This window comes from Aeribacillus sp. JST-2 (assembly GCF_056032925.1).
In genome coordinates, this window is the sequence record NZ_JBVVUU010000004.1 from 1 (window position 1) to 50,814 (window position 50,814).

The window sequence follows — 50,814 nt, forward strand, 5'->3', positions numbered from 1 at the left end:
CGTCAATGTAAGATATACACATATTTAAGAAATAATGTTAGAAACTTTGTCGAAAAATATTTTTTTGACACCCCTGAAACGGCTACAACCGTTGATATATCAACATTTATAGAGGGAGGTTAAAATATGAATGAACATCCAATACAAGGTTTAATGAAAACAGCCATGGAAAATTTGCAAGAGATGATCGACGTCAACACCATTATTGGCGATCCAGTTGAAACACCTGATGGAAGCGTCATTTTAACTGTTTCAAAAGTCGGGTTTGGGTTTGCGGCAGGGGGAAGCGAGTTTAACGCACCTGCAAAAGAAAAGCATTCAGATAGTCCATATGGAAAAAGTACGACAAGTGAAAAAGGGAAGCTTCCTTTTGGCGGCGGCAGCGGTGGAGGGGTGTCAATCACTCCTATTGCCTTTTTAATTGTAAACGGCAGCGGAATTAAAATGCTTCATGTAGATGAAAATACTCATCTTTATGAAAAAATTCTGGACTTGGCGCCCCAAACCGTTGAAAAAATTCAGGAGTTGTTTCAAAATAAAAAATCGAAAAATGGGCAACCGCCTAAAGAGGATTTTGAAATATGAGCTTTCCGCTTTTGAAGCGGAGAAATTGCGGGAAAAGCTGCTTTTCGGGCAGCTTTTTGAATTTTTAAAAACGTATTCTTTGAAAACTGTTTGAAAACAAGTTATAGTTAAATTATACATAGTTTTAGGAGGGATTGGATGGCAAACGTAACGTTTAAAGGAAACCCTGTTACACTTGTTGGCGAGGAAGTAAAAGTAGGAGATCAAGCTCCTGATTTCAAAGTGATTGCAAATGATTTGTCAGAGGTTACCCTATCAGATTCAAAAGGACATGTCCGGATCATATCCGTTGTACCATCGATTGATACAGGTGTTTGTGATGCGCAAACGCGCCGATTTAACGAAGAAGCAGCGAAATTAGAAAATGTAAAAATTTTAACGATCAGCATGGATCTTCCTTTTGCGCAAAAACGTTGGTGCGGTGCAAACGGGATTGAAAATGTCCAATTGCTTTCCGATCATCGGGACGCTTCTTTCGGACAAGCTTACGGTGTTTTAATTAAGGAATTGCGATTGTTGACACGCGCTGTCTTTGTCGTAGATTCCAGCGACAAAGTCACTTACGTGGAATATGTGGGTGAAGCAACCAATCATCCAAATTACGAAGCAGCAATTGAGGCAGCCAAAAAAGCTAACTGAGGACCTGATGCAAGGTCCTTTTTTCTTGCATAAGAGCAACTGAAAGGATAAAATGAAAGGATGTGGCGTGGCTTAAAGGAGGGCCTTTATGCGTGCAGTATCGAATGTAGAATCGTTGTTTTCGGTCATTAATGAGAGTGCTCAAATTATTCAAAATGAATTGGATTGTCCATACATTGAAGCTGTGGCCGAAACGGGTGAAAATCTTTTTAACGGCGAAGTCGTCCAGGAATCTATCAGCGAACTTTCTAAAAAGAAGCTAAACAATTTATACCAATCAGTCCGTTTAAGCCGCTGTCAAAATGAAGAGATTCGCAAAGCTTTTCAGCTTGCGGCATTGAAAGGGCTGAAAGAAAGCAGCTTGCCGATGCACCAAATGACCCCCGACAGTGTCGGAATATTTATCGGATACCTTTTTCAACGGTTTTTTCAGGAACGAAGCAAATTAACGATTTTAGATCCTGCTGTCGGAACGGGAAATTTGCTGTCCTGTGTATTGAATCAGCTTTTAGAAAAGCAAATTCAAAGCATCGGCATCGACATTGATGATTTGCTTATAAAAATTGCTTATGTCAATGCCAATTTGCAGGAGCATTCCGTTGAGTTTTACAATCAAGACAGTTTAAAAAATCTGTTTGTCGATCCTGTTGATGCGGTAGTCTGCGACTTGCCGGTAGGTTATTATCCTGATGATGAATGGGCAGGCAATTTTGAATTAAAAGCAGAGGAAGGACATTCATATGCTCACCACCTTTTTATAGAACAGAGCATTCGTTATACAAAACAAGGCGGTTATTTATTTTTTCTGATTCCAGATCATCTTTTCGAGACTCCTGAAGCAAAGAAACTGCACCATTTTTTAAAGAAGCATGCGGTGATTCAAGGTTTGCTCAGGCTTCCTTCATCAATGTTTAAGGCGGAAGAGCATCGAAAAAGCATCTTTATATTACAAAAAAAGGGGGAAGGGATTGTTCCTCCCAAACAAGTTTTGCTGGCAGATTTGCCTAGATTTTCGAATAAGAAAGCTCTTTTATCAGTCATTGCCAAAATCGACAATTGGTACGCCGTAAATAAAACTGAAACGGGCAGGAGATAATAGGTGATAGGTGACGAAGGTCACCTATTTTTTTTGAAATTCCTGCTATAATCTGAATAAATAAACTTTTTATATGTCAACGTTTTCGAACTTGAAATGTTTTTTTGCCGATGATTAAATAGTGGGGAGCAACCTATCGTGCGCTGAAATATGCCGACAGAAGGAGAGAACAAAAAATATGTCCAAAATTTTAGCAGTTAATGCAGGAAGTTCTTCATTGAAATTTCAATTATTTGAAATGCCGCAAGAAAAAGTGTTAACGAAAGGTTTAGTTGAGCGGATTGGAATGGATCGATCGATCTTTAATATAATTGTCAACGGAGAAAAAAGAAAGGTAGTTTGTCAAATTCCTGACGTTTTCACTGCTGTGCAGCTTTTGCTAAAAAAGCTTACTGAATATAAAATAATTGATTCCCTTGAAGAAATAAACGGCATTGGGCATAGGGTCGTCCACGGTGGGGAAGTTTTTAACGATTCGGCGCTGATAACAGATGAAACCTTAAAAAAAATAGAAGAATTATCTGATTTAGCACCATTGCATAATCCGGTGAATGTGATCGGCATTCGCGCTTTTCAGGAAGTTCTGCCGAATGTTCCAGCTGTAGCTGTGTTTGATACCGCATTTCATCAAACAATGCCGGAACAATCTTATTTATACAGCCTTCCATATGAGTATTACGAAAAATATGGCATTCGTAAATACGGCTTTCATGGAACTTCTCATAAGTATGTAACAGAAAGGGCAGCTCAATTGCTTGGCAGACCTCTGGAGCAGCTGCGGCTGATTTCATGCCACCTTGGAAATGGGGCAAGCATTGCAGCAGTTGAAGGGGGAAAATCCATTGATACTTCGATGGGTTTTACACCTTTGGAAGGAGTGGCAATGGGGACGCGCTCCGGGAGCATTGATCCAGCCCTTATCCCATATATTATGAAAAAAACAGGGCAAAGTGCGGAAGAAGTCATCAATGTGTTAAATAAAAAGAGCGGACTTTTAGGATTATCTGGTTTTTCGAGTGATTTGCGCGATATTGAAGCTGAATCTGAACAAGGAAATCATCGCGCAAAGTTGGCGCTGGCGGTATTTGCGGATCGCATTCATAAATATATCGGATCTTATGCGGCACGGATGTGCGGAGTGGATGCGATTATTTTTACTGCCGGTATTGGCGAAAACAGTGTAATTGTGAGAGAGCTTGTGCTTCGCGGTTTGGAATTTATGGGTGTTTACTGGGATCCGATATTAAATCAAGTCCGCGGAAAAGAGGCATTTATCAATTACCCTCATTCACCAGTGAAAGTATTAGTGATTCCAACAAATGAGGAAGTGATGATAGCCAGAGATGTAATGAGAATAGCCGAGTTGCCATTATAAACTCCGGTTCAGTGAACCGGGGTTTTTTGCTATTTGCCTAAAAAAGAATGATTTTCACATCTACAACAAATGCTATTGATAAAAGAACCGTGGAGGCTGGAGGTAAATGGATCAAAAAAAGATTATCATCATGCTTGTCGATTCGCTTATGCTGAAACCTCTCAAAAAAGCTTTGAAAGAACAAAAATGTCCTGCTTTTCAATTTTTTGTCGAACATGGCACTGTGTCCGAATTGGTCAGCCCTTTTCCCACTATGTCTGTTAATGTGGAAAGCAGTCTGTTAAGCGGCCATTATCCCGATGTTCATCATCTTCCCGGACTGGTTTGGTTTAACGAAAAAGAAAATCGTTTGATCAACTATGGGACAAACGGACGGGAGCTTTTTCAACTTGGATTTTTCCGATCGTTAAATGATTGGTTCTACCATTTGAATTTTGAGCATTTAAGCAAACAGGTGACGACTATTTATGAAGAACTGAAAATCATCGGTAAACATTCCGCATCCATTAACGGACTTGTTTACCGGGGAACAGAAGAACAGAACTTAAACATTCCAAGGCTTCTATCGTTTTTTTCCTCCTTCCCCAGAAATATGCTTGTAAAAGGCCCGGATTTATTAACATATGGATCTTTTCAGAAACAGAAACCTTCAAAACGATATGGCCGATTTTGGCAGAAGTTTGGGTTTAACAACCGTTTTTCTGTCCAAGAACTTATGCATCTGATCAACCATCAATTGCTGCCTCCGCTGACGATCGTTTATTTTCCGGATATGGATCAAATCATTCATAAAAAAGGGGTCGAAGATACAACAGGAATTGAAAAAATGGATCGTGAATTGCAAAACGTGCTGAACTGCTTCTCTTCTTGGGAGAAAGCAATTGCAAACAATATTTGGGTCATTCTTGGCGATAATGGTCAAGCGTTTATTCACAATGATAAAAAAACAGCGGTCATTGCTTTAGAACAGTTGCTGAAACCGTACCGCATTACCAAACTCTCCAAAGGTGTCCGAGAAAACGATGACCTTGTGGCAGCAGTCAACCAGAGAATGGCTTACATCTATTCTTTGAAGCCGGATCGACAGCTGGAAGAAATAGCAAACAAGTTAAAAAAAGATAAAAGGATCGATGTCATTGCCTGGCTTGAAAAAGATCAAGTTCAAGTTGTATCAGGAAGAAAAGAGGGGAAAATCACATTCTGGAAAGAAAATAGAAGGAAAGATATATACGGAAATAATTGGGCGATTGAAGGCGATTATCACTTGTTGGATTTAAAAATAGAAAACGAATGGATCACCTATGGAGAATATCCTGATGCATTGGCAAGGTTGTATGCAGCCGTTTCCTCTCACCGCGGAAAGTATCTTGCCGTGAGCGCTTATCCCGGTTATGAATTCCGTTATGGATCATCGCCTGTGCATGTCGGCGGTGCAAGCCACGGCGGCTTGCATAAAGACGATTCACTTGTCGCCTTTATTGTTTCCGGAACGAAAACGATGCCGCAGCATAACCGAATAATTGATATAAAAAAATGGATTTTATCGTTTTTTACATAATGAAAATTTCCTTACATTGTCATAAATAAAAAGACCGAGTATATAATGATGGCGTAAACAGGCTGGGGAAAGGGGGAGATGCTTCTTGCTGACCAAAACGGAAGAAGAACTGTTGGAGCAAATCTATAGATGGGAAAAGCAAAAGGAAAAAGAAGCGCTGGCAGCGGAAAATCTTCCAAAAAATTGGTGCGGACGAATGCTCAATGTCTTGCCAAGAAGAGTACAAAAAAAGATCGAGGAAAAGTTCGATCAAATGCTGTTTCATATGAATTCTATCGCTCAAAGCTCAAGCCTTTACGAACAAGCGAAAAAAAGAATTCTTGCATTGGCCTGTCTTCGTGGCGATCAAATACAAACCATCGCTGATTTAAAAAAAATTCCTGTAAACGAGCTATATTCTCTAGCGGAACAAGTCATAGCGGCACAACGGTTTTCTTCTTTCATCCAAGGGGGAATAAGCGGAACCGGACAGACACTTTTGCTCAGTGTTGATCTTCCTGCCGTTCTATTTATGCAAATGCGCGCTGTTCAAACGATTTCGCTTGCCTATGGCTATGAAGTCAACAGTCCATACGAAATGATGTTGTCGTTAAACGTTTTTCATTGTTCAATGTTGCCGGCGCATGCAAAATATCATGCTTGGAAAAAACTGAAAAAAGAGGCGATCCATGAACAAGAGCGCTATTTTTACAATGAAGCAGAGCCGTTTGCCCACTTGCAAACGGGTGAACGCTTCCTTCAACAAATCATCAAGCTTTTCGTCATAAAAACATTAAAAAAAGGCCTACCCGCCGCCGGCATTTTGTTTGGCGGAGCCGTCAATTACCACACGACAAAATCTTGCATACAATTTGCCCACAAATTTTATCAATTTCGTCTCTTGACAGAGAAAAACAAGCATTCCTGATGGTGCTCAAGCTGTTGTCACTTGTTGATCTATTCGATACAAAATCCACAAGTCATTGATGACGGATGCGATTTCCCCTATTTGTTCATTCAAGCGGCAGCACTCTTCAAAATCTTCCTCGTTGTTTAACTTTTCTTGTTTTTCGTTGATCATCGTTTCTAAGTATTTGATTCGATCCGGAATCATTCCGCGAATGGATTCCCATTTCATTAAAATATGCTGCTGCATGTTGGTTTCGTAATCTTCCCAATGATATTGAAGATTGGGAATGGGAATTCCCAGTCTTTTGTCAAATTTAAATAATGTTTCCTCCATCTTCTTTCCCTCCGATTGTTGCTTATTTTATTATAACGGAATGTACAATTTTTTTATAAAAAAAACTATTGAAAAATGCTGATAAAACTGTTACATTTTTAAGTAATGATTGTATTTTTATGAATAAAAAAGTATTTTTATTCATTCTTTTATATATCGGAAAGGAGAATGAACATGTCAAAACCAAAAGTAGTGTTAGCCTATTCTGGAGGTTTAGATACATCTGTCGCCATCAAATGGTTGCAAGAAAAAGGATACGATGTCGTTGCCTGCTGTATGGACGTTGGAGAAGGAAAAGATTTAGATTTTATTAAAGAAAAAGCATTAAAAGTTGGCGCTGTTCAATCCTATATTTTAGATGTGAAGAAAGAGTTTGCCGAAGAATATGCGCTGATCGCCCTTCAAGCACATACTCTTTACGAAGGGAAATATCCTCTTGTTTCCGCGCTTTCACGACCGCTCATTGCCAAAAAATTAGTGGAAATCGCGGAAAAAACGGGAGCTGTTGCGGTTGCCCACGGTTGTACTGGAAAAGGAAACGACCAAGTGCGCTTTGAAGTTTCCATCAAAGCGTTAAACCCTGAATTGGAAGTTTTGGCGCCTGTTCGTGAATGGAAATGGTCGAGAGAAGAAGAAATTGAATATGCGAAAAAGCATGATATTCCAATTCCGATTGATCTTGACAGCCCGTATTCCATCGACCAAAACTTGTGGGGAAGAAGCAATGAATGCGGCATCTTAGAAGATCCTTGGGCTGCTCCTCCCGAAGATGCCTATGAACTGACTTCTTCTATTGAAAACGCACCGGACGAACCGGACATTGTGGAAATTGATTTTGAACAAGGCGTGCCGGTGGCGGTGAACGGGGAAAGAATGCAGTTGGATGAACTTATTTTGAAACTGAACGCACTTGCCGGAAAACACGGCGTCGGAAGAATCGATCATGTGGAAAACAGACTTGTCGGTATCAAATCGCGTGAAGTGTACGAATGTCCGGCAGCTATGACTTTAATTAAAGCGCATAAGGAACTGGAAGATTTAACACAAGTGAAAGAAGTGGCGCATTTTAAACCGTTGATTGAACAAAAGCTTGCCGAGCTCATTTATAACGGATTATGGTTCTCGCCGCTGAAAAAAGCACTGGAAGCATTTTTGAAAGAAACCCAAAAATATGTAACGGGAACGGTGCGCGTAAAATTATATAAAGGCCACGCAATCGTTGAAGGAAGAAAATCTCCTTACTCGCTTTATGATGAAAAGCTGGCCACATATACGCAGGAAGATTCATTTGATCATGAAGCTGCAATCGGCTTCATTAAACTGTTCGGCCTGCCGACAACAGTGAACAGCATCGTGAAAAACAAGAAGGTGACAATATGAAAAAACTTTGGGGCGGTCGTTTCCAAAAGACGCCCGAAAAATGGGTCGACGAGTTCAATGCGTCGATCGCTTTTGACAAACAGCTTGTCGAAGAAGACATTCAAGGGAGCCTCGCCCATGTAAAAATGCTTGCCAAGTGTGGCATTTTAACAAAAGAGGAAGGAGAGGCGATTGAAAAAGGGCTGCACCGCCTTTTGGAGAAAGCAAAAAAAGGAGAGCTTGAATACTCCGTTCAATATGAAGACATACATTTAAACATTGAAAAAATGTTAATAGATGAAATCGGACCGGTCGGCGGAAAGCTGCATACGTCAAGAAGCCGCAACGACCAAGTGGCGACCGATATGCATCTATACTTAAAAAAACATGTTGAAACGATAGTGGAATTGATCAAAGGATTGCAAAAGGCGCTTGTCGGCAAAGCTGAACAGCATATTGAGACGATTTTGCCGGGATACACTCATTTGCAGCGGGCGCAGCCGGTTTCTTTCGCTCATCATTTAATGGCTTATTTTTGGATGCTTGAACGGGATAAATCGAGATTTCAGGAATCATTCAAAAGGATTAATGTCAGCCCTCTTGGCGCTGCCGCCTTGGCTGGAACGACCTTTCCGATCGACCGCCAATACACAGCCGAGCTTTTGGGATTTGATGACGTTTATTTAAACAGTTTGGATGCAGTCAGCGACAGGGATTTTATTGTGGAATTTTTAAGCAACAGTTCATTATTAATGGTTCATTTGTCGAGATTTTGTGAGGAATTAATTTTATGGTGTTCGCAAGAATTTCAATTTGTTGAAATGGATGATGCGTATTCAACCGGCAGCAGCATCATGCCTCAAAAGAAAAATCCGGATATGGCTGAACTCATTCGCGGGAAAAGCGGCCGCGTCATCGGCAATCTGGTCGGGCTGCTTACAGTTTTAAAAGGCCTTCCGCTCGCTTACAACAAAGATTTGCAGGAAGACAAAGAAGGCATGTTTGATACGGTAAAAACAGTGGAAGGCTGTTTGCAAATCATGACGGGAATGATTGAAACGTTAAAAGTAAACAAAGAACGGATGGAAAAATCAGTTAAGCAAGATTTTTCAAATGCTACTGAGCTCGCCGACTATTTGGCGAAAAAGGGGCTTCCTTTCCGCGAAGCGCATGAAGTTGTCGGAAAACTTGTTTATAAATGTATTGAGAAAGGCATCTATTTAATGGATTTACCGATAGAAGAATATAAGGAAGCGTCAAATCTTTTCGACAATGATGTGTACGAAGTACTGAACCCGTACGAAGTTGTCAATAAACGCAACAGCTTAGGGGGAACCGGCTTCCAAGAAGTAAGGGCGCAAATCGATAAAGCGAAAAGCGTTATTTAGCCATTTCTCCTTTTCATTGATAAGGAGATGGAACCTTGCCAAAATGAGTACCAGCCATTTTGGTGCTGTAAGGATGCAAACTTGCCGGCAGACGGATACGGAATGTTTTAAACGGCTCAGCCGAGAAAGAATTACAAAAGAAAAAATGAATCACCACTGTTGAAAAAGCGGGTACGTATTCGTATTCGCTTTTTTTCAACTCCCCTTTTCCCGATGCTTCTATTTTTGAAATTCAGCAAATTATTGTAAAATAAAAATAGAATGAAAAGGGGAGGAATCAGCTGGTGCGTCATGCAATTGTTACGGCAGGCTCAAAAGGTCTCGGGAGAAAGGTGACCGAAACATTTTTGGAAAACGGCTACAGCGTTACTGTCAGTTATCGGACGGATCAGACAGGGATGGAGCAATTAAAGAAACAATATGAACATATGCTTGACCGGTTGTTGTTCATACAAGGGGATGTCACAAAAAAGGAAGATTTAGTGAAATTGGTGGAGCAAAGCTACAGCCGATTTGGCCGGATCGATTGCTTAATTAATAATGCTGGCCCTTACATTTTTGAACGAAAAAAATTAGCTGACTATACAGATGAGGAATGGTATGAAATAATTGAAGGCAATTTAAGCGCAGTCTTCCACTTGTTTAAATGCGTTATACCGATTATGAGAAAGCAGCGTTATGGTAGAATCATTACATACGGCTTTCAAGGAGCGAACGACGCATCAGGATGGCTCCATCGCTCAGCTTTTGGCGCTGCGAAAGTAGGGCTTGTCTCCTTAACGAAAACCATTGCAATTGAAGAAGCGGAAAATGGAATTACGGCCAATATGGTTTGTCCCGGAAATATTACGGCCGAAATGAAAGAAGCATCCATCAATGAAGCAAAGAAGCATTTTGATCAAAGCACTCCAATTGGAAGATCTGGCACTGGCGAGGACATCGCAAGGATCATTTCTTTTCTATGTGATGAAAAATCCGATTATATTACAGGAGCCATCATTGAAGCAACAGGGGCTGCCAACGTGATTCACCGTTTTCAAGCATGATTTCTGTGCGATTATCCATAACATTTTGTAAAATAGAAGTTAGAATATCTAAAATAAGGAGGAATTTTCCATGAAGGTATCTTTTCACGGTCATTCTGTTGTAAAAATTGAAACAAATGGAAAAACGATTCTCATTGATCCGTTTATTAACGGAAATGGCGAAACGGACCTTAAAGCAGATGAAGTGAAGGCGGATGTCATTTTATTGACGCATGGCCATAACGACCATTTCGGCGATACAGTGGAAATTGCAAAACGGAATGACGCCTTAGTGATCGCTGTTGCAGAGCTGGCTACCTATTTAAGTTGGAAAGGCGTTAAAACACATGGAATGAGCATTGGCGGCGCTTATGAATTTGATTTTGGCAAAGTGAAGCTGACCCAAGCGTTTCACGGTTCCAGCTATACGGAAGAAAACCAAAATATCGTTTATACGGGGATGCCTGCAGGAATTTTGTTGAAAGCAGAAGGAAAGACAATTTATCATGCTGGGGACACCGCGCTGTTTTCTGACATGAAATTGATTGGCGAACGCAATAAAATTGATTTGGCCTTTTTGCCGATCGGCGATAATTTTACAATGGGGCCGGAGGATGCGCTATTGGCAGCAGAATGGATTAAAGCCAAAAAGGTCGTACCGATTCATTACAACACATTCCCGGTCATCCGGCAAAATCCTGAAGACTTTGTCTCTAAACTGCCTTCTAGTGTCGGCCTGCTGTTAAGAGCGGGGGAATCGATCGAATTGTAAAGATACTGGACGGCGCTTTGCCGTTCATTTTCTGTATCAAAGAGGATCTTAGATTGTTTCGTTAAAAGCAAGGGGGGAAAATTTTGGCGACGAAACATGAACAAATTTTAAAACATATTGAGTCCCTTCCGGTAGGCGAGAAAATCTCCGTAAGGCAAATTGCAAAAGTAATGAACGTAAGCGAAGGAACGGCATACCGCGCCATTAAGGATGCGGAAAACAAAGGGTTTGTCAGCACAATTGAAAGAGTCGGCACAATCCGTATTGAGAAAAAGAAAAAAGAAAACATCGAAAGGCTGACATTTGCGGAGGTTGTCAATATTGTTGACGGTCAAGTGTTAGGCGGACGAGCGGGCCTTCACAAAACATTAAATAAATTTGTGATTGGCGCAATGAAATTGGAAGCGATGATGCGCTATACAGGTGCTGGAAACTTGCTGATTGTCGGCAACAGAACGAAAGCCCAGCAGTCTGCGTTAGAAGCAGGTGCGGCTGTTTTGATAACGGGCGGTTTTGATACTGATGAACATGTCAAAAAGCTTGCCGATGAGTTGGAACTGCCGATTATTTCAACCAGCTACGATACGTTTACAGTGGCTACAATGATTAACAGAGCGATATATGACCAGCTTATAAAAAAAGAAATTGTTTTAGTAGAGGATATTTTAACACCGCTGGAAAAGACCGTCACGCTGGCCCCAAACGACCCGGTGGAGCGCTGGTTTGAATACAATCAAAAAACAGGACATGGGCGGTTTCCGGTTATCGATCAAAACTTGAAGGTTGTCGGAATCGTTACAGCCAAAGATATCATGTCTGCAAATCCAAAAACATCGGTTGAAAAAGTGATGACGAAAAACCCAATAACAGTTACGGGAAAAACATCGGTTGCTTCCGCTGCGCAGATGATGGTTTGGGAAGGGATCGAGCTATTGCCTGTTGTGGACGGAAACGGCCGTCTATCTGGCATGATCTCAAGGCAGGATGTCTTAAAGGCTCTTCAATCAATTGAACGTCAGCCCCATACAGGGGAAAAGCTTGATGATATTATCACAAGACAGTTTATTAATCTTTCTGATGACGCAAAAGAATCGAACATTTATCGGTGTGAAGTAACACCGCAAATGACGAACCAGTTCGGAACGATTTCTTACGGTGCTTTTACCACACTTGTGACGGAAGCGGCCAATTACTCTTTGCGCAAGAAAAAAAAGGGCGATTTAGTTGTTGAACAAATGAGCCTATATTTTTTGAAGCCGGTTCAAATGGAAAGCGTGATTGAAATACACCCGAACATTTTGGATGTAGGGCGCAAGTTCGGAAAAATTGATGTTGAAGTTTATCACGAAGGAACACTTGTCGGGAAAGCGATGATGATGGTGCAATTGATGGACAGAAACTAAAAAAAGAGCCGAATGTTCAGACTCTTTTCTCCTGTATATTGGCGTCGAGTTCTTTCAACGCCAGCGGCAAATAGTATTTATAAGCACGGTAGCCGCCCCAAACGCTAATGAGACCTGTTATAATGAAAACAGCCCCTACAATGAGAGCGATGGCAGAGCGGTTTAAAACAAGCTGATTTAGCCCAAAGAAGAAAACGAATAAGCCAAGGGCAATGCTGGATTTCCCTGATATAAATTTTCTTTCCATCGGACGTTTTGCCCGAACGTACTTGATTTTATAAAAAACATAAAAGGATAAAGAAATGATGATGAGTATTGCTAAAACAGGCATTGCTTCAACCTCCAACAATCTATCCATTATCATTTTAACATTAGTTTTGAAAATTGCCATATAAAAGGCAAGAAAAATGTGTGAAAAAGGAGATCGAAATGAAACAGGAGATTTTAAATCAAATCAAGGCTTTTCATACTATCATTATTCACCGCCACGTCCGTCCAGATCCCGATGCATACGGATCCCAATGCGGGCTTGCCGAATTATTGAAAAATTCTTTTCCGGAGAAAAGCATTTATGTTGTCGGCGACAATGACCCGTCGTTAACGTTTCTGTATCAAATGGATAAGATTGAAGATGAAATTTACCAAGATGCGCTTGTGATTGTTTGTGATACAGCAAACAAGGAACGCATTTGCGATCAGAGGTATCATAAAGGAAAAATGCTCATAAAAATTGATCATCATCCAAATGAAGATCCGTATGGGGATATTGTTTGGGTAGATACGTCCGCAAGTTCAGTCAGCGAAATGATTTATGAATTTTACTTATTTGGAAAAGATCAAGGATTAGCGTTGTCACAAAAAGCGGCAAGCCTCATTTATGCCGGTATCGTAGGAGATACAGGAAGATTTTTGTTCTCCAATACAACGAAAAAAACGTTTAAATATGCGAGCGAATTAATTGAATATGGTTTTTCCTTTACAGATATTTATGAAGAAATGTATAAGACGAAGCGAAATGTAGCCAAGCTTAACGGTTATGTCTTGCAAAATTTCACGGTGACGGATTCGGGAGCGGCGCATATCAAACTGGATAAAACATTGTTAATGGAATATGGGGTTACGGCATCTGAGGCGTCACAGCTGGTAGGTGTTTTGGGAAATATTGAAGGCATCAAGGCATGGGTGTTGTTTGTTCAAGAAGATGAGGAGATTCGCGTCAGATTTCGTTCAAAAAGAATTGTCATTAATGAACTGGCCAAACGTTTCAACGGGGGAGGCCATCCTTTGGCAGCTGGGGCGACGATCGAAAAATGGGAAACGGCGGATGAAATCATCCGCGAATTGGATAAACTGTGCCAACAATCGTAAAATCATTTTCGGACAATTTATAAAGTTTTAGAACATCAACATCTTGTCGAACCTAAAAAAGGTACATCACAAACGAAAGTGGTGTACTTTTTTATTTTCCAGATTGCTGTGAGCCGACGGAGGTTCGGCAGGGCAAAAACTTTGGCGAAAAGTTATAAAAAGACGATTCATTTTAAATGGGGAAAAAGAACTTTGCTCTTATAACAACTTTAAGAACACCATTTCCCAATAGGAAAATGTATTTGCCAACTGCAATGTAGCGATCAAGTTACTAAAAAATTTTTACGAAGAGGGCAAGAGGCCGCAAAATTTATATCACTCAAGATAGAAGAAAAAAAGGCAGAGCCAATTATTTTTTGGAGGCTTTGCACATTGCTTTTGTTCTCATCATATTGTTTTTGTAAAGTATCAAACATGCTTTTCAATACGGAAAATGTGTTTAATTTCAATTATTGTCCCCTTCATTCCATAACCTGTTCAAAGCTTATAGCGGGAACTTGCCGCCCGAAAAACTACTTGGCCGTCATTCTCTGGGCTTCCATTGTGAAAATATCTACCGATTATTTGTTCAAAACTAATTCCACTTCGATGATGATTGTTGGAGTGATGACAAGCTCTACAACTTTTGCCTTAAACTCTTTATCTTCTGCTTGATATACCTTATTTTCGATCGTTTTGGCAATTAAATGCCTTGTTTTTATCACGCTGTCAATATCCTTTGCGATCAAATCGGCCAAATCGCTTTTGATGTTGTTTTCGATCGAATACTCCATTAATTTATCAAGTTTGTACTTGTTAGCGTTTTGTATTTCGATTTCAATATGTTGAACCGTTAAAAGCTCTAAATTGCGTTTATTTAATTCTTTATAATCGCGTTGCCAAATCTGAATATCGTTTTGCAATTGGGCGATTGTCTTTTTTTGCGTGGCAATGATCTCCACCTGTTTTTCTTGATAATATCCAAAAGAATATAAGAAAAACAGCCAACTGACGAGGGCGCCGACCGCAACTCCTGCAAAAAAACGCTGCCATGTCGGACTGCGATAATAGGGTGGAATTCTCATTGGGAAACATGCTCCTCCTGCGTAAACCAAGAGATGATGATCCAACCGGTTTGAGCGCCCCCCATCGCGGAAATAATGAGCAAAATTTGTTTGACAACATCTTTTGTTGCACCCTCAAAAATTCCCCGTTCGAAACTGTAAAAAGCATCGAATGTTCCGCCAATTGCGGCAACAAGCGCCCAAATTTTTAATTGATTTGCGATTCTAAAGATGGACGTAAGGGGGGCATTTCCAGTTATATATGCGCCAATGCCGCCAATCAATGATCCTCCCAAAATGACACCTAATGCGATAAAATAAACTTTAATAAAGGTAGCAATAAATGCCTCCGTTTCCCCCATGTTCATCATTCCTTTCCAATATATTTATATGGAATGTCAGAATAAAGTATGAAGTTTGTCTTCAATCAATCATAAAGACTATAATTATGAAGAGAAACATGAAATAAAGGTGGGGGTTTCATTGCCTTTTGTTCACCTTCAGGTAAAAAGCGCCTATAGCTTATTGAAAAGTGCTGCAAGATTAGACAAACTCGTTCAATATGCAAAAAAAACAGGACAGAAAGCTCTTGCCCTTACGGATGAACATGTCATGTACGGTTCAATAGCGTTTTATAAATTGTGCAAATCAGCAGGAATCAAACCTATTTTAGGTTTAACCGCGTCCATATTGATCAAAAACGAATCATATCCGTTTGTGTTGATTGCCAAAAACAACGATGGCTACCGGTATTTGCTGAAAATAAGCAGCTTATTGCAAACCAATTTCTTGAATGGAATTCCTATCCAATTGTTTAAGCGGTACTGCCGCCACCTGTTTGTGATCACACCCGGAAGGCAAGGCTTGATTGAACAGTTTCTGTTAAAAGATCAAATGCAAGAGGCAAAAAAAGCGGTTGAATATTTTCAACACATGCTTGATCCCGATTCTTTTTATTTGTCGATCCAAGATCACGGAATATTGGAAGAACATCAGCTGACAGGGAAGATTTTGGAATTAAAAAAAATGATCCATGTTCCGATTGTCGCGACAAATGATGTCCACTATATTGAAAAACACGATGCCTTTGCCCATCGCTGTCTGCTTTCGATTAAAGAAGGAACGAGAGTTGGGGAGGAAAAGGGAAACGATGGCGGCGAATATTATGTCAAGTCGCCAGAGGAGATGGAAGAAATTTTTTCAAGCTTTCCAGAGGCCATTGAAAATACAGAAAGAATTGCATCACAGTGCAATGTGGAAATTGAACTGGGGAAAACAAAGCTTCCCAAATATCCTGTTCCGGACGGATTTGATACGGACGATTATCTTGAAAAACTTTGTTTTGATGGATTAAGGAAAAAAATTGAAACCCCTTCAGAAGAATATGTGGCGCGGCTTCGCTATGAGTTGTCCGTTATCAAAAAAATGAAGTTTAGCGATTATTTTTTGATCGTCTGGGATTTTATGAAATATGCTCATGAAAAAGGGATCGCAACAGGGCCTGGCAGGGGTTCGGCAGCGGGGTCATTAGTCGCTTATGCGTTGGATATTACAAAGGTTGATCCTATCCGTTATAACTTGCTGTTTGAACGCTTCTTAAACCCTGAACGGATATCGATGCCTGATATTGATATCGATTTTCCCGACAACAGGCGGGATGAAATGATCGAATATGTCGCCAAAAAATACGGCAGGGGACATGTTGCTCAAATCATTACCTTTGGAACGCTTGCTGCAAAAGCAGTAATTCGTGATGTTGCCAAAGTTCTTGGCTTTTCAAACAAGGAAGCGGACATTTGGGCGAAACAAATTCCATCAAGGTTTGGAATAACGTTGAAGGAAGCATATGAACAGTCGGCTTCATTGCGGAACTTAGTGAATAAGACAGAGAAAGGAAAGATTATATTTCAAACAGCGATGAAATTGGAAGGTTTGCCTCGCCATACATCAACCCATGCAGCGGGGGTTGTTTTAAGTGAACATCCTCTGACCGACATCATCCCGATTCAAGAAGGGCATAATGGCATTTATTTAACTCAATATTCGATGGATTTTTTGGAAGAACTGGGGTTATTGAAAATCGATTTTCTCGGCCTGAGAAATTTGACGCTTCTGGAAAATATTAAACATTTCATTGAGCGTTACGAAAGAAAAAAGTTTTTCTTGCAGCCTGATCATTTTCAGGATGAAAAAACTTTTTCCTTGTTATCGGAAGGGAATACAACAGGAGTGTTCCAGTTTGAATCAGAAGGAATGAGAAAGGTTTTAAAAAAGCTCAAGCCTTCAAGTTTAGAGGATTTAGTGGCGGTCAACGCCCTGTACCGTCCGGGGCCGATGGAAAACATCCCCGTTTTTATTGAAAGAAAACATGGATTGAAGCCAATAGAATATCCGCATCAAGATTTGCAGCCGATCCTTGAAAAAACGTACGGCGTCCTCGTCTACCAAGAACAGATCATGGAGATCGCGGCGAAAATGGCGGGATTTTCTTTAGGGGAAGCCGATTTGTTAAGGCGGGCTGTCGCCAAAAAAATTAAAACGCTTTTAGATGAGAACCGCAATCGCTTTGTGGACGGGTGTTTAAAAAAAGGATATGACGAAAAAACAGCGAATAAAGTATACGACCTGATCGTAAAATTCGCTAATTATGGTTTTAACCGGAGCCATGCGGTAGCTTACAGCATGATTGCTTATGAACTTGCTTATTTAAAGGCTCACTACCCGCTCTATTTTATGTCCGCTTTAATGACAAGCGTCAGCGGCAATCAGGAAAAAGTGGCACAATACGTTCAGGAAGCCGTTGATATGGGAATTTCCGTTCTTCCGCCATCCGTTAATAAAAGCGGTTTTTCCTTTTTGGTTGAAAACGGCAAGATCCGCTTCAGCTTGGCATCCATTAAAAACGTTGGGATGGCCGCCATCAAGGAAATTTTATTGCAGCGGAAAAAGAAGCCGTTCAGCAATTTGTTTGATTTTTGCGTCAGAGTTTCTGCAAAAGCTGTCAACCGCAGGACAATCGAGGCGCTCATTTTTTCAGGCGCGATGGATGAATTTGGGCGGGATCGGGCATCTTTGCTTGCAAGCATTGATGTGGCGCTCGAACATGGAGAATTATTTAAAATCGGCGAAGAAGATCAAATGGCTTTTCCGTTTGAAGAAGGGCTTGCGGTTATACCAAAATACGTAGAAGCCGAACCTTTATCAATGGATGAAAAGCTGAAATTCGAAAAAGAAACACTCGGTTTTTACTTTTCCAGCCACCCTGTTCGCCCTTTTATATCCATTTTTAAACAAATGGGAGCGATCCCTTTAATGGAAGCGAATCAATGGATTGATCGAAAAATTCATATCGGGGTGTATGTGTCAGCGGTCAAAACGATTCGAACGAAGAGAGGCGAGATGATGGCCTTCCTTCATGTTAGCGACGAAAGCTCAGAAATGGAGGCTGTTATTTTCCCTGACCAATATAAAAAACATAGTTCCAAATTGAAACAAGGACAAATTGTTTTGCTCACTGCCAAGCCGGAAATAAGGCAAGAACAGGTGCAATTAATTCTTTATGATGTCAAGGATCTGCAGGAATTAAAACAGCCGTCATTGTTTTTAAAGATTGAAGATGGAATGGACGGAAAAGAAAAGCTTCATGAGGTAAAAAAGGTGTTAATGCAATATTCCGGATATATACAAGTGTTTGTTTATTATGAAAGAGCTAAAAAAACAGTAAAACTCCCTGAATTTCTTTTTGTCAATCCGACGGAGGAATGTTTAAGCAGGTTAAAAAATTTATTAGGAACCGATAACGTTGTTTTAAAAGAATGAACGTCTCCTTCTCTTTACATTTTGTTGAATATATAATATTTTTGATATGTTCCAAAATATGTTGTTAACGATTTCAGCCCATTTTCAAACGCGAGAGGTGATGATAAGTGTCTTTACGTGAAGAAGCATTACATATGCATCAAGTTCATAAAGGAAAGCTTGAAACAAACCCGAAGGTATCTGTTCGAAACGCGAGGGATTTAAGTTTGGCTTACTCTCCTGGTGTGGCAGAGCCGTGCAAAGCCATTTATGACGATAAAAACAAGGTATTTGATTATACAATGAAAGGAAATATGGTGGCGGTTGTATCGGATGGAACCGCTGTGTTGGGACTAGGAAACATCGGTCCGGAAGCGGCTCTTCCAGTTATGGAAGGGAAAGCGGTCCTATTTAAAAGCTTTGCGGGTGTGGACGCCTTTCCGATTTGTTTAGGGACTACTGATATTGAGAAAATTATTGAAACAGTCAAGCTCCTTGAACCGACTTTTGGAGGCGTTAATTTGGAGGATATTGCGGCTCCAAACTGCTTCGTCATTGAAGAACGTTTAAAAAAGGAAACAAATATTCCCGTTTTTCATGATGACCAGCATGGAACGGCGATCGTAACAGTTGCCGGCTTATTGAATGCGCTGAAGCTTGTCGGAAAAGAAATGTCCAACATTAAAGTCGTGGCAAACGGAGCGGGAGCAGCGGGAATCGCCATTATCAAACTGCTGTACCGTTACGGTGTTCGCGATATCATCATGTGCGATTCAAAAGGCGCCATTTTTGAAGGACGTACGGTCGGAATGAACAAGATTAAAGCAGAAGTGGCAAAATATACGAATCGCGACCGTTTGAAAGGTTCATTGGCAGATGTTATAAAAGGAGCTGACGTCTTCATTGGCGTATCCGTGGCCGGTGCTTTAACGAAAGAGATGATTCAGTCGATGGCCGACAACCCGATCATTTTTGCCATGGCTAATCCCGATCCGGAAATCATGCCGGATGAAGCAAAGGAAGCGGGGGCAAAAGTGATCGGAACAGGACGTTCAGATTTTCCGAACCAAGTGAATAATGTTCTTGCCTTTCCGGGCATTTTCCGGGGGGCATTGGATGTACGGGCAACGCATATAAATGAACAGATGAAAATGGCTGCGGCCGAAGCGATTGCTTCTCTTATTAAAGAAGATGAACTTCGCCCCGATTATGTAATTCCCGCACCGTTTGACGTAAGGGTAGCGCCATGCGTTGCAGCAGCCGTAGCAAAAGCTGCCATGGAAACAGGGGTGGCGCGGCAAAAAAGGGATCCGAAGGAAATAGAAGAAAGAACGAGAAGACTGGCGATGATTGGAAAGTAAAGCGGCATTTTCTCAACAGTGTCGTCCGCCAAAAAAGCGGAAGAAAAGATCAAACAGCAATGAAGACCTCTCGTTGAACGTTTGAAACAAGATAGAGAAGGGAAAAAAATAAAAAAGCACGCTTCTAAGCAGTAGAAAAGAGGGAGGTTTCATCTTGAAAAATATTTTTTCCAAAAAGAAAAAGTACGCATCCATTCCCTCGGAACATATAAAATATGACGTTCCTGAAGGAATTATGACAAAATGTCCAAGCTGCAAAAAAATCATGTATTCAAAAGAATTGGACAAAAATTTAAAAGTATGCACAACTTGCGGTTACCATCTGCAAATGGGAGCGAAAGAAAGAATCTCAAGCCTTTTAGATGAAAACAGTTTTATAGAATACGATTCGGGGATGAGTTCTCTGGACCCTCTTCAATTTCCCGGCTACTTAGAAAAGCTTGAAAAAGATAAAGCAAAGACGTTGTTAAATGAAGCGGTTGTTACGGGAGAAGGGAAAATCGGCGGTTTTCCAGTCGTTATTGCAGTGATGGATGCAAGCTTTCGAATGGGAAGCATGGGGTCGGTTGTCGGAGAAAAAATAACGCGGGCAATCGAAAAGGCGAAAGAAAAAAATTTTCCTTTTATCATTTTCACAGCTTCCGGCGGCGCACGCATGCAGGAAGGAATTTTAAGCCTCATGCAAATGGCGAAGACAAGTTCGGCTTTAAAATTGTTCAGCGACCAAGGGGGTCTCATTATTTCGATTATGACCCATCCGACGACAGGAGGAGTCTCCGCCAGTTTTGCATCATTAGGCGACTACAATTTTGCGGAGCCGGGAGCGCTCATTGGTTTTGCCGGACGGAGAATTATTGAACAAACCATACGCGAAGAACTTCCTGACGATTTTCAGACCGCCGAATTTTTATTGAAGCACGGCCAACTTGATTCTGTCATCCATCGCCATGATTTAAGAGATACATTAATCAATATTCTTGATCTTCATCAGGAAAGGGGGGAAGCAGATTGGTTGGTGAACTAGATTTTGAGAAGCCGATTGATGAATTAAAGAAGAAAATTCAAGAATTAAAAGAATTTGCGAAAACAGCGGACGTCGATCTATCCGCAGAAATTGAAAAATTGGAAATAAGGCTGAAAAACGCAGAAAGGGAAATCTATGACAATCTTTCCCCTTGGAACCGCGTGCAAATTGCCCGTCATCCGTTTCGGCCGACGACCCTTGACTATATTGAGCATTTGTTTGAAAACTTTTTTGAATGCCACGGAGACCGTTATTTTGGTGATGACGAAGCGATTGTAGGCGGAATTGCCAAATTTTGCGGCATTCCTGTTACAGTTGTTGGACATCAGAGAGGTAAGGATACAAAAGAAAATATCCGCCGCAATTTCGGAATGCCTCACCCTGAAGGATACCGGAAAGCGCTGCGTTTGATGAAACAGGCTGATAAATTTAACCGTCCGATCATCTGTTTTATTGACACAAAAGGAGCATATCCCGGTAAAGCTGCGGAGGAGCGGGGGCAAAGCGAAGCAATTGCGAAAAATTTATTTGAAATGGCAGGTCTATCCGTCCCCGTTATTTGCATCGTAATTGGCGAAGGCGGAAGCGGCGGAGCATTGGCGCTTGGTGTGGGAAATCATATTCACATGCTGGAAAACTCAACGTACTCCGTCATTTCCCCAGAAGGAGCTGCAGCGCTTTTATGGAAGGATTCAAGCCTTGCGAAAAAAGCAGCGGAAACGATGAAAATTACTGCGCCGGATTTAAAAGAACTTGGAGTCATTGATGAAATCATACCTGAAGTAAGAGGCGGCGCTCATAAGGATATTAAGGAGCAAGCAAAATATATTGAAGCAGCCATTAAGCGCTCTTTAAAAGAATTATTGAAAATGTCTGGAGAAGAACTTGTCCAGCACCGATACGAAAAATTTAAACGAATCGGAGCGGTGAAGGAACAGGCTTTTTCAAGCGCCCATTAAATGCGATCTCTTGAAGAGGTCGCATTTTTTTTGTTTTCTTTGCCACTTACGTACAGCCTCTTTTTGTGTATAATAGTAAAGAATTCATATTTTATTTTTTCTTCATAATGGACATGAACACCGTCTTTTTCTTAAAAGTTTTGTAAAGACTGGATAAATGAGGTGGAAAGTATGAAAAAAATCGGTGTTTTAACAAGCGGCGGCGATTCTCCAGGAATGAATGCTGCGATTCGCGCCGTCGTTCGCAAAGCCATTTATCATGGTTTGGAGGTCTACGGAATTTATAACGGTTATGCAGGTCTTATTTCTGGCAAAATTGAAAAGCTCGAACTGGGCTCTGTTGGCGACATTATTCATCGCGGGGGAACTATGCTGTTTACGGCACGGTGTGAAGAGTTTAAGACACTGGAAGGACAAATGAAGGGAATTGAACAATTAAACAAATATGGCATCGAAGGACTTGTCATTATTGGCGGCAATGGTTCCTACATGGGAGCGAAAAAACTGACAGAACATGGTTATCCTTGCATTGGTGTTCCCGGTACAATTGATAATGATATACCAGGAACAGATTTTACGATCGGTTTTGATACCGCATTGAATACAGTCATTGAAGCCATTGATAAAATCCGGGATACAGCCACCTCTCATGAACGTACATATGTGATAGAAGTAATGGGTCGGGATGCCGGCGACATTGCTTTGTGGTCAGGTCTTGCCGGCGGAGCCGAGTCGATTTTGATTCCTGAAGCTGGATATGATATCCATGAGATCATTGACCGATTAAAACATGGACACAGCAGAGGGAAAAAACATAGTATTATCATCGTCGCTGAAGGTGTTGGAAGCGGTGTAGAAATCGGGAAAAAGATTAAGGAAATGACCAATTTTGAGACGCGTGTTTCTGTATTGGGGCATATACAGCGTGGAGGTTCGCCTACTGCATTCGATCGCGTTCTGGCCAGCAGGTTGGGTGCATACGCTGTCGAATTGCTGCTTGAAGGAAAGGGAGGTCGGTGCGTCGGTATTCAAAACAACAAGTTGGTCGATCACGATATTTTGGAAATTTTAGATCACCCTCATACGATTGACCATTCAATGTACAAGCTTTCTAAAGAACTTTCCATTTAATGATTGTGCTTGGGATCGTTTTCACATTTTATTAGGAGGTTGTCGACGATGCGAAAAACAAAAATTGTTTGTACGATAGGTCCTGCCAGCGAAAGCGTTGAAATGTTGGAAAAGCTCATCAATGCAGGTATGAACGTTGCCCGGCTGAATTTTTCACACGGAGACCACCAAGAGCATGGCGCAAGGATTCGCAACATTCGGGAAGCAGCTGCAAAACTTGGAAAAAGTGTTGCTATTTTACTTGATACAAAAGGGCCTGAAATTCGCACACATAAGATGTAAAATGGCGAAATCCATCTTCAGGCAGGTTCCCGTCTTTTTATTTCCATGGAAGAGGTTGTTGGAACACAAGAAAAAATTTCTGTCACCCATAAGGGATTGATCGATGACGTTCAGATCGGCTCAAACATTTTGCTGGACGATGGCTTAATTGCGCTTGAAGTTACAAATATTGATAAACAGCAACAACTAATTGAAACGAAAGTGTTAAACGGGGGAATATTGAAAGACAAAAAAGGAGTCAATGTTCCCGGTGTAAGCGTCAATCTTCCGGGGATAACAGAAAAGGATGCGAATGATATTCTTTTCGGAATTGAGCAAGGGATCGATTTCATTGCGGCCTCTTTTGTGCGTCGTGCATCAGATGTGCTGGAAATCCGTCAGCTTTTGGAAGCCCATCATGCAGGACACATTCAAATTATTCCTAAAATTGAAAACCAAGAAGGCGTTGATAATATTGATCAAATTTTAGAAGTATCAGACGGCCTGATGGTTGCACGCGGTGATTTAGGGGTGGAAATCCCGGCTGAGGATGTCCCGCTTGTGCAAAAAGAATTGATCCGTAAATGTAATAAATTAGGAAAACCTGTCATTACCGCCACTCAAATGCTTGACTCGATGCAAAGAAACCCGCGTCCGACCAGAGCTGAGGCGAGCGATGTGGCAAACGCAATTTTTGACGGCACCGATGCGATCATGCTCTCTGGCGAAACAGCAGCCGGAAACTATCCTGTTGAAGCAGTGGAAACGATGCATAAAATTGCTTCAAGAGTTGAGCAAGCGTTGGATTATAGACAAATCTTGTCCAAACAGACGAAATCTGCCGTCAGCACGATTACAGACGCAATTGGACAATCCGTTGCCTATACAGCGATGAATTTGGATGTTTCCGCAATCATCACTCCGACTGTGAGCGGCTATACAGCGAAAATGATCTCAAAATACCGGCCTAAAGCGCCGATCATTGCGGTTACTGCAAACGATCACGTATGCCGAAAACTCGCCCTTACTTGGGGAGTTTATCCAACAAAGGGCGAAATTGCTACAACAACTGACGAAATGCTTGATATTGCAGTAAGAGAATCGTTAAACACCGGTATTATCAATCATGGGAATAAAGTGATTATTACAGCAGGTGTCCCAGTTGGCGAAACAGGTTCGACAAATCTTATGAAAGTTCATGTTGTTGGCGATGTTCTAGGGAAAGGACAAGGAATTGGTCGAAAATCCGCATTTGGAAAAGTGGTAGTTGCTCGAAACTCTGAAGAAGCGATTGCGAAGACCGGAAAAGGAGCGATCCTTGTCACACAAGGCACTGACAAGGATATGATGGAGGCGATTGAGAAGGCGTCCGCCCTTGTAACGGAAGAAGGCGGGTTAACGAGCCATGCTGCTGTTGTCGGCCTGAGCCTTGGCATCCCCGTTATTGTTGGTGTTGAACGGGCAACAACCATTTTAAAAGACGGGATGGAAGTTACCGTAGATGCTACGCAAGGCATTATTTATAAAGGCCATGCAAGCGTTCTTTAACAATGAATGAGTGTGTGTCGAAAGCTTTTTCTTATCGATCGGTTCTTTCAATATCATGTTCGAAAAGAGAAGGATTTTTGAGAGTTCCTTCTCTTTTTTTGTATACTAGTCTCAAGAAATTCACAGAACGTGAGGTGATGGAACTTGCGGCTGTTATTATTTTTGCTGGTTGTGATACCGGCTTGTGAAATCGGGGTGTTTATTCTGTCGGGAAAGTTAATAGGGGTCGTTCCGACCGTTCTGTTGATTTTGTTAACAGGCATAACGGGAGCATGGCTGGCTAAAAAACAAGGCTTAAAAACAATGCAAAAGTTTCAGGACGATTTAAGACAAGGGCGTTTTCCAAACGATGCCATAATGGACGGAATGATCATTTTAGCAGGAGGGATCATGCTGTTGACGCCGGGATTTCTCACGGATATTTCGGGGTTTTTGCTGCTATTTCCAAAAACGAGAAACCTGCTGAAGCCTTTCATCATCCAATGGGTACAAAAATGGATCAATAAACATACGATAGTGATACGTTGAAGATGTTTTTTTTCAATATTTATTATGTCAAAATAAGTTAATCTTATTTGTTGCAATAAGAAATCTTAATTAAAAAAGTGATTTTTGTAAAAAATATCTTATTTGGCTGATTCACAAAAATCAGATAATTGTTTATAATAGGTGTATAACTTATTAAAGTGTTTTCATAGAGAAAGAAGCTGGCTTCGAACAATAAAAAAGTATTCCACAAAAGAAATGAAAGCATTTTCTTTTGTGGAAAAATGAAATTTAGTTACAATCATTTCTAAATGGAAATATTTTTGATAAAGGAGAGGTGTATATGACTGTAACTCGCGGTCTTGAAGGCGTAGTGGCCACTACATCATCAATCAGTTCAATTATTGATGATACATTAACATATGTAGGGTATAACATTGATGATTTGGCGGAAAATGCTATTTTTGAAGAAGTGGTTTATTTGCTATGGCATCGCAAGCTTCCGAATAAGAAAGAATTGGAAGAGTTAAAACAACAGCTTGCCGATCATTCTGCAGTTCCTAATGGTGTTTTGGAACATTTCAAAACGTATCCGATCGATAAAGTTCACCCTATGGCAGCTTTGCGCACAGCCGTTTCTTTGCTCGGGTTATATGATGAAGAAGCGGATGACATGTCGGAAGAAGCCAATTATCGAAAGGCCATCCGTTTGCAAGCAAAAATTGCGACAATTGTTGCCGCTTTTGCCCGCATTCGCAAAGGCTTGGATCCTGTACAGCCGAGAAAAGATTTAAGCTTTGCGGCAAACTTTTTGTATATGTTAAATGGAACTGAACCAGACGACACTTCTATCGAAGCTTTCAACAAGGCGCTTATCCTTCACGCAGACCACGAATTAAATGCATCTACATTTACGGCGCGTGTTTGCGTTGCAACACTTTCTGATATTTATTCTGGAATCACTGCTGCGATTGCAGCATTGAAAGGTTCTTTGCACGGAGGAGCCAATGAACGGGTCATGCGAATGTTGACGGAAATTGGCGAACCTGAAAATGTGGAATCGTATATTCAAGAGAAATTGGCGAAAAAAGAGAAAATTATGGGGTTTGGCCACCGAGTTTACCGCAAGGGAGACCCTCGGGCAAAACATCTCAAAGAAATGTCCCGCAGGTTGACGGCGATTACCGGCGAAACGAAATGGTATGAAATGTCCACAAAAATTGAAGAAATTGTTACAAAGGAAAAAGCGATACCGCCGAATGTCGATTTTTACTCGGCATCTGTCTATCATTGCTTAGGCATTGATCATGATCTTTTCACGCCGATTTTTGCCATCAGCCGCGTATCAGGCTGGATCGCGCATATTCTCGAACAATATGAAAATAATCGCTTAATCCGTCCGCGTGCGGAATATACAGGACCGGAAAAACAAGTATTTATCCCTATCGAAAATAGAGATTAAAAGGTAAAATAAAAAAGGGTCTCCCCCTTTCTTTGTTCAAGAAATTTGCATCATGAAAAAAAGAGAGAAAGAATTACATATTTCAGGAGGTAATGATTGTGGCAGAAGGTCAAAAAATTTCTATGTCAAATGGAGTTCTAAACGTCCCGAATGATCCGATCATTCCGTTTATCGAAGGTGATGGGACAGGCCCTGATATTTGGGCGGCTGCTTCGAGAGTTTTGGAAGCGGCAGTTGAAAAAGCATACAATGGCGAAAAGAAAATTGTTTGGAAAGAAGTGCTTGCAGGAGAAAAAGCATTTAAACAGACCGGAGAATGGCTTCCGCAAGAAACGCTTGATGTTATCCGCGAATATATGATTGCGATTAAAGGACCGTTGACAACGCCGGTGGGTGGAGGCATCCGTTCGTTAAACGTAGCGCTTCGCCAAGAGTTGGATTTATTTGTTTGCTTGCGGCCGGTTCGTTACTTTAATGGAGTTCCTTCTCCTGTTAAACGGCCGGAAGATACGGACATGGTCATTTTCCGCGAAAATACGGAAGACATTTATGCTGGCATCGAGTATGCCAAAGGTACTGAAGAAGTGAAAAAAGTGATTGACTTCCTGCAAAAAGAAATGGGCGTGACGAAAATCCGCTTCCCGGAAACTTCAGGCATCGGCATTAAACCAATCTCTGAAGAAGGAACGAAACGTTTAGTTCGCGCCGCTATCAATTATGCGATTGAACACGGTAGAAAATCAGTGACTCTCGTTCATAAAGGAAACATCATGAAGTTTACAGAAGGTGCATTTAAAAACTGGGGCTACGAGCTTGCAGAGCAAGAATTTGGCGACAAAGTATTTACTTGGGCTGAGTATGACCGCATTGCCGAAAAAGAAGGAAAAGAGGCGGCTAACAAAGCACAAGAAGAAGCGGAAAAAGCGGGTAAAATTATTATTAAAGACACAATTGCCGACATTTTCTTGCAGCAAATCCTTACCCGACCTCGTGAGTTTGACGTTGTCGCCACAATGAACTTGAACGGTGACTACATTTCCGACGCCTTAGCTGCACAAGTTGGCGGAATAGGTATTGCGCCTGGAGCAAACATTAACTATGAGACAGGTCATGCGATTTTTGAAGCTACACACGGCACAGCTCCAAAATATGCAGGGCTTGACAAAGTAAATCCGTCATCCGTCATTCTTTCTGGTGTACTTATGCTTGAACATCTGGGATGGAAGGAAGCTGCTGATTTAATTATTCGAGCAATGGAAAAAACAATTGCTTCAAAAGTTGTCACATATGACTTTGCACGCCTCATGGAAGGCGCAACAGAAGTAAAATGCTCCGAATTTGGTGACGCTTTAATTAAAAATATGGATTGACGGCCCAAATAGAGATCTGCTTCCATTGAAGCGGCTCTCGAAAATAATGGAGAGGATGTTTCCAGTGACAATGAAACGCAAAAAAATTTCTGTAATTGGCGCTGGTTTTACTGGTGCGACAACAGCGTTTTTGCTCGCGCAAAAAGAAGTTGGAGATGTGGTTCTTGTCGATATTCCTCAAGCGGAAAATCCGACAAAAGGAAAAGCGCTAGACATGCTTGAATCGAGTCCGGTTCTTGGCTTCGATGCAAACATTGTCGGCACTTCCAACTATGAAGATACAGCGGACTCCGATATTGTGGTCATTACAGCAGGTGTTGCCAGAAAACCGGGAATGAGCCGCGATGATTTAGTGCAAACCAATCAAAAGGTCATGAAAAGCGTAACAAAAGAAGTCGTAAAATATTCACCAAACTGTATCATCATCGTGCTGACCAATCCTGTTGATGCCATGACCTACACGGTTTATAAAGAGTCCGGTTTTCCAAAACACCGCGTCATCGGCCAGTCCGGTGTATTGGACACGGCAAGATTCCGCACATTTGTTGCACAAGAATTAAATTTATCTGTCAAAGATATTACAGGTTTTGTACTGGGAGGCCATGGGGACGATATGGTGCCGCTTGTAAGATATTCGTATGCAGGTGGCATACCGCTGGAAAAATTAATTCCGAAAGATCGTTTAGAAGCCATTGTGGAAAGAACAAGAAAAGGCGGCGGAGAAATCGTCAATCTGCTTGGAAATGGCAGCGCTTATTATGCACCAGCTGCTTCGCTTGTGGAAATGGTTGAAGCGATCGTGAAAGACCAGCGGCGGGTGCTTCCAGCCATTGCCTATCTTGAAGGAGAATACGGCTTTGAAGGGATTTATTTAGGCGTTCCAACCATTCTTGGCGGCAACGGATTGGAACAAATCATTGAACTTGAATTAACAGATGAAGAAAAAGCAGCATTGGCAAAATCAGCTCAATCTGTAAAAAATGTTATGAAGGCGTTAATTTAGCCAATCAAACGGGGGCGGGACACTCGCCCTCGTTTTTTAAATGTCGGCAAACCCTAAATGAAAAATCAAGTAGGAGCGTCGTTTTCTCTTTTTTTCCAAGAAGACCAATTTATCATATTGGTTCTTTTTCATTCGTGGACTATAATAAAAAAAGACAGATAACTTATATATATCACCTTGGATGATGGGAATAAATGGATTGAGTGGAGGCTTCTATGAGTAAAAAAATTTTAGTTGTAGATGATGAACAATCGATTGTTACGCTTCTTGAATACAATTTGCTACAAGCCGGCTTTCAAGTAATCACGGCCGGCGATGGCAAGGAAGGGTTGGAAAAAGCGATTAAGGAAGCACCTGATTTAATTGTGCTTGACTTGATGCTGCCAAGCTTGGATGGTATGGAAATATGCAAAGAGCTCAGGCAGCGAAAGATCATGACGCCTATTTTAATGCTGACAGCAAAGGATGATGAATTCGATAAAGTGCTCGGATTGGAATTAGGAGCAGACGATTACATGACAAAACCGTTTAGTCCGAGAGAAATCATAGCGAGAGTAAAAGCCATTTTAAGGAGAGTCAGCACGGAAGATCATCATTTCAGTATTATGGAAGAAAAGAAAGAGGACAACATTACGATCGGCGATCTGAAAATTATGCCGGAGCGTTTTGAAGCTTATTTTGGTCAAAACAGGCTTGATTTTACCCCAAAAGAATTTGAACTGCTTCTTTATCTTGCCAAACATAAAGGAAGGGTGTTAACGAGGGACCAACTGTTAAGTGCTGTATGGAACTACGATTTCGCTGGCGATACTAGAATTGTAGATGTTCATATCAGCCATTTAAGGGAAAAAATTGAACGGAATACAAAAAAGCCAGTGTATATTAAAACAATTAGAGGGCTCGGCTATAAACTGGAGGATCCGAAAATAGATGAGTAAATTCCGTTCAAGATTGTTTTTCTCCTTAGCAACATTAATAGTGATCGTCTTCTTGAGTCTCGGATTTCTATTAGGGCAATTATTTCAATTTTTCTATTTTTTTGCTTATGAAAACCAATTCAAAAAAGAAAGCCAATTAGTAAAAATCGTGGTCAAGAATGAAGGGATAGAATCTCCGGAATTAGCAGAATTGCTGGGAACGATAAGTGAGACGCTGGATTCTCGCATTATTTTGTTTGATGAAGGCGGGAACGTGCTGTTTGAAAAAGGCCCCGCTTTTCAACAAAATAGCAAAGAATTAGCGAAAAAAATGTTAGCTCAGCACAGATACGAAGAAAAAGGATTTCGCATTGATTTGAACCAAGCCCATTTATATTTTTATGGGATGCCTCTTTTCGATAACGGCGGCAAAAAAGGATTTGTTGTTTTAGGCAAATCATTAAATGCTGTTCCAATGACCAAAGAAATTTGGTTTTTTATTTCAGGCAGCATGATGGTTGCCTTTATCGTACTGATGATGTTTGGAACGCGCATTATGAAGCAATATACAAGGCCGATTGAATCAGCTGCAAATGTTGCGATGGAATTAGCGAAAGGAAACTACAAGGCGCGGACATATGAAGAAAATAACGATGAAATCGGGATGTTGAGCAGATCAATCAACATATTGGCGCGCAATCTCCAAGACATGACGAGCGCTCAAGAACTGCAGCAGGAAAGACTGCAAACATTGATTGAAAACATGGGAAGCGGCCTGATTTTTATCGATGAACGCGGATATATCCACCTTGTTAACAAAGCGTTTAAGGAACTGTTTCAAATAGACCAAGATGATTATTTATATAAACCTTACAATGAAGCTTTTGCCTATAAAGAAATTATTCAAATGGTGGATGAAATATTTTTGACAGAATCAAGGAAAAGAAAGCATTTAATGCTCCCTGTCAAAATTGAAAGAAAGCATTTTGAGGTTTACGGCGCCCCCATCCTAGGCAAACGCGAAGAATGGAAAGGGATTGTTCTTGTTTTTTATGACATTACGGAGCTGAAAAAACTTGAACAAATGCGGAAGGACTTTGTTGCCAACGTTTCACATGAATTGAAAACCCCTATTACCTCCATTAAAGGTTTTTCCGAAACATTGCTTGATGGGGCTATGAAAGATGAACAAACATTGAAATCTTTTCTCTCCATAATTTTAAAAGAAAGTGAACGAATGCAGACGCTGATCCAAGATTTGCTGGATTTATCAAAAATAGAGCAACAAGGATTTAAACTAGATTTTCAGACGTGTCATATCAATGAAATCTTAAAAGAAATTTATACGTTGTTGTCTAGAAAAGCAATTGATAAAAACATCGGTCTTTCCCTGAAAGTTCCGAATGAGGATATAATGATTCATGGTGATCCATATCGCCTTAAACAAATTTTCATCAATTTAGTTAACAACGGCATTATGTACACCCCCAGCGGAGGAGAAGTCAATATATTGGTAAAGGCTGATCAAGACATTGTGGAAGTTTCTGTGCAAGACACAGGAATTGGTATAAAAGAAGACAAAATCCCGAGAATTTTTGAGCGTTTTTACCGAATTGATAAAGCGCGGAGCAGAAATTCAGGTGGAACCGGACTCGGATTGGCTATCGTGAAACATTTGGTGGAAGCTCATCAAGCAAAGATCGATGTAAAAAGCAAAGTAGGAGAAGGGACCATTTTCACAGTTACGTTTCAAAGACTAAACCCGTCCTGATTTAACAGAAGCTTTACAACATATTCAAGCTGCATTAACAATCGGTTGTTAAAATAATTGTGAAAACCCCTTCATCCAAGGAGCCGTTGCAGACGGGAACCATGCGTGTTCCCGTCTATTTTTTATTTCAAAAAAAGTTTGAACACTTTTAACAACGGTCACGGTGGTAAAATCTCCCATTCTTTTCAAAATGGGAATCCCTCCTGTTTCAAAAGAAGGCGAATTGCAAATGTGTAGATACGGAAGCTTTTTGTTTATGTAAGTTCAAAGAGTGTGAAGAAAAGATTTTGAAACTAAATATTTCTATTTTCGTATGGTAAATCAAGACATAAAAAGACGGGGGGATTAGATGATTAGCCTAAAAAATATTTACGCCATCATCGGATCTGTTTTGATCATATTGATACTAGCAATGGCTGCTTTTACATCATGGTTTACGATTGATGAATCAGAACAAGCTGTTTTAATAACGTTTGGAAAAGCGGATTCAGGGATTAGCGAACCTGGTTTGCATTTTAAATGGCCATGGCCGATTCAAAAAGTCGAGAAAGTTTCAAAAGAAACGTTCAGTTTGCAATTTGGTTATAAAGAAAAAGACGATAAAGTTGTTTCATTTCCAAAAGAAACAAAGATGATCACAGGGGATGAAAACATTGTTTTAGCTGATATGGTAGTTCAATGGAAAATCACAAATCCAAAAAAATATTTGTTTCAAGCGGAAAATCCGGAAGAAATTTTGCGTGATGCCACATCTGCCACTTTACGGAGCATTATCGGCAGCTCCAAAATTGATGATGCCTTAACGAGCGGGAAAGTGGAAATTGAAGCGCAAGTTCAAGAGTTGTTAAGTTCATTAATGAAAAAATATGATATCGGCATTTCGATAATGGCTGTGAAGCTACAAGATGTCGATTTGCCGAATGAGGAAGTGCGCAAGGCCTTTACAAATGTCACCGATGCAAGGGAGACCATGAATACGAAAATCAATGAAGCCAAGAAGTACGAAAACAAACGGACTAATGAAGCACAAGGAGAACGGGACGCCATCATTTCAAAAGCGGAAGGCGACAAAGCGGCGAGAATAGAAAAAGCAAAAGGGGACGTTGCTTTGTTCCACTCTCTCTATAACGAATATAAAAATGCGCCGGAAATTACAGAAAAACGCCTAATTTTAGAAACGATTGACAGTGTTTTGCCGAACGCGCAAATTTACATCATGAAAGACGACGGCAATACGATGAAATATTTCCCGGTTCAAAATATGCAGCAAGTTTTGCCGAACAATCAACAGAGTGAGCAGCCAAAAGATCAAACAAACAAACAGGAGCAAAAGGGAAGTGAAACAAATGAGCAACGATAAGAAAATCATCGGAATGGAAAAAGCCGACAAATTCCAATGGAAAAAATATGTCCGCTCAGGCATTGTGCTGGTCTTATCTTTTGCTGCTTTGTTCTTTTTGCTAAACAATATATTTATTGTAAAAGAAAACGAATATAAAGTCGTCCGCCAGTTTGGTGAGGTTGTACGAATTATTGAGAAACCAGGGCTTCATTTCAAAATCCCTTTTATTCAGTCTGTGGAGAGCTTGCCAAAACATCAATTGACATATGATGTAGAGGAAGCGGAAATCAATACAAAGGATAAAAAACGCATTTTGATTGATAATTATGCCATATGGCGGATAGAAGATCCGAAAAAAATGATTGCCAATGCCCGAACAGTCGTTAATGCAGAGGCCAAAATGTCCGAGTTTATCTTTTCAACGGTCAGATCTGAATTAGGAAAACTCAATTATGATGAAATCATCAATGATGAGAAATCATCCCGAGGCAGCATTAATGATAAAGTGACAGATATCGTGAATCATCTCTTGGAACAGAGCGAGTACGGTATTAAAGTAGTGGATGTAAGAATAAAGCGGACGGATTTGCCGGAAGAAAATGAGAAATCCGTATTTACCCGAATGATTTCAGAACGGGAATCAAAAGCGCAAGAATATCTATCGATGGGGGATGCGGAAAAAAACCGAATCACTGCGGAAACTGACAGAAAAGTGCAGGAAATGCTGGCGAAAGCGGAGGCGCAGGCGGAAATGATCCGCGGGCAGGGAGAACAAGAAGCAGCAAAAATCTATAATCAAGCCTATTCCAAAGATCCAAAATTTTATGAGCTTTATCGGACTCTCCAATCTTATAAGAAAACGATTGATGGTGAAACAGTTATCGTTCTGCCAATTGACTCTCCATATGCCAAAATTTTAATGGGGTCAACAGAATAAAAAAAGGAGCCATGTTTTTTCTTCTTCTGCAAGTAATGGTAGAATAGAGAAAAGACATGGCTTTTTTTATGAAGAAGGAGGACAAAACGTGACAAAAAAGCTTGTTCTGATTGATGGAAACAGTATTGCATACAGAGCATTTTTTGCTTTGCCTCTTTTAAACAATGATAAAGGGATCCACACGAATGCCATTTACGGGTTTACGAACATGATTATGAAAATTTTGGAGGAAGAACAACCGACCCATCTTCTTGTAGCATTTGATGCGGGGAAAACAACATTCCGCCACGAGACCTTTAAAGAATATAAGGGAACTCGACAAAAAACTCCGCCTGAACTGTCCGAACAGCTTCCGTTTATTCATGAACTGCTGGATGCCTTTCAAATAGCAAAATATGAGCTTGAACATTATGAAGCGGATGATATCATCGGCACGCTGGCAAAACAAGCCGAAAAACAAAACTTTTCTGTTAAAATCATTTCAGGGGATAAAGACTTAACTCAGCTGGCGACAGAAAAAACGACTGTTGCCATTACGAAAAAAGGAATTACGGATGTTGAGGCCTATACGCCTGCAAGTATTAAGGAAAAATATGGTTTAACACCTGAACAAATAATTGATATGAAAGGGTTGATGGGAGATTCATCGGACAATATTCCAGGTGTCCCCGGTATTGGTGAAAAAACCGCGATTAAGCTGCTAAAACAGTTTGAGACGGTGGAAAACCTTTTAGCTTCCATTGAAGAAGTGAACGGAAAAAAATTAAAGGAAAATTTGGAAACGTATAAAGAACAAGCGTTGATGAGCAAGAAGCTTGCCACGATAAACTGTCATGCACCAATTGAAGTCGACATCAGCGATCTTGAATACAAAGGCTACCATAAAGAGAAAGTTGTCGCCATTTTTAAAGAGCTTGGTTTCCAATCTCTTCTCGACCGGATTGGGGAGGATGTGGAGGAGAAAGAGGAATCGCTGGCCAAAATCCGCTTTGAAAAGGCCGAAAAACTGTCAGAGGATATTTTAACGGATAAAGCCGCGCTGCTTGTGGAAGTTTTTGATGAAAATTATCATACAAGTGAAATTGCCGGTTTTGCCATTGCCAATGAAAACGGTTGTTATTACATTCCAACTGAAACGGCATTGCAATCAACAGAATTTCAACAATGGGCCAAAAATCCGCAAAAACGCAAAACGGTTTACGATGCCAAACAGTCTATCGTTGCTTTACGCTGGCGGGGTATAGATCTAGAAGGCATCGAATTTGATGTTTTGATTGCATCCTATCTTTTAAATCCGTCAGATACCATTGAAGATGTTGCAACCATTGCCCATCAGCGAAATATGAAGTCCGTGCAAAAAGATGAAATGGTTTACGGAAAGGGAGCCAAAAAACGGATTCCGAGTGAAGACCTTTTAGCGGAACATCTGGCTAGAAAAGCGATGACTATTTATCAATTAGAAGATCGGCTCATGGAAGAACTAAAAGAAAATGAACAATTTGACTTGTTCCATGACTTAGAACTGCCATTATCGAAAATTTTATCGGATATGGAAACGACAGGTGTAAAGGTTGATGTGGAAAGACTGAAGGAGATGGGAAAAGAGCTTGATGAAAAACTGAATGAATTGGAAAAAGAAATTCACGATCTTGCGGGAGAGCCTTTCAATATCAATTCGCCTAAACAGCTTGGAACGGTTTTATTTGAAAAGCTAAAGCTGCCGGCATTGAAAAAAACAAAAACCGGCTTTTCCACATCAGCCGATGTTCTGGAAAAATTGAGAGAAGAACATGAAATTGTTGAAAAAATTTTGCATTACAGGCAGCTTGGAAAGCTTCAATCAACTTACATTGAAGGACTTTTAAAAGTGATCCACGAGAGCACGGGCAAAATTCATACCCGTTTTAATCAAGCTTTGACGCAAACGGGTCGTCTCAGCTCCACTGACCCTAATTTACAAAACATTCCAATACGTTTGGAAGAAGGTCGGAAAATTCGTGAGGCATTTATCCCATCTGAAAAAGACTGGGTGATTTTTGCCGCGGATTATTCGCAAATCGAGTTAAGGGTGCTCGCCCATATATCCGGCGACGAAAATTTGATTGAAGCGTTTGAACATGATTTGGATATTCACACCAAAACCGCTATGGATGTTTTCCATGTGAAGGAAGAGGAAGTAACATCAAACATGAGGAGACAGGCAAAAGCCGTCAATTTCGGAATCGTCTATGGAATCAGCGACTACGGTTTATCACAAAATTTAGGAATTACGAGAAAGGAAGCTGGAGAGTTTATTAAACGTTATTTTACAAGCTTTAAAGGCGTCAAAGAATATATGGAAGAAATCGTGCAAGAAGCAAAACAAAAAGGGTATGTGACAACATTAATGCACAGGCGCAGATATATTCCTGAAATCACGAGCAGAAATTTTAATGTAAGAAGTTTTGCCGAAAGAACGGCGATGAACACGCCGATTCAGGGAAGCGCTGCTGATATTATCAAAAAAGCAATGATCGATATTGTTCATGAAATGGAAAAGAGAAATTTAAAAACAAGGCTGCTCCTGCAAGTACACGATGAATTGGTGTTTGAAGCGCCGAAAGAAGAAATAGAAACATTGGAGAAGCTAGTCCCGGAAGTAATGGAGAATGCGTTGAAACTGAAGGTGCCTTTAAAAGTTGATTGTGCTTACGGTCCAACTTGGTATGAGGCAAAATAACCGGGAAAAAGGCGGGAAGGGAAAGCCCCGCCTTTTTCCCATGCTGGAAGGAGGAACGAAGAGATGCCGGAGCTTCCGGAAGTCGAAACAATTCGTCGTACATTAAACAAGCTTGTCAAAGGGAAAACAATTGAGAATGTGTCAGTTTATTGGCCGAGATTAATTAAACAACCTGAAGATGTCAACCAGTTTTGCGACGCATTAAAAGGGGAAACCATTCATGATGTGAAAAGACGTGGCAAATTTTTAATTTTTTCTCTTGATACCTTGTCGCTTGTTTCTCATTTAAGAATGGAAGGAAGATACGGACTTTATCCGAGTGAAAAGCAAACAGAGCCACATACGCATGTTGTTTTTCACTTCAACGACCAGACTGAATTGAGATACCGGGATGTCCGCAAGTTTGGTACAATGCATCTGTTTCAAAAAGGCGAAGAACATTTGCGTCTCCCTCTCTCGCAACTGGGAATGGAGCCGTTTTCTGATGATTTTACCGCTGAGTGGCTTTTGCAAAAGCTTAAAGAAACATCAAGGAATATAAAAACAGCCTTGCTTGACCAAAAGATCGTCGCCGGATTAGGAAATATTTATGTAGATGAGGCGCTGTTCCGTTCCGGCATCCATCCTGAACGGCCGGCCAAGGATTTGTCGTTTGATGAAGCTTCCAAACTGCATTTGGAAATCATTCGCACGCTTAAAGAAGCCGTTGACAAGGGAGGAAGCACTGTCCGTTCTTATGTCAACAGCCAAGGGCAAATCGGAATGTTCCAGCTGGAACTTTTTGTTTATGCCCGTAAAAATCAACCTTGCAAAAAATGCGGTCGTCCTATCCAGAAAATTAAGGTGGGGGGGCGCGGAACCCACTTTTGCCCCAATTGCCAGAAGTAGAAATCGTTTTTTCCTAATTCGGACGGATCATAGATTGAATGTTATATTCAAAAAACACAAACGGCTTTTTCCTTCGCAATATTTTCGAACAGATGATAATGGATGATTATGGTTTATGCTTAAAAAAGAAGGAAGGAAGCCTTTTTGTATGGCAGCTGATCAACTTTGTTGAAAAAATAAAGGAAGCGAGGAGGAGCCAAATGGCCTTCATTATCGGATTAACAGGTGGAATTGCAAGCGGTAAAAGCACCGTTTCAAAAATGTTTCAAAAGAGGGGTATTCCTGTTGTTGATGCTGACCAAATTGCCCGCGAAGTCGTTGAGACGGGCAAAGAAGCATATGAAAAAATCGTCGGAGCATTTGGCCGCGAGATTTTAAATGAAGACGGATCGATCAACAGGGCAAAATTGGGGTCAATTGTTTTTCAGCATAAAACAAAGCGCGAACTTTTAAACAGTATTGTCCATCCTGCGGTTCGGAAGGAAATGAAAAAAAAGCAGGAACAATTCGTTTTGCAAGGCGCAAAAGCTGTAGTGCTGGACATTCCGCTTCTTTTTGAAAGTGATTTAACTCATTTAGTCGATAAAATAATTGTTGTATATGTTAATGAAAATACCCAGCTTCAACGCCTGATGAAAAGAAATCATCTGTCGAAAGAAGAGGCGCTTGCACGCATCAACGCACAAATGCCGCTCAAAGAAAAAATAAAAATGGCCGATGAAGTGATTGATAATGAAGGAGACTTCAACGATACGGAAAGGCAGCTGGAGGAGATCTTGCAAAAATGGGGGATTTGTTAACATAAAAGCTCGCTTTGCGAAGTGGGCTTTTTTTTTGTAAAAAACAACCTCACAATTCACTATTTATGATATACTTTTTATTGAAATTTTATTTAAAAGTATATCACAAATAAACTGAAGAGGTGGTTTCATTTGAGCACTAAAGTAGCCATCAATGGATTTGGCCGCATTGGTCGTTTAGTTTTTAGAAGGGCAATCATAGAACAGGACTTGGAAATAGTTGCGATTAATGCTGCCTATTCATCGGAAATTTTGGCTCATTTAATTCAATATGACTCAAATCACGGGAAATTTGCGGGAGAAGTGATTCCGAAAGAAGATCATTTAATTGTGAATGGGAAAAAAATCTTGCTTTTAAATCGGCGAAATCCGATAGAGCTTCCTTGGGAGGAGTTGAACGTCGAAATCGTCATTGAAGCGACGGGAAAATTCAATTCCAAAGAAGACGCCATGATGCATATTAAGGCGGGAGCCCAAAAAGTTATTTTAACAGCACCGGGAAAAAACGTTGATGTAACGATCGTGATGGGTGTAAACGATCATTGTTATGATCCGGACAAACATGTCATTATTTCCAACGCTTCTTGCACAACCAATTGTTTGGCACCGGTTGTAAAAGTAATTGATCAGCAGTTTGGAATTGAAAATGGTTTCATGACGACCGTCCATTCTTATACAAATGATCAAAGAATCATCGACAATCCCCATAAAGATTTGCGAAGAGCCCGTTCATGCGCCCAGTCAATTATTCCGACCACAACAGGAGCAGCCAAAGCTTTAGGCCTGGTTTTGCCAAAATTAAAGGGGAAATTGGATGGCCTGGCTTTGCGGGTGCCGACGCCAAACGTTTCTCTTGTCGACTTAGTAATTGATGTGGAACGGGATGCAACCGTCGATGAGGTAAACGATGCTTTGCAAAAGGCATCACAAAATGAATTGAACGGGATATTAGATTTTTCTACAGAACCGCTTGTATCGATTGACTACAATTCTAATCCGCATTCAGCCATTGTAGACGGCTTGTCGACAATGGTAATGGACAAAAGAAAAGTAAAAGTGCTGGCTTGGTATGATAACGAATGGGGATACTCCTGCCGTGTCGTTGATTTAGCAAAAGTTGTTGCTGAAAAGATGAGAGAAAGATAGGAAAGTGTTATGCGGTCCCCCTTGTTCGTCAAAAATGAGCAATGAAAAAATTCAATAAAGTGTGTTGCAAAAACAATACAAACGATTTATACTATTTTTCGTGAACTTCTTAAACGCAAGGTAATGTGACTACTTAAAGGGTTAGGACCTCTTTGGACTAACTTTCCCCCGTGGTAGTTGAACTTACCAGAATGCGAAGAATTTCAAAAAATTTTATAAAAAGGGGGATCCATAGCTATGGAAACAATGGGACGTCACGTTATCTCTGAGTTGTGGGGATGCGATTTTGATAAGCTGAACGACATGGAATTTATTGAAAAAACATTTGTGAATGCGGCGCTGAAATCCGGTGCAGAGATCCGCGAAGTAGCATTTCATAAGTTTGCTCCTCAAGGAGTAAGCGGAGTGGTAATCATTTCTGAATCACATTTAACCATTCATAGTTTTCCAGAGCATGGATATGCGAGCATTGATGTTTACACATGCGGCGATCTTGATCCAAATATTGCTGCGGACTACATCGCTGAAGCATTGGGTGCTGAAACAAGGGAAAACATTGAAATTCCTCGTGGAATGGGTCCTGTTCAAGTGAAACAAGGGCAGGCAAAAGTTCTTTAATCCAATCTGAAATTGAATTTTTAAGAGGTGACGGATTTCCATCTGCACCTCTTTTTATATTATAATGAAAATAACAAATGATAACGTTTAAATAGTTGTGGGGAGAGGTTAACATTTATGGGGATGTTGAAAAAAATTGCTTCTTTTTTTACTACACATCATGAAACGAGAGAAAACCATTCAGACCAAGAACTGCAGAGCCGTTATTATAAAGCGGGGCAAAAAAAGGTAATGGAGACGGTTCTCGATATTCTCCGAAAAGAGGGCGGTTTTGAAATTTCATCAATATCGGAAGAGCGCGGAGAAATCAGCGTCAATATACATAGAGGCAGAAAGGCGTTTATGGTCATTACGGTGATTTCCGTCCGTCCTTTTGAAACAGCAGTCGATTTGACTGTTACGACCGAAACGATGCTGCCAATGGATTTTGGTTTCAGCCGCAAAGTGATTTTAGAATTTTATGAAAAATTAAATCAATTGATTCCTTATATTGGAACAAATAGTTTTGAAAGTTAGCATGCATCATTTCTTGTGCATAACGGTTCTTTTTAATAAGATGGTAATAGAAATGGATACCATTTCGTTTTCAAAAGATTGGAGCTGGTGATATGAAATGTCCTTCCTGTCAGCATCAAGGGACACGCGTTTTAGACTCCCGTCCTGTCGATGAAGGAAGATCGATTCGCAGGCGGAGGGAGTGTGAAAAATGCCAATATCGTTTTACAACTTTTGAAAAGGTAGAAGAAATTCCTCTCATTGTAGTAAAAAAGGAAGGAACACGGGAAGAATTCAGCAGAGAAAAAATTTTACGGGGAATGATCAAAGCCTGTGAAAAGAGACCAGTTTCATTGCAAAAATTGGAAGATGCCGCTCAAGATATTGAGAAAGAGTTAAGAAACCATGGAGCTGCAGAAATTTCAAGTGAAACAATCGGTGAAATGGTGATGGACCGATTAGCTAAAATCGACGAAGTTGCTTATGTAAGATTTGCTTCAGTTTATCGTCAATTTAAGGACATCAACGTGTTTATCGAAGAGCTGAAAGAACTTATTAAAAAAGGGCGTTAAAAAGAGCTTCGTTTTGCAAGCTCTTTTTTTCACCATCATGACAGGCGATGAGGAAGGTTATGATAGAAGATGGAACATCACTGGAAAGAGTTGCTGCCGGTTGATCGCTATGTAGTTAAAAGCACGAACAGCTTGATTCATGAATTTGATCGAAAGGTGCTTTCACTTTTATATCAGCCGCTGGTCGGATCAAAAGCAGTCAATTTATACATGACGTTATGGAGTGAACTCGATCAAAGCAGTCTTTGGGGAATGGAATCCACTCATCATTTTTTAATGGCGATCACGCAATCCTCATTAAATGACATTTATCATGAACGTTTGAAATTAGAGGGCATCGGTCTTTTGAAAACGTATCTTTTGGAAGAAGAACCAAAAAAATATATATATGAGCTTCAACGTCCGCTGTCACCTAAACAATTTTTTTCCGATGGCATGTTAAATATTTATTTGTACAACAGAGTAGGGAAAAAAATTTATCAGAGATTGAAAACTTACTTTTCCGACGAATCTGTTGATGAGAGAGCGAAAGATGTGACAAGAGGGTTTCATGAAGTATATCGGTCATTGCATGTTTCAGAGCTTTCCGCCGAAACGGAGGAAGAATTTGCGGAAAATGGAAAAGAACTGTTTGGTGATGAGCCTGAAAGATCGATATCAGTCGTCAATCAGTCATTTGATTTCGAGCTTTTTTTTGCCGGTCTGTCTGACAACATCGTTCCGAAAAAAGCCATCACTCCTTCCGTTAAAGAATCAATTGAAAAATTGGCGTTTGTTTACGGCATCGACCCGATTGAAATGAAAAATTTAGTCATCAGCTCATTGGATTATGATGAAAAAGTAAACATCGAAACTCTACGGAAAGAAGCTAGGGATTGGTATCAGTTTACTCACGGAAACCGGCTGCCGGAGCTTGTTGACACTCTTCAGCCCTTACATCAGCGAACGAGCGAGGAAGCTTTGAAGGATTCGAAAGATAGGGAATTGATTAGGCAGCTTGAAGAGATCACGCCGAGACAGTTTCTGAAAGATATTTCAGGCGGGATTGAACCGTCTTTGCCGGATTTAAAAATAATAGAAGACATTATGTTCCAACAAAAATTGCTACCGGGTGTCGTCAATGTTTTAATCTATTATGTTCTGTTAAAAACAGACATGAAACTGTCGAGAAATTATGTTGAACGAATTGCAAGCCATTGGGCGCGATTGGGCATTAAAACAGTAAAGGAAGCTATAGATGTTGCCAAAAAAGAGCATCAAAAATATATGGATTGGGCAAAATCAAAAGATCAACCTTCAAGCAGCAAAAGGATCATACGAAAGGAAAAGCTTCCGGAATGGTTGACCAATAATGAAGAGGCACAGCAGGAACCGGATGAAATGGATCAAGAATCTTTTGAAAGAGAGAAGAGAGAGCTTGAAGAGTGGATTAAAAACTATAATAGCAAACAGAAAGAGTAGGTGGAGCTAATGGACTCCATTCAAAACCATTTAAAAGCATTTATGAACAGCGATGGGTTCAGGGAAAGATATTTGAAATTGAAACAGCAAATTACAATGGACGAAGGCGTTAAAGAGTTTCTGCAAAAAGAAAAAGAGCAAATAGATGAGGAAATGGTTGAACGAAGCCTTGGGAAATTGTATGAATTTGCGATGCAAAGCAAAAATTGCCGTGAATGCCCAAGCTTAAGTGAATGCAAAAACATGATAAAAGGCTATCATCCGACATTATTTATTCATGGAAGAATGATCGACATTAAGTACGATAAATGTCCGAGAAAAGAAGCAGATGATGCCAGAAAAAAACAAGAATCGCTCATTAAAAGCATTTACATGCCGAAAGAGATTTTAAACGTGCATCTTCGCGACATTGACTTGCAGGATGCCAGCCGCCTCAAAGCGATTTCACACGTGCGAAATTTTTTGGAACAGTACGGAAAAACGGATTACGTAAAAGGTTTGTATTTATACGGTTCTTTTGGCATTGGGAAAACGTTTATTTTAGGGGCAATTGCCAATGAATTGGCGGAAAGAGGCATTGCCACAATGCTTGTGTATGTGCCTGAATTCATCCGCGAATTAAAAAGTTCGCTTCACGACCAGTCCATCAATGAGAAAATCGAAGCGGTCAAATCAGCTCCGGTATTGATGCTCGATGATATTGGGGCAGAATCAATGTCAAGCTGGGTAAGAGATGAAATTTTAGGTACGATTCTTCAATTCCGGATGCATGAGCATTTGCCGACTTTCTTTACATCCAACTTTAATTTTGAAGAATTGGAGCACCATTTGACATTTTCGCAGCGGGGCGAGCAAGAAGAAATGAAGGCGAAAAGGATTATGGAAAGAATCCGCTATTTGGCTGCGCCTGTCAAACTGACGGGAAAAAACCGCAGGCAATGATGAATGTTTAACGGGCAAAATGCTTCTAAATTATTGATCCCCCCATATATATATAAACAGAGATTCGGTTAAAGGGGGGGATTGTTTAATGAAGATTTCATTTCAATCTGAACAAGAAGCGAGATTTATGCTTGGTTTTTTAAACGAGCAGCAGAAAAAGAATGATTTTCATGCATCCCTTTTAAATGAAACAATGATCCATTGCCAATCAAAACATTGGGATTCCTTTATAAATGATGTCCTCATTCCGGGATTTATTCATTTTTTTATGAACATAAAAGAACCTCACATCATCCTTTCCATCATCGAAAAACAATTTTATTTTGTTGATCAAGATGAACAACAGCAAATTTTACATATTGCCCAATCAATTATGGAAGGGGAGCGGTCGGAAATCCCGGAGGTCAAACATTTTCCGCCGAGAGAGCAATTACTTATTTCCGCTTTAAAAAATTTTCTTCATCCAGATCAATCGTTTACCGTCGAGTCGTTTATTCAATTCCGTCTTTCTGACTATATGACGAGATTAACGGAATATGTCGGAATATCCATAGAGGAATATAAAATGGAGCAGGAATATCAAAATTTCATTGAAAGCCTGCGTGGCTATGTGATCAGCAATGAGCCGAAATTGTCCGTCTTGCATCTCTTGCATGATGATGGGTTTCAAATATTTAACGAGCAATTTGTCGAGATGAAGAAACCGGAACTGAAAAGGTGGCTTGACCGTGAATTTATCTTCCAGCACCCGATGTATATTGATTCGCAATTGCTGGCTCCGCTCGTCTCAATCGCCCCTTTGAAAGTCTACATTTATTCCGATGATCAAGAAGAAGGAATGATCCTAACGATTCAAAATATTTTTCAAGAACGAGTGCGGCTGTTGCCGAAGTCTTCTTTTGCTGAACGGATGGTTTCAATGGCGCATCTTGATTTTGAACAAAAATCTGTCTATAATACGAATAAACGCTAATGAAACAAAGGTTATGATGAGGACATGAGAGTATTATGGCGGTTTTTAGAGAGGGAAGGCGGAGGCTGGAACCTTCCTAACCAGCGTAATGCTCTTACCACCTCTAAACTGCAGCTGTGAACGGCTTTGCCAAGTAATGGCTGACGGAATGTTCCGTTATCATGCGAAAGCCGCAATGTTGGAAAAACATGCGGGAACTAGGGTGGAACCACGGGTATGTTGCTGAAAACACTCGTCCCTTTTTCAGGGATGGGTGTTTATTTTTTTGATAAACGATAAAAGGAGGAAGAAAAGTGGCAGAAATGATTCGCATTACGTTTCCGGATGGAGCTGTAAAGGAATATCCAAAAGGTGCGACAACGGAGGAAATTGCCGCTTCCATCAGCCCGGGTCTGAAGAAAAAAGCCATCGCGGGCAAACTGAACGGCAAGTTTCTTGATTTGCGGACACCGATTGAAGAGGACGGTGACATCGAAATTTTAACGCCGGAAACGCGGGAGGCGCTGGACATTTTGCGCCATAGCACAGCCCATTTAATGGCACAAGCGATTAAACGGCTTTATTCCAATGTCAAATTGGGTGTCGGACCTGTGATCGAAAACGGCTTTTATTATGATATAGACATGGACGAAGCGATCACGCCGGAGGATCTTCCTAAAATTGAAAAGGAAATGAGAAAAATCGTCGGCGAAAATTTGCCGGTTATTCGTAAAGAAGTAAGCCGTGATGAAGCAAAAAAAATGTATGAGGAAATCGGCGACCATTTAAAGCTTGAGCTTATCGATGATATTCCGGAAGGCGAAACCATTTCCATATATGAGCAAGGAGAATTTTTCGATCTATGCAGAGGTGTCCACGTCCCTTCTACAGGAAAAATAAAGGAATTTAAATTGCTCAGCGTAGCCGGCGCCTACTGGCGTGGAGACAGCAAAAACAAAATGCTTCAACGCATATACGGGACAGCATTTTTTACAAAAGAAGAGCTAAAAGAACATCTCCGCATACTTGAAGAAGCGAAGGAGAGGGATCACCGCAAGCTTGGCAAGGAACTAAGCCTGTTTACAACTTCTCAAAAGGTTGGACAAGGCTTGCCGCTTTGGCTCCCAAAAGGAGCAACTATCCGCCGGATTATCGAACGCTATATTGTTGATAAAGAAATTAAACTCGGATACCAGCATGTATACACACCTGTTCTCGGCAGCGTCGATCTTTATAAAGCTTCCGGCCATTGGGACCATTATCAAGATGATATGTTTCCGCCAATGAAGATGGATAACGAAGAGCTTGTATTGCGTCCGATGAACTGCCCGCATCATATGATGATCTACAAAAATGAAATTCACAGCTATCGGGAACTGCCGATCCGCATTGCAGAACTTGGAACAATGCATAGATACGAAATGTCAGGGGCATTGACAGGACTGCAGCGTGTTCGCGGGATGACGTTGAACGATGCGCATATTTTCGTTCGGCCGGATCAGATTAAAGATGAATTTATCCGAGTTGTCCGCCTCATTGAAGAGGTATACGAGGATTTTGGCATAAAAGATTATTCGTTCCGATTATCTTACCGCGATCCAGAGGATAAAGAAAAATATTATGATGATGATGAAATGTGGGAAAAAGCCCAGTCGATGCTGAAAGCCGCAATGGACGAACTCGGTTTAGATTATTACGAAGCGGAAGGTGAAGCGGCATTTTACGGACCGAAATTGGATGTGCAAGTGCGGACGGCTTTAGGAAAAGATGAAACATTATCGACTGTTCAACTAGATTTTCTTCTTCCGGAACGGCTTGATTTAACATACGTTGGCGAAGACGGTAAACATCACCGGCCAGTTGTTATTCACCGTGGCGTCGTTTCAACGATGGAACGGTTTGTTGCCTTCTTAATCGAGGAATATAAAGGCGCCTTCCCAACTTGGCTTGCACCTGTGCAAGTGAAAGTCATCCCTGTTTCGCCAGAAGTGCATCTTGATTATGCCAAAACAGTAGAACAGCGTCTTCAGCAAGAAGGATTGCGTGTTGAAGTCGATATCCGGGATGAAAAAATCGGCTATAAAATTCGCGAGGCGCAAATGCAAAAAATTCCATACATGGTTGTTGTCGGAGATCAAGAAGCAGCAAATGAGGCGGTCAATGTCAGAAAGTATGGGGAACAAAAGTCAGAATCAATGCCGCTTGAGACATTTGCTGAATCCGTTGGGAAAGAAGGAAGAAAATAAGGAAATCGGCGTTTGCTGATTTCCTTTTTTAAAAAATGTCGATGATGCCAAAAAATTTTTTAAACCAACTTCTAAAGCCAGTTCCCCTCTTTTGGCATTGTCGTTCATGAAAGGAGGCGGATGAATGGAGATCATCGGAGTTGATGCTGGAGGGAGCTTGTTAAAAATCGCTTATGTAGAACAAGAACAATATCAATATAAACTGTTTCCAATTGATGAAATGGATCAAGTTCTTTCTTGGATCAAGATGTTGAAACCGTCTGTTTTCTATAAAATAACAGGAGGAAGAGCGGCAAAAGTAAAAGAAAAATTGCCTTGCTCTGAAGCGGCCGTTATTCCGGAATTTGATTCGGTTTGTATAGGGGCGAAAGAGCTTCTGATTCAAGAAAAAAAACGGATTAAAAACGATTTTTTAATTGTCAGCATGGGTACAGGGACATCGTTTTTTCTCATGAAGGGCGAACGATATGAACGCTTGTTTGGAAGCGGCATCGGCGGTGCCATCTCCGGTTTAGGCCGTCTCATGTTGCAGGAGCACAATTTTCAACAAATTGTTGCGTTGGCTGAAAAAGGCGACAGAAGCCATGTTGATTTATTAGTGAAAGATTTGTATGAAAACGGTCAACCGCCTATTCCAGGGGATTTGACCGCCGCCAATTTTGGCAAGCCGGATGTATCGAAAGCAGGCAAAGAAGATATTGCCGCTGCGTTATTTCAATTCATTGGCGAAACAACTGTTCTTTTGTCTATGCTGTTTGCCCGGCAGCATCAAGTCGATACGTGCGTCTATGTTGGAGGAGCAATCTCGAATAATTCTCCTTTGCAACACGTCATTCAAAGCTTTGATTCCATGGTCGGCCTGCAAAGCATATTTTTGCAAAACGGATCCTTTGCCGGAGCTGTGGGAGCGATTTTATATCATTGAAAGAGCATTTTGCAAATACAACAGAACAATTACGTTTCTTTAAGCTCGGATATTTTTGCAATCGTCGGTTCTTGATGTGAACCTCTTAAATGAACGGTCGCTGTTTTCCCATCCTCATTAAGCTTATCAATCCAAACCGAAGCTCCGTTATAAAGGACTTCGATATCAGCAGGAGAGGATAATATTTGTCGCACGCGGTTTGCATCCATTGTGATCACTCCGATATAGTGTTTTTTACAGTTGCTAGGATGTCCATCTTTTTAGGATTTATGAATTCCGCTTGCATTTTTGGTTATCATGATTTATAATCAAAATGTTTTTGAGGAAAATGCTGTTTTGACAAAGTCGTTTGGCAATGGTAAAATATGAATGTCAGATGAAACAAGAAGAAGCACCCGCTTCTCACCTGATTGACGCACATTGTTGCTGTTGACAGGTTTACATGAGACAATCAGATCCGTGTATAAACGTGTGGGTGCCGTTTGCATCCACACGTTTTTTGCGTAACCGAATGTATAATCTGTCATGGCGGACATGCGCGCAGTTCATCAAATCTTGGAGGTGGCTCATTATTAGCAAAGACATGTTAGTAAACGAGGGCATTCGCGCTCGTGAAGTTCGATTGGTCGACCAAAACGGTAATCAATTAGGAATTAAATCCCGTCAAGAAGCGCTTGACATTGCGGCACGCGCTAATTTGGATTTAGTACTCGTTGCCCCTAATGCAAAACCGCCCGTTGCCCGCATCATGGATTACGGCAAATACCGCTTCGAGCAGCAAAAAAAGGAAAAAGAAGCGCGTAAAAAACAAAAAGTCATTAATGTGAAGGAAGTCAGACTTAGCCCAACGATTGAAGAACATGATTTTAATACGAAGCTTCGCAATGCACGCAAATTTTTAGAGAAGGGCGACAAAGTAAAAGCAACGATCCGCTTTAAGGGACGTGCGATTACCCATAAAGAGATCGGCCAACGTGTCCTTGAAAGATTTTCCGAAGCATGCGCTGACATCGGTTCTGTTGAAACAAAGCCGAAAATGGATGGGCGCAGCATGTTTCTTGTATTAGCCCCGAAAAACGAAAAGAAATAGAAGGAGGAACTTTTATGCCTAAAATGAAAACCCATCGTGGTTCAGCAAAACGATTCAAAAAAACAGGAAAAGGACAATTGAAACGCTCACATGCGTTCACTAGCCATTTGTTTGCGAATAAAACGCAAAAACAAAAACGCAAACTTCGCAAACCAGCATTGGTGAGCAAAGGAGATTTCAAACGTATTCATCAAATGCTTGATAATGTTAAATAAACTAATATCGGATTTTAGGAGGGAATATACATGGCACGTGTTAAAGGCGGAACAGTGACACGCAGACGTCGTAAAAAAATTATTAAACTTGCAAAAGGTTATTATGGTTCGAAGCATCGTTTATATAAAGTGGCTAATCAACAAGTAATGAAGTCGCTGATGTATGCTTACCGCGACCGTCGTCAAAGAAAACGTGATTTCCGTAAGCTGTGGATTACTAGAATCAACGCTGCGGCACGTATTCACGGCCTTTCTTACAATAAATTTATGCACGGTCTTAAACTGGCTGGCGTAGACATCAACCGGAAAATGCTTGCTGATTTGGCGGTCAATGATGAAAAAGCATTTGCACAGTTGGCAGAAGCGGCAAAAGCTCAATTGAATAAGTAATGCTGAAAACAAAACCACCTTCTTTAAGGTGGTTTTGTTTTCATAAACAGTTCATCAAATATTAGTCTTCATGTTTTGGAAATGCCGGAAACGTTTCATTTTTTGTTTGAACAAATTCTTTAATGGGGCTTTTCCAATCGAGCGCTGCATAAGGATAGGCTTCTTTAATTTTTGCCTCAATGAACTGAAAATCTTCTTTTGTGAAACCGATCAATTTATTTGGAGTAGGCGTCCAAACAAAAATGGAAATGACATCAAAAGATGTTTCGGTTGTCCCTAAATATTTTTCACCTTCAAACAATACCCCTTTATATGTTAATAAAAAATTTTTCCGAACATTTTCTCTATCATCGAGAAAGAAAAATTTTTTTTGTTCATGAGCCAGTTCCAACTTGCGCTTCGGGTTTAATAAGTATTTGATCAACGAATACAAGACGAATATGATAGCTGCCAGGATCAAAAGCCGTAATAAAAATACGATCATTTAACTATACCTCCCCGAAGGTCATTTTCATATTCCATACGAAAAATAGATTGGAGGGGTTTCATAAATAACCACTTTTGTTATAATTTTTTTATGGATCTTTTTTAGGAGTTGAGAGGATGGACTTTAATCACTTATTTAAACTGCAAAAAGAATTGGACGAAAAAATTGAACATAAGCATCATTTAAAAGAAGAGAGGCTCATTGAGAGAAAAATTTTAGCGTTGCTTGTTGAAATCGGAGAGCTCGCAAATGAAACACGCTGTTTTAAATTCTGGAGCGTCAAGCCGCCTTCCCCACGTGATGTCATTTTAGAGGAGTATGTTGACGGCTTGCATTTCTTGTTGTCATTAGGGCATGAATTGCATATTGAGAAACTTCCGGACATGCGGGCGAAGAAAAAGGAAACAAGTTTGACGGATCTTTTTTTGAAAGTTTATCAAAAATCGGCCAAATTAAAGGAATATTTGTCCATTCAATCCTATATTGATTTGTTTAACGACTATGTGACTCTTGGAAATGCCCTCGGTTTTGCAGAAGAGGATATCGTTTCAGCTTATTTGGCAAAAAATGAAGTGAATCATCAGAGACAAAATCAGGGATATTAATCATATTATGAATGATGAAGGTGAACTTTTTAAATAGGAGGTTCAAGCGTGGAAAAGCGG

General features: G+C 40.6%; 50 protein-coding genes, 1 pseudogene and 1 other annotated feature. Of the genes and pseudogenes, 42 read left to right on the forward strand and 9 right to left on the reverse strand.

What is annotated here, in order from left to right:
• Nucleotides 1-126 precede the first annotated feature (126 nt).
• The 6 genes from ytfJ to AC0KTX_RS03260 all read left to right on the forward strand — a co-directional run bounded on the left by ytfJ (nt 127) and on the right by AC0KTX_RS03260 (nt 6,160).
• Nucleotides 127-585, forward strand: a complete 459-nt coding sequence (gene ytfJ / locus AC0KTX_RS03235) for a GerW family sporulation protein (protein WP_474250801.1) — start codon at nt 127-129, stop codon at nt 583-585.
• 138 nt (nt 586-723) lie between these two features.
• Complete coding sequence (gene tpx / locus AC0KTX_RS03240; protein WP_474250802.1) at nt 724-1,224, forward strand: thiol peroxidase; 501 nt, start codon at nt 724-726, stop codon at nt 1,222-1,224.
• An 88-nt stretch (nt 1,225-1,312) separates the two neighbouring features.
• Nucleotides 1,313-2,320 (forward strand): class I SAM-dependent methyltransferase, encoded by a 1,008-nt coding sequence (locus AC0KTX_RS03245; protein ID WP_474250803.1) that lies wholly within the window; start codon nt 1,313-1,315, stop codon nt 2,318-2,320.
• A gap of 178 nt (nt 2,321-2,498) precedes the next feature.
• Complete coding sequence (locus AC0KTX_RS03250) at nt 2,499-3,695, forward strand: acetate kinase (RefSeq protein ID WP_474250804.1); 1,197 nt, start codon at nt 2,499-2,501, stop codon at nt 3,693-3,695.
• Between the two features lie 106 nt (nt 3,696-3,801).
• Nucleotides 3,802-5,253: an alkaline phosphatase family protein gene (locus AC0KTX_RS03255; protein ID WP_474250805.1), complete on the forward strand. Its 1,452-nt coding sequence runs from the start codon at nt 3,802-3,804 to the stop codon at nt 5,251-5,253.
• 85 nt (nt 5,254-5,338) lie between these two features.
• Complete coding sequence (locus tag AC0KTX_RS03260; RefSeq protein ID WP_474250806.1) at nt 5,339-6,160, forward strand: EcsC family protein; 822 nt, start codon at nt 5,339-5,341, stop codon at nt 6,158-6,160.
• 6 nt (nt 6,161-6,166) lie between these two features.
• On the opposite strand, the gene AC0KTX_RS03265 is transcribed toward AC0KTX_RS03260, so the two are convergent.
• A complete protein-coding gene (locus AC0KTX_RS03265; RefSeq protein ID WP_474250807.1) occupies nt 6,167-6,475 on the reverse strand; it encodes a hypothetical protein in 309 nt (102 codons plus the stop codon).
• 174 nt (nt 6,476-6,649) lie between these two features.
• On the opposite strand from AC0KTX_RS03265, the gene AC0KTX_RS03270 reads away from it, so the two are divergent.
• Together AC0KTX_RS03270 and argH are read left to right on the forward strand one after the other, a co-directional pair.
• The gene (locus AC0KTX_RS03270; protein ID WP_474250808.1) at nt 6,650-7,855 is read left to right on the forward strand and encodes an argininosuccinate synthase; all 1,206 of its coding nucleotides are present in this window, start codon (nt 6,650-6,652) and stop codon (nt 7,853-7,855) included.
• Complete coding sequence (argH, locus tag AC0KTX_RS03275; protein ID WP_474250809.1) at nt 7,852-9,222, forward strand: argininosuccinate lyase; 1,371 nt, start codon at nt 7,852-7,854, stop codon at nt 9,220-9,222. The genes AC0KTX_RS03270 and argH overlap by 4 nt, the downstream gene beginning before the upstream one ends.
• A 13-nt stretch (nt 9,223-9,235) precedes the next feature.
• Here argH and AC0KTX_RS03280 read toward each other — a convergent pair whose 3' ends face one another.
• Nucleotides 9,236-9,421: a hypothetical protein gene (locus AC0KTX_RS03280; RefSeq protein ID WP_474250810.1), complete on the reverse strand. Its 186-nt coding sequence runs from the start codon at nt 9,419-9,421 to the stop codon at nt 9,236-9,238.
• Nucleotides 9,422-9,506: 85 nt separating this feature from the next.
• Here AC0KTX_RS03280 and AC0KTX_RS03285 point away from each other — a divergent pair, with 85 nt between their 5' ends.
• The 3 genes from AC0KTX_RS03285 to AC0KTX_RS03295 all read left to right on the forward strand — a co-directional run bounded on the left by AC0KTX_RS03285 (nt 9,507) and on the right by AC0KTX_RS03295 (nt 12,422).
• Nucleotides 9,507-10,268 (forward strand): SDR family oxidoreductase, encoded by a 762-nt coding sequence (locus AC0KTX_RS03285; RefSeq protein ID WP_474250811.1) that lies wholly within the window; start codon nt 9,507-9,509, stop codon nt 10,266-10,268.
• Between the two features lie 70 nt (nt 10,269-10,338).
• A complete protein-coding gene (locus AC0KTX_RS03290; protein WP_474250812.1) occupies nt 10,339-11,019 on the forward strand; it encodes a metal-dependent hydrolase in 681 nt (226 codons plus the stop codon).
• Between the two features lie 80 nt (nt 11,020-11,099).
• Complete coding sequence (locus AC0KTX_RS03295; RefSeq protein WP_474250958.1) at nt 11,100-12,422, forward strand: DRTGG domain-containing protein; 1,323 nt, start codon at nt 11,100-11,102, stop codon at nt 12,420-12,422.
• A gap of 16 nt (nt 12,423-12,438) precedes the next feature.
• Here AC0KTX_RS03295 and AC0KTX_RS03300 read toward each other — a convergent pair whose 3' ends face one another.
• Entirely contained in the window at nt 12,439-12,753 is a 315-nt protein-coding gene (locus tag AC0KTX_RS03300; protein ID WP_474250813.1) for a YtpI family protein, read from the reverse strand.
• 98 nt (nt 12,754-12,851) lie between these two features.
• Between AC0KTX_RS03300 and AC0KTX_RS03305 the strand changes: the two genes are divergently transcribed.
• Nucleotides 12,852-13,790: a DHH family phosphoesterase gene (locus AC0KTX_RS03305; protein ID WP_474250814.1), complete on the forward strand. Its 939-nt coding sequence runs from the start codon at nt 12,852-12,854 to the stop codon at nt 13,788-13,790.
• A gap of 263 nt (nt 13,791-14,053) precedes the next feature.
• Here AC0KTX_RS03305 and AC0KTX_RS03310 read toward each other — a convergent pair whose 3' ends face one another.
• The 3 genes from AC0KTX_RS03310 to ytrH all read right to left on the reverse strand — a co-directional run bounded on the left by AC0KTX_RS03310 (nt 14,054) and on the right by ytrH (nt 15,195).
• Nucleotides 14,054-14,239, reverse strand: a complete 186-nt coding sequence (locus AC0KTX_RS03310; protein WP_474250815.1) for a hypothetical protein — start codon at nt 14,237-14,239, stop codon at nt 14,054-14,056.
• 111 nt (nt 14,240-14,350) lie between these two features.
• Nucleotides 14,351-14,854, reverse strand: coding sequence for a sporulation membrane protein YtrI (gene ytrI, locus AC0KTX_RS03315; protein ID WP_474250816.1), 504 nt, complete (start codon nt 14,852-14,854; stop codon nt 14,351-14,353).
• Nucleotides 14,851-15,195 carry a sporulation membrane protein YtrH gene (gene ytrH / locus AC0KTX_RS03320; RefSeq protein ID WP_474250817.1) on the reverse strand — a complete coding sequence of 115 codons (345 nt, stop codon included), beginning with the start codon at nt 15,193-15,195 and terminating at the stop codon, nt 14,851-14,853. Before ytrH ends, ytrI begins: the two co-directional genes overlap by 4 nt.
• 121 nt (nt 15,196-15,316) lie before the next feature.
• On the opposite strand from ytrH, the gene dnaE reads away from it, so the two are divergent.
• The 12 genes and pseudogenes from dnaE to pnpS all read left to right on the forward strand — a co-directional run bounded on the left by dnaE (nt 15,317) and on the right by pnpS (nt 31,924).
• On the forward strand, nt 15,317-18,652 hold the full coding sequence (gene dnaE, locus AC0KTX_RS03325; protein ID WP_474250818.1) for a DNA polymerase III subunit alpha: 3,336 nt from the start codon (nt 15,317-15,319) through the stop codon (nt 18,650-18,652).
• A gap of 107 nt (nt 18,653-18,759) precedes the next feature.
• On the forward strand, nt 18,760-19,992 hold the full coding sequence (gene ystJ / locus AC0KTX_RS03330; protein ID WP_474250819.1) for an NADP-dependent malic enzyme: 1,233 nt from the start codon (nt 18,760-18,762) through the stop codon (nt 19,990-19,992).
• A 151-nt stretch (nt 19,993-20,143) separates the two neighbouring features.
• Complete coding sequence (gene accD, locus AC0KTX_RS03335) at nt 20,144-21,016, forward strand: acetyl-CoA carboxylase, carboxyltransferase subunit beta (RefSeq protein ID WP_474250959.1); 873 nt, start codon at nt 20,144-20,146, stop codon at nt 21,014-21,016.
• Nucleotides 21,001-21,975 (forward strand): acetyl-CoA carboxylase carboxyl transferase subunit alpha, encoded by a 975-nt coding sequence (accA, locus tag AC0KTX_RS03340; protein WP_474250820.1) that lies wholly within the window; start codon nt 21,001-21,003, stop codon nt 21,973-21,975. Before accD ends, accA begins: the two co-directional genes overlap by 16 nt.
• 171 nt (nt 21,976-22,146) lie before the next feature.
• Nucleotides 22,147-23,106 (forward strand): 6-phosphofructokinase, encoded by a 960-nt coding sequence (gene pfkA / locus AC0KTX_RS03345; RefSeq protein ID WP_474250821.1) that lies wholly within the window; start codon nt 22,147-22,149, stop codon nt 23,104-23,106.
• A 48-nt stretch (nt 23,107-23,154) separates the two neighbouring features.
• Nucleotides 23,155-24,915 (forward strand): annotated as a pseudogene (gene pyk, locus AC0KTX_RS03350) (pyruvate kinase).
• A 144-nt stretch (nt 24,916-25,059) separates the two neighbouring features.
• The gene (locus AC0KTX_RS03355) at nt 25,060-25,443 is read left to right on the forward strand and encodes an FxsA family protein (RefSeq protein WP_474250822.1); all 384 of its coding nucleotides are present in this window, start codon (nt 25,060-25,062) and stop codon (nt 25,441-25,443) included.
• A 301-nt stretch (nt 25,444-25,744) separates the two neighbouring features.
• Nucleotides 25,745-26,863: a citrate synthase gene (gene citZ / locus AC0KTX_RS03360; protein ID WP_474250823.1), complete on the forward strand. Its 1,119-nt coding sequence runs from the start codon at nt 25,745-25,747 to the stop codon at nt 26,861-26,863.
• 98 nt (nt 26,864-26,961) lie between these two features.
• Nucleotides 26,962-28,233 (forward strand): NADP-dependent isocitrate dehydrogenase, encoded by a 1,272-nt coding sequence (gene icd, locus AC0KTX_RS03365; protein WP_474250824.1) that lies wholly within the window; start codon nt 26,962-26,964, stop codon nt 28,231-28,233.
• 64 nt (nt 28,234-28,297) lie between these two features.
• On the forward strand, nt 28,298-29,236 hold the full coding sequence (gene mdh, locus AC0KTX_RS03370) for a malate dehydrogenase (RefSeq protein ID WP_474250825.1): 939 nt from the start codon (nt 28,298-28,300) through the stop codon (nt 29,234-29,236).
• Between the two features lie 215 nt (nt 29,237-29,451).
• Nucleotides 29,452-30,174 carry a winged helix-turn-helix domain-containing protein gene (locus AC0KTX_RS03375; protein WP_474250826.1) on the forward strand — a complete coding sequence of 241 codons (723 nt, stop codon included), beginning with the start codon at nt 29,452-29,454 and terminating at the stop codon, nt 30,172-30,174.
• Entirely contained in the window at nt 30,167-31,924 is a 1,758-nt protein-coding gene (pnpS, locus tag AC0KTX_RS03380) for a two-component system histidine kinase PnpS (RefSeq protein ID WP_474250827.1), read from the forward strand. Before AC0KTX_RS03375 ends, pnpS begins: the two co-directional genes overlap by 8 nt.
• Nucleotides 31,925-31,972: 48 nt before the next feature.
• Here pnpS and AC0KTX_RS03385 read toward each other — a convergent pair whose 3' ends face one another.
• Nucleotides 31,973-32,113: a hypothetical protein gene (locus tag AC0KTX_RS03385; RefSeq protein ID WP_474250828.1), complete on the reverse strand. Its 141-nt coding sequence runs from the start codon at nt 32,111-32,113 to the stop codon at nt 31,973-31,975.
• Nucleotides 32,114-32,273: 160 nt separating this feature from the next.
• Here AC0KTX_RS03385 and hflK point away from each other — a divergent pair, with 160 nt between their 5' ends.
• From hflK to coaW, 14 genes are all read left to right on the forward strand, one after another.
• Nucleotides 32,274-33,284: an FtsH protease activity modulator HflK gene (gene hflK / locus AC0KTX_RS03390; RefSeq protein ID WP_474250829.1), complete on the forward strand. Its 1,011-nt coding sequence runs from the start codon at nt 32,274-32,276 to the stop codon at nt 33,282-33,284.
• A complete protein-coding gene (gene hflC, locus AC0KTX_RS03395; protein WP_474250830.1) occupies nt 33,271-34,203 on the forward strand; it encodes a protease modulator HflC in 933 nt (310 codons plus the stop codon). Before hflK ends, hflC begins: the two co-directional genes overlap by 14 nt.
• 88 nt (nt 34,204-34,291) lie before the next feature.
• Nucleotides 34,292-36,922 (forward strand): DNA polymerase I, encoded by a 2,631-nt coding sequence (polA, locus tag AC0KTX_RS03400; RefSeq protein ID WP_474250831.1) that lies wholly within the window; start codon nt 34,292-34,294, stop codon nt 36,920-36,922.
• Between the two features lie 63 nt (nt 36,923-36,985).
• The gene (mutM, locus tag AC0KTX_RS03405) at nt 36,986-37,810 is read left to right on the forward strand and encodes a DNA-formamidopyrimidine glycosylase (protein WP_474250832.1); all 825 of its coding nucleotides are present in this window, start codon (nt 36,986-36,988) and stop codon (nt 37,808-37,810) included.
• 200 nt (nt 37,811-38,010) lie between these two features.
• Nucleotides 38,011-38,610 carry a dephospho-CoA kinase gene (gene coaE / locus AC0KTX_RS03410; protein ID WP_474250833.1) on the forward strand — a complete coding sequence of 200 codons (600 nt, stop codon included), beginning with the start codon at nt 38,011-38,013 and terminating at the stop codon, nt 38,608-38,610.
• 132 nt (nt 38,611-38,742) lie between these two features.
• Nucleotides 38,743-39,756: a glyceraldehyde-3-phosphate dehydrogenase gene (locus tag AC0KTX_RS03415; protein ID WP_474250834.1), complete on the forward strand. Its 1,014-nt coding sequence runs from the start codon at nt 38,743-38,745 to the stop codon at nt 39,754-39,756.
• A 237-nt stretch (nt 39,757-39,993) separates the two neighbouring features.
• Nucleotides 39,994-40,374, forward strand: a complete 381-nt coding sequence (speD, locus tag AC0KTX_RS03420) for an adenosylmethionine decarboxylase (RefSeq protein ID WP_474250835.1) — start codon at nt 39,994-39,996, stop codon at nt 40,372-40,374.
• A 117-nt stretch (nt 40,375-40,491) separates the two neighbouring features.
• On the forward strand, nt 40,492-40,890 hold the full coding sequence (locus AC0KTX_RS03425; protein WP_474250836.1) for a cytosolic protein: 399 nt from the start codon (nt 40,492-40,494) through the stop codon (nt 40,888-40,890).
• Between the two features lie 92 nt (nt 40,891-40,982).
• Nucleotides 40,983-41,441 (forward strand): transcriptional regulator NrdR, encoded by a 459-nt coding sequence (gene nrdR / locus AC0KTX_RS03430; protein ID WP_474250837.1) that lies wholly within the window; start codon nt 40,983-40,985, stop codon nt 41,439-41,441.
• A gap of 69 nt (nt 41,442-41,510) precedes the next feature.
• Nucleotides 41,511-42,902 (forward strand): replication initiation and membrane attachment family protein, encoded by a 1,392-nt coding sequence (locus tag AC0KTX_RS03435; protein WP_474250838.1) that lies wholly within the window; start codon nt 41,511-41,513, stop codon nt 42,900-42,902.
• Between the two features lie 9 nt (nt 42,903-42,911).
• A complete protein-coding gene (gene dnaI / locus AC0KTX_RS03440) occupies nt 42,912-43,844 on the forward strand; it encodes a primosomal protein DnaI (RefSeq protein ID WP_474250839.1) in 933 nt (310 codons plus the stop codon).
• An 88-nt stretch (nt 43,845-43,932) separates the two neighbouring features.
• A complete protein-coding gene (ytxC, locus tag AC0KTX_RS03445) occupies nt 43,933-44,817 on the forward strand; it encodes a putative sporulation protein YtxC (protein ID WP_474250840.1) in 885 nt (294 codons plus the stop codon).
• A 293-nt stretch (nt 44,818-45,110) separates the two neighbouring features.
• Nucleotides 45,111-47,042 carry a threonine--tRNA ligase gene (gene thrS / locus AC0KTX_RS03450; protein WP_474250841.1) on the forward strand — a complete coding sequence of 644 codons (1,932 nt, stop codon included), beginning with the start codon at nt 45,111-45,113 and terminating at the stop codon, nt 47,040-47,042.
• A gap of 124 nt (nt 47,043-47,166) precedes the next feature.
• Nucleotides 47,167-47,967, forward strand: a complete 801-nt coding sequence (coaW, locus tag AC0KTX_RS03455; protein WP_474250842.1) for a type II pantothenate kinase — start codon at nt 47,167-47,169, stop codon at nt 47,965-47,967.
• Nucleotides 47,968-47,996: 29 nt separating this feature from the next.
• On the opposite strand, the gene AC0KTX_RS03460 is transcribed toward coaW, so the two are convergent.
• Nucleotides 47,997-48,176 (reverse strand): small, acid-soluble spore protein, H family, encoded by a 180-nt coding sequence (locus AC0KTX_RS03460; protein WP_474250843.1) that lies wholly within the window; start codon nt 48,174-48,176, stop codon nt 47,997-47,999.
• A gap of 168 nt (nt 48,177-48,344) precedes the next feature.
• Nucleotides 48,345-48,473, forward strand: a sequence feature (ribosomal protein L20 leader region).
• A gap of 62 nt (nt 48,474-48,535) precedes the next feature.
• Between AC0KTX_RS03460 and infC the strand changes: the two genes are divergently transcribed.
• From infC to rplT, 3 genes are read left to right on the forward strand one after another with little or no spacing between them, the layout of a single operon-like run.
• Nucleotides 48,536-49,057, forward strand: a complete 522-nt coding sequence (infC, locus tag AC0KTX_RS03465) for a translation initiation factor IF-3 (RefSeq protein WP_474250960.1) — start codon at nt 48,536-48,538, stop codon at nt 49,055-49,057.
• Between the two features lie 14 nt (nt 49,058-49,071).
• The gene (gene rpmI / locus AC0KTX_RS03470; RefSeq protein WP_474250844.1) at nt 49,072-49,272 is read left to right on the forward strand and encodes a 50S ribosomal protein L35; all 201 of its coding nucleotides are present in this window, start codon (nt 49,072-49,074) and stop codon (nt 49,270-49,272) included.
• A gap of 30 nt (nt 49,273-49,302) precedes the next feature.
• Nucleotides 49,303-49,662: a 50S ribosomal protein L20 gene (gene rplT, locus AC0KTX_RS03475; protein WP_474250845.1), complete on the forward strand. Its 360-nt coding sequence runs from the start codon at nt 49,303-49,305 to the stop codon at nt 49,660-49,662.
• Between the two features lie 61 nt (nt 49,663-49,723).
• Here rplT and AC0KTX_RS03480 read toward each other — a convergent pair whose 3' ends face one another.
• Complete coding sequence (locus AC0KTX_RS03480; RefSeq protein ID WP_474250846.1) at nt 49,724-50,146, reverse strand: sigma-w pathway protein ysdB; 423 nt, start codon at nt 50,144-50,146, stop codon at nt 49,724-49,726.
• Between the two features lie 119 nt (nt 50,147-50,265).
• On the opposite strand from AC0KTX_RS03480, the gene AC0KTX_RS03485 reads away from it, so the two are divergent.
• Entirely contained in the window at nt 50,266-50,754 is a 489-nt protein-coding gene (locus AC0KTX_RS03485; protein WP_474250847.1) for a dUTP diphosphatase, read from the forward strand.
• Nucleotides 50,755-50,814 lie beyond the last annotated feature (60 nt).

What these genes read in the sequence shown, in the direction of transcription:
- AC0KTX_RS03460 (WP_474250843.1), bottom strand. Translation starts at nt 48,176, where the DNA reads ATGGATGCAAACCGCGTGCGACAAATATTATCCTCTCCTGCTGATATC.
- ytrI (WP_474250816.1), bottom strand. Translation starts at nt 14,854, where the DNA reads ATGAGAATTCCACCCTATTATCGCAGTCCGACATGGCAGCGTTTTTTT.
- AC0KTX_RS03270 (WP_474250808.1), top strand. Translation starts at nt 6,650, where the DNA reads ATGTCAAAACCAAAAGTAGTGTTAGCCTATTCTGGAGGTTTAGATACA.
- coaW (WP_474250842.1), top strand. Translation starts at nt 47,167, where the DNA reads ATGGAGATCATCGGAGTTGATGCTGGAGGGAGCTTGTTAAAAATCGCT.
- AC0KTX_RS03245 (WP_474250803.1), top strand. Translation starts at nt 1,313, where the DNA reads ATGCGTGCAGTATCGAATGTAGAATCGTTGTTTTCGGTCATTAATGAG.
- AC0KTX_RS03255 (WP_474250805.1), top strand. Translation starts at nt 3,802, where the DNA reads ATGGATCAAAAAAAGATTATCATCATGCTTGTCGATTCGCTTATGCTG.
- tpx (WP_474250802.1), top strand. Translation starts at nt 724, where the DNA reads ATGGCAAACGTAACGTTTAAAGGAAACCCTGTTACACTTGTTGGCGAG.
- pfkA (WP_474250821.1), top strand. Translation starts at nt 22,147, where the DNA reads ATGAAAAAAATCGGTGTTTTAACAAGCGGCGGCGATTCTCCAGGAATG.
- AC0KTX_RS03485 (WP_474250847.1), top strand. Translation starts at nt 50,266, where the DNA reads ATGGACTTTAATCACTTATTTAAACTGCAAAAAGAATTGGACGAAAAA.
- hflK (WP_474250829.1), top strand. Translation starts at nt 32,274, where the DNA reads ATGATTAGCCTAAAAAATATTTACGCCATCATCGGATCTGTTTTGATC.
- hflC (WP_474250830.1), top strand. Translation starts at nt 33,271, where the DNA reads ATGAGCAACGATAAGAAAATCATCGGAATGGAAAAAGCCGACAAATTC.
- AC0KTX_RS03480 (WP_474250846.1), bottom strand. Translation starts at nt 50,146, where the DNA reads ATGATCGTATTTTTATTACGGCTTTTGATCCTGGCAGCTATCATATTC.
- citZ (WP_474250823.1), top strand. Translation starts at nt 25,745, where the DNA reads ATGACTGTAACTCGCGGTCTTGAAGGCGTAGTGGCCACTACATCATCA.
- AC0KTX_RS03250 (WP_474250804.1), top strand. Translation starts at nt 2,499, where the DNA reads ATGTCCAAAATTTTAGCAGTTAATGCAGGAAGTTCTTCATTGAAATTT.
- AC0KTX_RS03290 (WP_474250812.1), top strand. Translation starts at nt 10,339, where the DNA reads ATGAAGGTATCTTTTCACGGTCATTCTGTTGTAAAAATTGAAACAAAT.
- AC0KTX_RS03305 (WP_474250814.1), top strand. Translation starts at nt 12,852, where the DNA reads ATGAAACAGGAGATTTTAAATCAAATCAAGGCTTTTCATACTATCATT.
- coaE (WP_474250833.1), top strand. Translation starts at nt 38,011, where the DNA reads ATGGCCTTCATTATCGGATTAACAGGTGGAATTGCAAGCGGTAAAAGC.
- rpmI (WP_474250844.1), top strand. Translation starts at nt 49,072, where the DNA reads ATGCCTAAAATGAAAACCCATCGTGGTTCAGCAAAACGATTCAAAAAA.
- nrdR (WP_474250837.1), top strand. Translation starts at nt 40,983, where the DNA reads ATGAAATGTCCTTCCTGTCAGCATCAAGGGACACGCGTTTTAGACTCC.
- pnpS (WP_474250827.1), top strand. Translation starts at nt 30,167, where the DNA reads ATGAGTAAATTCCGTTCAAGATTGTTTTTCTCCTTAGCAACATTAATA.
- AC0KTX_RS03435 (WP_474250838.1), top strand. Translation starts at nt 41,511, where the DNA reads ATGGAACATCACTGGAAAGAGTTGCTGCCGGTTGATCGCTATGTAGTT.
- AC0KTX_RS03265 (WP_474250807.1), bottom strand. Translation starts at nt 6,475, where the DNA reads ATGGAGGAAACATTATTTAAATTTGACAAAAGACTGGGAATTCCCATT.
- ytfJ (WP_474250801.1), top strand. Translation starts at nt 127, where the DNA reads ATGAATGAACATCCAATACAAGGTTTAATGAAAACAGCCATGGAAAAT.
- ytrH (WP_474250817.1), bottom strand. Translation starts at nt 15,195, where the DNA reads ATGGGGGAAACGGAGGCATTTATTGCTACCTTTATTAAAGTTTATTTT.
- AC0KTX_RS03375 (WP_474250826.1), top strand. Translation starts at nt 29,452, where the DNA reads ATGAGTAAAAAAATTTTAGTTGTAGATGATGAACAATCGATTGTTACG.
- ytxC (WP_474250840.1), top strand. Translation starts at nt 43,933, where the DNA reads ATGAAGATTTCATTTCAATCTGAACAAGAAGCGAGATTTATGCTTGGT.
- dnaI (WP_474250839.1), top strand. Translation starts at nt 42,912, where the DNA reads ATGGACTCCATTCAAAACCATTTAAAAGCATTTATGAACAGCGATGGG.
- AC0KTX_RS03425 (WP_474250836.1), top strand. Translation starts at nt 40,492, where the DNA reads ATGGGGATGTTGAAAAAAATTGCTTCTTTTTTTACTACACATCATGAA.
- rplT (WP_474250845.1), top strand. Translation starts at nt 49,303, where the DNA reads ATGGCACGTGTTAAAGGCGGAACAGTGACACGCAGACGTCGTAAAAAA.
- speD (WP_474250835.1), top strand. Translation starts at nt 39,994, where the DNA reads ATGGAAACAATGGGACGTCACGTTATCTCTGAGTTGTGGGGATGCGAT.
- argH (WP_474250809.1), top strand. Translation starts at nt 7,852, where the DNA reads ATGAAAAAACTTTGGGGCGGTCGTTTCCAAAAGACGCCCGAAAAATGG.
- AC0KTX_RS03300 (WP_474250813.1), bottom strand. Translation starts at nt 12,753, where the DNA reads ATGCCTGTTTTAGCAATACTCATCATCATTTCTTTATCCTTTTATGTT.
- mutM (WP_474250832.1), top strand. Translation starts at nt 36,986, where the DNA reads ATGCCGGAGCTTCCGGAAGTCGAAACAATTCGTCGTACATTAAACAAG.